Origin of the sequence: Streptomyces sp. NPDC005863 (assembly GCF_042871345.1) — a bacterium.
Taxonomy (GTDB): domain Bacteria; phylum Actinomycetota; class Actinomycetes; order Streptomycetales; family Streptomycetaceae; genus Streptomyces.
The window spans coordinates 112859-169846 of record NZ_JBIAII010000015.1; the positions used below are offsets into that span (position 1 = coordinate 112859).

At 72.6% G+C, this 56988-nt stretch carries 47 protein-coding genes and 2 pseudogenes (2 of these 49 only partly in view); 12 read left to right on the plus strand and 37 right to left on the minus strand.

Annotated elements, in window-relative coordinates:
- The 9 genes from adhE to ACFYO9_RS35470 all read right to left on the minus strand — a co-directional run.
- Positions 1–1843, minus strand: the 5' portion of a protein-coding gene (gene adhE / locus ACFYO9_RS35430) for a bifunctional acetaldehyde-CoA/alcohol dehydrogenase (protein ID WP_358777985.1). 758 nt of this gene lie to the left of the window's left edge; 1843 of the gene's 2601 nt are visible here — the first part of the coding sequence; its start codon is at positions 1841–1843; the stop codon falls past the left edge of the window.
- A gap of 259 nt (positions 1844–2102) precedes the next feature.
- A complete protein-coding gene (locus ACFYO9_RS35435; protein WP_355810000.1) occupies positions 2103–3182 on the minus strand; it encodes a S1 family peptidase in 1080 nt (359 codons plus the stop codon).
- A gap of 276 nt (positions 3183–3458) precedes the next feature.
- Positions 3459–4307 carry a slipin family protein gene (locus tag ACFYO9_RS35440; RefSeq protein WP_388667044.1) on the minus strand — a complete coding sequence of 283 codons (849 nt, stop codon included), beginning with the start codon at positions 4305–4307 and terminating at the stop codon, positions 3459–3461.
- A gap of 156 nt (positions 4308–4463) precedes the next feature.
- Positions 4464–5369, minus strand: a complete 906-nt coding sequence (locus tag ACFYO9_RS35445; RefSeq protein ID WP_355809995.1) for a S1 family peptidase — start codon at positions 5367–5369, stop codon at positions 4464–4466.
- Positions 5370–5634: 265 nt separating this feature from the next.
- Positions 5635–6423 carry a DUF1684 domain-containing protein gene (locus ACFYO9_RS35450; RefSeq protein WP_358713548.1) on the minus strand — a complete coding sequence of 263 codons (789 nt, stop codon included), beginning with the start codon at positions 6421–6423 and terminating at the stop codon, positions 5635–5637.
- 5 nt (positions 6424–6428) lie between these two features.
- Complete coding sequence (locus ACFYO9_RS35455; protein WP_358779366.1) at positions 6429–7748, minus strand: NtaA/DmoA family FMN-dependent monooxygenase; 1320 nt, start codon at positions 7746–7748, stop codon at positions 6429–6431.
- Entirely contained in the window at positions 7745–8827 is a 1083-nt protein-coding gene (locus ACFYO9_RS35460) for an LLM class flavin-dependent oxidoreductase (RefSeq protein ID WP_358779367.1), read from the minus strand. Before ACFYO9_RS35460 ends, ACFYO9_RS35455 begins: the two co-directional genes overlap by 4 nt.
- Before the next feature lie 91 nt (positions 8828–8918).
- On the minus strand, positions 8919–10724 hold the full coding sequence (locus tag ACFYO9_RS35465; RefSeq protein WP_358779368.1) for an FAD/NAD(P)-binding protein: 1806 nt from the start codon (positions 10722–10724) through the stop codon (positions 8919–8921).
- Between the two features lie 520 nt (positions 10725–11244).
- Positions 11245–12648, minus strand: a complete 1404-nt coding sequence (locus tag ACFYO9_RS35470) for a DUF5685 family protein (protein ID WP_358779369.1) — start codon at positions 12646–12648, stop codon at positions 11245–11247.
- 291 nt (positions 12649–12939) lie between these two features.
- On the opposite strand from ACFYO9_RS35470, the gene ACFYO9_RS35475 reads away from it, so the two are divergent.
- The gene (locus ACFYO9_RS35475; RefSeq protein WP_355809982.1) at positions 12940–13389 is read left to right on the plus strand and encodes a cell division protein SepF; all 450 of its coding nucleotides are present in this window, start codon (positions 12940–12942) and stop codon (positions 13387–13389) included.
- Positions 13390–13401: 12 nt separating this feature from the next.
- Here ACFYO9_RS35475 and ACFYO9_RS35480 read toward each other — a convergent pair whose 3' ends face one another.
- Together ACFYO9_RS35480 and ACFYO9_RS35485 are read right to left on the minus strand one after the other, a co-directional pair.
- Entirely contained in the window at positions 13402–14598 is a 1197-nt protein-coding gene (locus tag ACFYO9_RS35480) for an acyl-CoA dehydrogenase family protein (RefSeq protein ID WP_358779370.1), read from the minus strand.
- 168 nt (positions 14599–14766) lie between these two features.
- Positions 14767–16395, minus strand: coding sequence for an MFS transporter (locus ACFYO9_RS35485; protein ID WP_355809977.1), 1629 nt, complete (start codon positions 16393–16395; stop codon positions 14767–14769).
- Positions 16396–16922: 527 nt separating this feature from the next.
- Here ACFYO9_RS35485 and ACFYO9_RS35490 point away from each other — a divergent pair.
- Positions 16923–17954, plus strand: a complete 1032-nt coding sequence (locus tag ACFYO9_RS35490) for a phosphatase PAP2 family protein (protein ID WP_358779371.1) — start codon at positions 16923–16925, stop codon at positions 17952–17954.
- A gap of 115 nt (positions 17955–18069) precedes the next feature.
- On the opposite strand, the gene ACFYO9_RS35495 is transcribed toward ACFYO9_RS35490, so the two are convergent.
- Complete coding sequence (locus ACFYO9_RS35495; protein ID WP_355809973.1) at positions 18070–18285, minus strand: I78 family peptidase inhibitor; 216 nt, start codon at positions 18283–18285, stop codon at positions 18070–18072.
- A 453-nt stretch (positions 18286–18738) separates the two neighbouring features.
- Here ACFYO9_RS35495 and ACFYO9_RS35500 point away from each other — a divergent pair.
- Positions 18739–20265, plus strand: a pseudogene (locus ACFYO9_RS35500) (cbb3-type cytochrome c oxidase subunit I); the annotation flags it as partial.
- Between the two features lie 46 nt (positions 20266–20311).
- Here ACFYO9_RS35500 and ACFYO9_RS35505 read toward each other — a convergent pair.
- The 5 genes from ACFYO9_RS35505 to ACFYO9_RS35525 all read right to left on the minus strand — a co-directional run bounded on the left by ACFYO9_RS35505 (position 20312) and on the right by ACFYO9_RS35525 (position 25593).
- Complete coding sequence (locus ACFYO9_RS35505; RefSeq protein WP_358779040.1) at positions 20312–21388, minus strand: YafY family protein; 1077 nt, start codon at positions 21386–21388, stop codon at positions 20312–20314.
- A 73-nt stretch (positions 21389–21461) separates the two neighbouring features.
- Positions 21462–22343: a hypothetical protein gene (locus tag ACFYO9_RS35510; protein ID WP_358779041.1), complete on the minus strand. Its 882-nt coding sequence runs from the start codon at positions 22341–22343 to the stop codon at positions 21462–21464.
- The gene (locus ACFYO9_RS35515) at positions 22340–23602 is read right to left on the minus strand and encodes a glycosyltransferase family 4 protein (RefSeq protein ID WP_358713566.1); all 1263 of its coding nucleotides are present in this window, start codon (positions 23600–23602) and stop codon (positions 22340–22342) included. The genes ACFYO9_RS35510 and ACFYO9_RS35515 overlap by 4 nt, the downstream gene beginning before the upstream one ends.
- Before the next feature lie 163 nt (positions 23603–23765).
- The gene (locus ACFYO9_RS35520) at positions 23766–25052 is read right to left on the minus strand and encodes an ABC transporter substrate-binding protein (protein ID WP_358779042.1); all 1287 of its coding nucleotides are present in this window, start codon (positions 25050–25052) and stop codon (positions 23766–23768) included.
- On the minus strand, positions 25027–25593 hold the full coding sequence (locus ACFYO9_RS35525; protein ID WP_358779043.1) for a hypothetical protein: 567 nt from the start codon (positions 25591–25593) through the stop codon (positions 25027–25029). Before ACFYO9_RS35525 ends, ACFYO9_RS35520 begins: the two co-directional genes overlap by 26 nt.
- Before the next feature lie 171 nt (positions 25594–25764).
- On the opposite strand from ACFYO9_RS35525, the gene ACFYO9_RS35530 reads away from it, so the two are divergent.
- From ACFYO9_RS35530 to ACFYO9_RS35540, 3 genes are read left to right on the plus strand one after another with little or no spacing between them, the layout of a single operon-like run.
- Positions 25765–26310, plus strand: a complete 546-nt coding sequence (locus ACFYO9_RS35530) for a hypothetical protein (protein ID WP_358779044.1) — start codon at positions 25765–25767, stop codon at positions 26308–26310.
- A 4-nt stretch (positions 26311–26314) separates the two neighbouring features.
- On the plus strand, positions 26315–28960 hold the full coding sequence (locus tag ACFYO9_RS35535) for an ATP-binding cassette domain-containing protein (protein WP_358779045.1): 2646 nt from the start codon (positions 26315–26317) through the stop codon (positions 28958–28960).
- Between the two features lies 1 nt (position 28961).
- Positions 28962–29642, plus strand: coding sequence for an ATP-binding cassette domain-containing protein (locus ACFYO9_RS35540; RefSeq protein WP_358713575.1), 681 nt, complete (start codon positions 28962–28964; stop codon positions 29640–29642).
- Here the strand turns inward: ACFYO9_RS35540 and ACFYO9_RS35545 are convergent.
- Positions 29608–30192: a transglycosylase family protein gene (locus tag ACFYO9_RS35545; protein ID WP_358779046.1), complete on the minus strand. Its 585-nt coding sequence runs from the start codon at positions 30190–30192 to the stop codon at positions 29608–29610. The genes ACFYO9_RS35540 and ACFYO9_RS35545 overlap by 35 nt on opposite strands.
- A gap of 266 nt (positions 30193–30458) precedes the next feature.
- Between ACFYO9_RS35545 and ACFYO9_RS35550 the strand changes: the two genes are divergently transcribed.
- Positions 30459–31241: a hypothetical protein gene (locus ACFYO9_RS35550; protein ID WP_355809947.1), complete on the plus strand. Its 783-nt coding sequence runs from the start codon at positions 30459–30461 to the stop codon at positions 31239–31241.
- Between the two features lie 173 nt (positions 31242–31414).
- A complete protein-coding gene (locus ACFYO9_RS35555) occupies positions 31415–31714 on the plus strand; it encodes a hypothetical protein (RefSeq protein ID WP_355809944.1) in 300 nt (99 codons plus the stop codon).
- A 74-nt stretch (positions 31715–31788) separates the two neighbouring features.
- Here ACFYO9_RS35555 and der read toward each other — a convergent pair whose 3' ends face one another.
- From der to ACFYO9_RS35580, 5 genes and pseudogenes are all read right to left on the minus strand, one after another.
- Positions 31789–33267 carry a ribosome biogenesis GTPase Der gene (gene der, locus ACFYO9_RS35560; protein ID WP_358713577.1) on the minus strand — a complete coding sequence of 493 codons (1479 nt, stop codon included), beginning with the start codon at positions 33265–33267 and terminating at the stop codon, positions 31789–31791.
- Between the two features lie 82 nt (positions 33268–33349).
- Entirely contained in the window at positions 33350–33937 is a 588-nt protein-coding gene (locus ACFYO9_RS35565) for a lysophospholipid acyltransferase family protein (RefSeq protein ID WP_355810594.1), read from the minus strand.
- Between the two features lie 44 nt (positions 33938–33981).
- Positions 33982–34677: a (d)CMP kinase gene (gene cmk, locus ACFYO9_RS35570; protein WP_355809939.1), complete on the minus strand. Its 696-nt coding sequence runs from the start codon at positions 34675–34677 to the stop codon at positions 33982–33984.
- 135 nt (positions 34678–34812) lie between these two features.
- Complete coding sequence (locus ACFYO9_RS35575; protein WP_355809936.1) at positions 34813–35898, minus strand: prephenate dehydrogenase; 1086 nt, start codon at positions 35896–35898, stop codon at positions 34813–34815.
- Positions 35895–35984: pseudogene (locus tag ACFYO9_RS35580) on the minus strand (chorismate mutase); the annotation flags it as partial. The gene ACFYO9_RS35575 and the pseudogene ACFYO9_RS35580, both read right to left, overlap by 4 nt.
- A 135-nt stretch (positions 35985–36119) precedes the next feature.
- Here ACFYO9_RS35580 and ACFYO9_RS35585 point away from each other — a divergent pair.
- On the plus strand, positions 36120–36878 hold the full coding sequence (locus ACFYO9_RS35585) for a DNA polymerase beta superfamily protein (protein ID WP_358779047.1): 759 nt from the start codon (positions 36120–36122) through the stop codon (positions 36876–36878).
- Here the strand turns inward: ACFYO9_RS35585 and ACFYO9_RS35590 are convergent.
- The 12 genes from ACFYO9_RS35590 to ACFYO9_RS35645 all read right to left on the minus strand — a co-directional run bounded on the left by ACFYO9_RS35590 (position 36795) and on the right by ACFYO9_RS35645 (position 50114).
- The gene (locus tag ACFYO9_RS35590) at positions 36795–37568 is read right to left on the minus strand and encodes a DNA polymerase beta superfamily protein (RefSeq protein ID WP_388667047.1); all 774 of its coding nucleotides are present in this window, start codon (positions 37566–37568) and stop codon (positions 36795–36797) included. The two genes, ACFYO9_RS35585 and ACFYO9_RS35590, sit on opposite strands and share 84 nt — an antisense overlap.
- A gap of 3 nt (positions 37569–37571) precedes the next feature.
- Complete coding sequence (locus ACFYO9_RS35595; protein ID WP_358779048.1) at positions 37572–38573, minus strand: ADP-ribosylglycohydrolase family protein; 1002 nt, start codon at positions 38571–38573, stop codon at positions 37572–37574.
- 8 nt (positions 38574–38581) lie between these two features.
- A complete protein-coding gene (locus tag ACFYO9_RS35600) occupies positions 38582–39307 on the minus strand; it encodes an NUDIX domain-containing protein (protein ID WP_358779049.1) in 726 nt (241 codons plus the stop codon).
- Positions 39308–39383: 76 nt separating this feature from the next.
- Positions 39384–40508, minus strand: a complete 1125-nt coding sequence (locus ACFYO9_RS35605; RefSeq protein WP_355809927.1) for a pseudouridine synthase — start codon at positions 40506–40508, stop codon at positions 39384–39386.
- A gap of 12 nt (positions 40509–40520) precedes the next feature.
- Positions 40521–41186: an SMC-Scp complex subunit ScpB gene (scpB, locus tag ACFYO9_RS35610; protein WP_358779050.1), complete on the minus strand. Its 666-nt coding sequence runs from the start codon at positions 41184–41186 to the stop codon at positions 40521–40523.
- Complete coding sequence (locus ACFYO9_RS35615; RefSeq protein WP_358779051.1) at positions 41183–42091, minus strand: segregation/condensation protein A; 909 nt, start codon at positions 42089–42091, stop codon at positions 41183–41185. The genes scpB and ACFYO9_RS35615 overlap by 4 nt, the downstream gene beginning before the upstream one ends.
- A 19-nt stretch (positions 42092–42110) precedes the next feature.
- The gene (locus tag ACFYO9_RS35620) at positions 42111–42707 is read right to left on the minus strand and encodes a hypothetical protein (RefSeq protein WP_358779052.1); all 597 of its coding nucleotides are present in this window, start codon (positions 42705–42707) and stop codon (positions 42111–42113) included.
- On the minus strand, positions 42692–43864 hold the full coding sequence (locus ACFYO9_RS35625) for a ParA family protein (protein WP_384546000.1): 1173 nt from the start codon (positions 43862–43864) through the stop codon (positions 42692–42694). Before ACFYO9_RS35625 ends, ACFYO9_RS35620 begins: the two co-directional genes overlap by 16 nt.
- Positions 43865–44212: 348 nt before the next feature.
- Positions 44213–45328, minus strand: coding sequence for an alanine dehydrogenase (gene ald / locus ACFYO9_RS35630; RefSeq protein ID WP_358779053.1), 1116 nt, complete (start codon positions 45326–45328; stop codon positions 44213–44215).
- A 145-nt stretch (positions 45329–45473) separates the two neighbouring features.
- Positions 45474–47567 carry a tetratricopeptide repeat protein gene (locus tag ACFYO9_RS35635; protein ID WP_388667050.1) on the minus strand — a complete coding sequence of 698 codons (2094 nt, stop codon included), beginning with the start codon at positions 47565–47567 and terminating at the stop codon, positions 45474–45476.
- A gap of 159 nt (positions 47568–47726) precedes the next feature.
- Positions 47727–48353, minus strand: coding sequence for an NUDIX hydrolase (locus tag ACFYO9_RS35640; protein WP_355809911.1), 627 nt, complete (start codon positions 48351–48353; stop codon positions 47727–47729).
- Positions 48354–48437: 84 nt separating this feature from the next.
- Positions 48438–50114, minus strand: a complete 1677-nt coding sequence (locus tag ACFYO9_RS35645) for a CTP synthase (protein ID WP_358713584.1) — start codon at positions 50112–50114, stop codon at positions 48438–48440.
- 453 nt (positions 50115–50567) lie between these two features.
- Between ACFYO9_RS35645 and ACFYO9_RS35650 the strand changes: the two genes are divergently transcribed.
- The gene (locus ACFYO9_RS35650; protein ID WP_355809907.1) at positions 50568–52397 is read left to right on the plus strand and encodes a glycoside hydrolase family 15 protein; all 1830 of its coding nucleotides are present in this window, start codon (positions 50568–50570) and stop codon (positions 52395–52397) included.
- A gap of 77 nt (positions 52398–52474) precedes the next feature.
- Here ACFYO9_RS35650 and ACFYO9_RS35655 read toward each other — a convergent pair whose 3' ends face one another.
- Positions 52475–53332, minus strand: a complete 858-nt coding sequence (locus ACFYO9_RS35655) for an alpha/beta fold hydrolase (RefSeq protein WP_358779054.1) — start codon at positions 53330–53332, stop codon at positions 52475–52477.
- Positions 53333–53407: 75 nt separating this feature from the next.
- Between ACFYO9_RS35655 and ACFYO9_RS35660 the strand changes: the two genes are divergently transcribed.
- Together ACFYO9_RS35660 and ACFYO9_RS35665 are read left to right on the plus strand one after the other, a co-directional pair.
- Positions 53408–54271 (plus strand): helix-turn-helix domain-containing protein, encoded by an 864-nt coding sequence (locus ACFYO9_RS35660; RefSeq protein WP_358779055.1) that lies wholly within the window; start codon positions 53408–53410, stop codon positions 54269–54271.
- Between the two features lie 135 nt (positions 54272–54406).
- Positions 54407–56050 carry a PucR family transcriptional regulator gene (locus ACFYO9_RS35665; RefSeq protein ID WP_358779056.1) on the plus strand — a complete coding sequence of 548 codons (1644 nt, stop codon included), beginning with the start codon at positions 54407–54409 and terminating at the stop codon, positions 56048–56050.
- Positions 56051–56067: 17 nt separating this feature from the next.
- Here the strand turns inward: ACFYO9_RS35665 and ACFYO9_RS35670 are convergent, their stop codons facing one another.
- Positions 56068–56988, minus strand: the 3' portion of a protein-coding gene (locus ACFYO9_RS35670) for a glycosyltransferase family 4 protein (protein WP_358779057.1). Its footprint extends 216 nt past the window's final position; only the last 921 of its 1137 coding nucleotides appear in the window; its start codon lies beyond the right edge, outside the window — the gene reads right to left on this strand; its stop codon occupies positions 56068–56070.

Sequence of the window (56988 nt, forward strand, 5' to 3'; positions counted from 1 at the left end):
CGGAGATGACGGCGAAGGGGGTGACCTCGCTGCCCGTGCCCGAGGTGGTCGGGACGGCCACAAGACGCGCCTTGTCGCCGAGGCCGGGGAAGGTGAAGGCCCGCTTGCGGATGTCGAAGAACTTCTCCTTGGTGTCCGCGAACTCGACCTCCGGGTGCTCGTACATCAGCCACATGATCTTGGCCGCGTCCATCGGCGAGCCGCCGCCGAGCGCGATGATCGTGTCCGGTCCGAAGTCCCGCATCCGCGCGGCGCCGGCCCGCACGGTCGCGAGCTCCGGGTTGGGCTCGACGTCGTCGATGACCTGGACGGTGACCGGTTCGGGGCGGGCCGCGAGGATGTCCGTCACGCGCCGCACGAAGCCGAGCGTCGACATGGTCCTGTCGGTGACGAGCGAGACGCGCCGGATGCCGTCCATCTCGCCGAGGTGACGCAGCGCGTTGCGCTCGAAGTAGATCTTCGGCGGGACCTTGAACCACTGCATGTTGTTGTTGCGCCGTCCGATCCGCTTGACGTTGATCAGGTTGACCGCGGAGACGTTGTTCGACACCGAGTTGTGCCCGTACGAGCCGCAGCCGAGGGTGAGTGAGGGCAGGAAGGCGTTGTAGACGTCGCCGATGCCGCCGAAGGTGGAGGGCGCGTTGACGATGACGCGGACCGCCCTGACCCGTCGGCCGAACTCCTCGGCGAGCTCCTCGTCCTCGGTGTGGACGGCGGCGCTGTGCCCGAGTCCGTCGAACTCGACCATCCGGGCCGCCAGTTCGAGGCCGTGCTCGGTGGTGTCGGCCTTCAGGACGGCGAGGACCGGGGAGAGCTTCTCGCGGGTGAGCGGCTCGCCCTCGCCGACCTCCGCGCACTCGGCGAGCAGGACCGAGGTGCCCTCGGGCACGGTGAACCCGGCCTGTTCGGCGATCCACCGCGCGGACCTGCCGACCACCGCCGCGTTCAGCTCGGCGCCCGCGCAGTTGTTGGCGAAGGCGGTGGTGCCGAAGACGAACTCCTCCAGCTTGGTCTTCTCGGCCGCCGTGACGACGTACGCGCCGAGCCGTTCGAACTCCGCGAGCCCCGCGTCGTAGATCTCCGCGTCGAGGACGACCGCCTGTTCGGAGGCGCAGATCATGCCGTGGTCGAAGGCCTTGGAGAGCACGATGTCGTGAACGGCCCTGCGCAGCTTGCCGGTTCGGGTGACGTAGGCGGGTACGTTCCCCGCGCCGACGCCGAGCGCGGGCTTGCCGCACGAGTAGGCGGCCCGGACCATCGCGTTGCCGCCGGTGGCGAGGATCGTGGAGACGCCCTCGTGGTGCATGAGCAGGCCGGTGGCCTCCATCGAGGGCTCCTCGATCCACTGCACGCAGTCCTCGGGGGCGCCCGCCTCGACCGCGGCGTCGCGCACGACGCGGGCCGCCTCCGCGGAGCAGCGCTGGGCGCTCGGGTGGAAGGCGAAGACGATCGGGTTGCGGGTCTTCAGGGCGATGAGCGCCTTGAAGACCGTGGTCGAGGTCGGGTTGGTGACCGGGGTCATCGCGCAGACGACGCCGACGGGTTCGGCGATCTCGGTGACGCCGTTCAGCTCGTCGCGGGCGATCACGCCCGCGGTCCGCAGGCCGCGCATCGAGTTGACGACGTGCTCGCAGGCGAAGAGGTTCTTGACCGCCTTGTCCTCGAAGAGACCGCGGCCGGTCTCCTCGACCGCCTGCCGGGCGAGCTCCCCGTGCCGGCCGAGCGCGGCGAGGGAGGCCTTCTTGACGATGTGGTCGACCTGCTCCTGGTCGTACGACTCGAACCGGCCGAGCGCGGTGAGCGCCCTCTCGACCAGTCCGTCCACCATCTCGTTGGCCTGCATGGCGGCACTCCTTCGTCGGGACTTTTCCGCTACACCTCGATTCCACACCCGTACGCCTCACGCGAGATGCCGAAAAGGACCCCGAACGCAGGGCAGAAGGTCCTTCAGGAGAAACACAAACATCTCGGAAACCGCCTCTGAGCTGCCCATATCTCAGAGGACTTTGGACCCGTGCGCACTTGTGAAAACTTTCACAAGAAATACGGAAAAAGCCCCGCCCCCACTTTCACGGGGGCGGGGCGTCCGGCGTTCCGCGAGGTCAGCCGATTTCCGCTCCGTAGGCCGAAAGCGCCTCCGGGACCGGCTGGAAGAACGTCTCGCCGCCCGAGGAGCAGTCGCCGCTGCCGCCCGAGGTGAGACCCAGCGCGGTGTCGCCGGCGAAGAGCGCGCCGCCGCTGTCACCGGGCTCGGCGCACACGGTGGTCTGGATCAGACCGTCGACCTGGCCCTCCTGGTAGTTCACCGTCGCGTTGAGCGCGGTGACCTCGCCGTCGTGGACCTGGGTGGTGCTGCCGCTGCGCGTCACCTTCTGGCCGACGGTGGCGTCCCCGGCCTTGCTGATCGCCTGGGTGCCGCCGTAGAGGTTCACCTCGCTCGGGTGCGGGGTGTCGGCCGTGTACTTCACCAGGGCGTAGTCGTTGCCCGGGAAGCTCGACTCCTCCGTGGCGGCGATCTCCGAGCCGCCCTGCGAGTCGGACCAGCTCTTGACCGCGTTGCCGCAGTGGCCCGCCGTCAGGAAGTAGGGCTGCCCGCCCTTGACGACGTTGAAGCCGAGCGAGCAGCGCGAGCCGCTCCCCCAGATCGCGTCGCCGCCGGCGATGAGGGCCTTGTACTCGCCCTTGCTCCGCTTGAGCTCCGCCTTGCCGCCGAGGCTCTTCACGATCGAGCCGACCTTGTCGAGCTTCGCGCCCTTGACCGTGCGGTCCGCGGTGACGACGACCTTGTTCGTGGCCGGGTCCATCGCCCACGAGGTGCCGGGCACGGCGGCCTTGGCGTCGAGCGTCGCACGGGCGCCCTTCAGCTCGGCCAGGGAGTTCTCGACGATTCTCGCCTTGCCGCCCGCCGATTCGACGGCCTGCGCCGCGCTCTTGTCCAGCACGTTGACGACCAGGGCCTTGGCCTTGGCGTCGTAGTACGTTCCCGCGGCGTCCCCGCCGAGGTCCTTGGCCAGGGACGAGGCGAGCTTTCCGGCCTTCGCCACCGAGAGGGTGTCCGGCGTGGGGGCCGGGTCGTTCTCGCTCGCGTTCGCACTCTGGAAGGTGACTCCCGCGGCGACCAGCGCGGCGATGCCCGCGCCCGCCACGGCCACACGCCGCTTGGGTATGCGTCGGTGCTTCAAGACTCACGACCTCCTGTGGGGGGAACGACCCGGCGGGCGTGGGGGCCTGACGGGCCGGAAGGCTTGCGTGACAAGGATTCGCCCGAGCGGAAGCGGCGCGTCCATGCCAATTGCCTCGCTTACTATCCCGACGCCGTCAGGTGGCACACAAGGGCTGCTTCAGGACGCGCGTACGAAAGGCCCATGCGCCCCAGGTACGCCGGCCGGGCCGGGTCCCACCACGTCAGTTCCCGCTGCAAACACCCCGCGCGAGGAGCGATCGTCAGCCTGTGAGGACTAGTCCTGTCCGGTTTTCGCCCCTGCGGCGGGGCCAGACTTTCCCCTGTCCGCGGGCCCGGCTCCGGATCCCGGTTGCTGGGGCAGGGCCTGCTGGGCCCGCTCCAGGAAGCGGAGGAGCTCGACGGGGAAGGGCAGGACGAGGGTGGAGTTCTTCTCGGCGGCGACGGCCACCACGGTCTGCAGGAGCCTCAGTTGGAGCGCGGCCGGTTCCTCGGCCATTTCGTGGGCGGCCTCGGCGAGTTTCTTGGAGGCCTGGAGTTCGGCGTCGGCGTTGATGACGCGGGCGCGGCGCTCGCGGTCGGCCTCGGCCTGGCGGGCCATGGAGCGCTTCATCGTCTCGGGCAGCGAGACGTCCTTGATCTCGACGCGGTCGATCTGCACGCCCCAGCCGATGGCCGGCGAGTCGATCATCAACTCCAGGCCCTGGTTGAGCTTTTCGCGGTTGGAGAGCAGGTCGTCCAGGTCGCTCTTGCCGATGATGGAGCGCAGCGAGGTCTGCGCCATCTGCGAGACCGCGAACCGGTAGTCCTCCACCTGCACCACCGCCTCGGCCGCGTCGACCACCTTGAAGTAGATGACGGCGTCCACCCGGACCGTGACGTTGTCGCGCGTGATGCCGTCCTGCGCCGGCACCGGCATCGTCACGATCTGCATGTTCACCTTGCGCAGCCGGTCGACGAACGGCACGACCAGGGTCAAACCGGGCCCCCGTACGGCGTGTTGGAGCTTTCCGAGCCGCAGCACCACGCCCCGTTCGTACTGTTTGACGACGCGCGCCGCCGCCATCACGTACACCGCTCCGACGGCCCCGAGGGCCGCTCCCGCCGCCACCAGCTCCTCGACCATGCCGGCCCCCAGGGTCCGAATTGGGCGTGTCGGGTGTTCCCTTCGAAGGTAGCCCCGCCACGGACACAAGGGGAGGGCGCCGCAGGACAAGGGTGAGCCCCCGTCCGCTGCTCGGACGGGGGCTCCGGGGCCGTTCGGGAAACCGGTGGCGGCCGCTCAGAAGACGCTGACGTTGTACGCGCGCAGCGCCTCGGTGACCGGCTGGAAGAACGTCGTGCCGCCCGACGAGCAGTTGCCGCTGCCGCCGGAGGTCAGGCCCAGTGCGGTGGAGCCCGCGTACAGGGGGCCGCCGCTGTCGCCCGGTTCGGCGCAGACCGTGGTCTTGATCAGGCCGTAGACGACGTCGCCGCCGCCGTAGTTGACGGTCTGGTTCAGCGCGGTGACCCGGCCGCTGTGGATGCCGGTCGTGGAGCCGCGCCGGGTGACCGTCTGGCCGACGGTGGGGTCGGCGGCCCGGGTGATGTCCTGGCTGCCCACGGTGCCGGACTTGGTGACCGAGTTGTTGGTGTAGCGCACGATGCCGTAGTCGTTGGTCGGGAAGCTGGAGCCCGACGTGGTGCCGAGGACCGTGGTCTTCGAGGAGTTGGACCACCAAGTGCCCGCGCCGTCGGTGCAGTGACCTGCGGTCAGGAAGTAGTAGGCGCCCGCGCTGTTGCGCACGTTGAAGCCGAGCGAACAGCGCCAGCTGTCCGCGTAGATGGCGTCGCCGCCGGATATGTACTTCTGGAACTTTCCGGGGGTGCGCTGGATCTTCAGGGCGTCGGCGTTGGCGCCGGCCGCGGCCTTGATCTCGGCTATCTCGGACGCGGAGACCGTGCTGTCGGCGGTGACGACGACCTGCTTCGTGCGGGCGTCGACGCCCCAGGCGGTGCCCGCGACATCCGCGCCGAGCACGGCGTCACTGGCCTGTTCCAGCTGCGCCGCGCTGAACGTCGTCGCGGTGTCCTGCGCGCTGGCCGAGGGGACGGCGAGCGCTCCCGCGGCGACGAGTCCGGTGGCCACGGCGAGCAGACCGGCAGATCTTGCCGTACGGCTGTGGGGGATGGTGCGCTTGATCCTCACGTTTGTTCCTCCCGAGGGAAGTCAGTGGGTCTTTGTGGGTTGAAGACCCGTGAGGCGCAGCCAAAGAGCAAGCCCGGATTCCGGATAGCCGTGCTCCTGACAAGCGCTGCTCGGGAGTATTGGGGGCGGGCACCGGCCGCACAAGGGCGCCTTTCGGCCGCCGACCGATACATGTCGGCCGACCCCGGTGGTCTCGTACCCGTGGTACGCCACCGGGGTTCCGGCCGTGTCGATGCGCTCCCGCGCGCCCGGCCACTGGGACGCCTCAGTGGTCGCGAAGGTTCCGCTCCCCCGCCGCGATCTCGGTGACCAGGGTGTTCCCGGGCGGCGGGAAGGGACAGATGAAGTGGTCGGCGAAGGCGCACGGCGGCAGCAGCGCGCGGTTGAAGTCGACCGTGGTGAGGCCGTCGGCGTCCGGAGCGGCGGGCCGCAGGAACCGGAAGCGGTAGCTGGACGTGCCGCTGGTGGCGTCCGCGAAGACGGCCCACAGCGAGCCGTCGCCCTCCACGCTCACCTGAAGGGTGTGCTCGACTCCCCCGAGCCGGAAGGAGAGTTCGCCGTCGAGGCCGAGGCCGCGCTCCTTGCCGTCCGCGTTGCCGACCAGGACGGTGCGGTCCTCGCCGTACGGGGTGAAGCGTCCGGGCACCGCCCAGCGGGCGTCGTACGCGGTGGCCTCGATGCCCCGGAAGACGCGCCGCGCGGTGGCGTCCGGGTCGAAGTCGCGGACCGCCCACAGTCCCTCGCGGCGCAGCACGACGAGGCGGCGGCCGCCGTGCCCGACGCGGGCGTCGGGGATCGGCGCGGTGTCGGCGGCCAGCCGGACCTCGCCGCTGAAAGGGCGCCCGTCGAGGGTCAGTTCGTCCTCGGGGGCCGCCGCGAGGACGACCGCGTCACTCTGCTCGGCCCAGTGCCCGGGGATCCCCGGAAGATGTCCGTCCGCATGGTCGGCGAGCCAGTGCGTGCCGGTGAGGGAGAGCGGCCCGTAGGGGGCCGACACCGTCTCCGTGCGCTGCTCGTGCCAGTGCTTCCACATCTCTTCGTTCTCGGTGCTCATGGTGATCAACCCTTCCACACCGGCTCCCGCAGTCCGAGGTGCGAGCGGAGCGTCGCGCCCCGGTATTGCGTGCGATACGCGCCGCGTTCCTGGAGCAGCGGCACCACCCGGTCGACGAAGTCGTCGAGCCCGCCGGGGGTGAGGTGCGGCACGAGGATGAAGCCGTCGGCGGCGTCGGTGCGCACGAACTCCGTCAGCTCGGCCGCGACCGCGTCCGGGGTGCCGACGAACGACTGACGGGCCGTGGTCTCGATGACGGTCTGCCGGATGGAGAGCCCCTTGGCCTCGGCGAGGGCGCGCCACCGCGCGGCGACGGCGAGCCGGTCGGCGACCGGCACCCGCCCCTGGGCCAGTTCGGAGGCGGGGTCCGGGTCGATGTCGGGGAGCGGCCCGTCCGGGTCGTACGCGGAGAGGTCCACGCCCCACACCTGCTCCAGGGCGAGCAGGGCGTTCTGCGGGGTGACCTGGCTGCGCCGGATCTCGGCGGCCTTCTCCTGCGCCTCGGCGGCGGTGTCCCCCAGGACGTAGCTGACCCCGGGCATGATCTTCAGGTCGTCGGCGGAGCGCCCGTACCCGGCGAGCCGGCCCTTGACGTCGGCGTAGAAGGCGCGGCCCGCCTCCAGGGTGCCGTGCCGCGTGAAGACCACGTCGGCGGCCGACGCGGCGAACTCCCGGCCCTCGGGCGAGTCCCCCGCCTGGATCACGACGGGGTGCCCCTGCGGGGAGCGCGGCACGGGGAACTCGCCCTCGATCGTGAAGTGCCGCCCCCGGTGCGTGAGGGGGCGGGGGCGGCCCTCCGGCGTCCAGGAGTCCCAGAGTTCGCGCGCGGTCGCCAGGAACTCGGCGGCGCGGGTGTACCGGTCGGCCCGGTCGAGGTAGCCGCCGCGGCGGAAGTTCTCGCCGGTGAAGGCGTCCGACGTGGTGACCACGTTCCAGGCGGCGCGGCCTGCGCTCAAGTGGTCCAGGGAGGCGAACCTGCGGGCCAGTTCGAAGGGTTCGTTGAAGGTGGCGTTGACGGTGCCGGCCAGGCCGAGCCGTTCGGTGACGGCGGCGAGCGCGGTCAGGACGGTCAGCGACTCGGGCCGCCCGACCACGTCCAGGTCGTGGATGCGCCCCTTGTGCTCGCGCAGCCGCAGCCCCTCGGCGAGGAAGAAGAAGTCGAAGAGGCCCCGTTCCGCGGTGCGGGCGAGCGTCTCGAAGGACGAGAAGTCGATGTGCGAGCCGGAGGCGGGGTCGGTCCAGACGGTGGTGCTGTTGACGCCGGGGAAGTGGGCGGCCAGGTGGATCTGTCTGGGCTGTCGGGGCTGTCGGGGCTGTCGGGTCATGAGGGCTCCCCCGCGAGGACGGCGTAGCGGTTGGCGGGCCGGGCGAGGCCGAGGTGTTCGCGGAGCGTGCTGCCCGGATAGAAGGTGCGGAACAGGCCGCGGTGCTGGAGCAGCGCGACGGTGCCGTTGACGAGCCGCTCCAGGTCACGGCGGGGTTCGACGGGGGTGAGGTGGAAGCCGTCGACAGCGCCCGCGCGGTGCCAGTCGGCGATCAGGTCGGCGAGGTCCACGGGCCCGCCCCGGTAGACGGATCCGGCGGCGGTGGGCAGCGGTCCCCCGCCGTGCCCCGGTTCGGCGGCGTGTTCGCCGCCGCCGAGGTCGACGTCGAGGGCCGCGAACACCCGCAGGGTCCGCGGATCGCGCCCGAACCGCGCCGCCAGCTCGCGGAGTTCGGCCCGTGCGACCTCGGCCCGCGCGGCGGACGAGGCGCGCACCAGGGCGACGTCCGCATGCCGGGCGGCGGTCTCACGGGCCGGTGGCGCGGTGGCGTCGACGACCCGCACCGGGTGGCCCTGGGGTGGCCGCGGCACGATGGACGGGCCCCGCACGGAGAAGGCGCGCCCCTCGAAGTCGACGTGGTGGACCTTGCCCCGGTCGATGAAGCGACCGGTCGCCACGGACCGTATCTCCGCGTCGTCCTCCCAGCTGTCCCACAGCCGGGCGGCGACGTCGGCGACCTCCCCCGCCTCCCGCCACAGCTCCTCGCGGGGCGCGGCGGTCCTGCGCCCGAAGAGCCGGGCCTCGGCCTCGGTCGTCGACACGTCGATGTTCCAGCCGGCCCGCCCGTGGCTGACCCAGTCGAGGGTCGCGACGGCGGCCTGCACGTGGAACGGCTCGGTGTGGGTGGTCGTGACGGTCGGCACGAGCCCGACGCGTCCGGTGCGGGGCGCGATCCGGGCGGCGACGGCGAGGGCGTCGAGGCCGGGCCCCGCGAAGGAGTCCCCGAGCGTCACGAAGTCCAGCGCCCCGCCCTCGGCGAGCAGCGCGAGGTCGGTGTAGGGGCCGGCTTCGTGGGCGCCGGGGAGGTCGATGGCCGCGGCGAGATGGAGGGGGCAACTGCCGGTTCCTCGATGGGACATCGGCTGGACCTTTCTGTACGCGGGTCTGTGTACGGGGGCTGTGTACGGGTCTGTGTGCGGGGCCGTACGCGGGTGGCTCAGGAGGGCTGGCTCAGGCGGTGCGCAGGAAGCGCAGTACGGCGCGTGCGGTGGCGTCGTTCTGCCGGAACGTGGGGCTGTTGGTCCGCGGCCGGGTGAACGCTCCGGCGCCGCGCGCGTCGGTGTGCGGGCCGAGCGCGAAGCGGCGCGGGTGCGGCACGCCCGCCCGGTCGAGTACGCGCCCGTCGGCCGGGTCGACGGCGAGGAGCCCCGCGGCGGTCGACGCGGCCCCCTCGGCGTACAGGGCGCGCAGGAGCGGGTCGCGGGTGCGGGCGAGGCTGGGCTGCGGCAGCCGTGCCTCGACGAGAGCGCGGGCCTCGGTGATGTGGCCGGGCAGCGTGGGACTCGCGGCGCGGAACACCCCGTCCGCCGCGGTCACCCGGACGTCCGCGCCGAGGAAGCGCACGACGCCGGCCCGGGAGAGGGCGAGGAGCTGCCGCAGCCGGGGGCCCGGCGGCCCGGACGCGAGGTGGCTGAAGAAGCCGTGCCACCACGGCCCCACGTCGCCGAGCCGCACCACCTGCCCGTACACCGAGAGCAGTCCGAGGAAGACGGCGAGGTCGGGGCTGTGTCCGGGGTCGTGGCGGCGGGCGAGGTCGGCGGCGATGTGGTCGCGCAGCCCGTCCTGCAGCGCGGCGTACGAGGTGTGGCGCACCCCGGCCAGCGGGTGGTCGAGCGCGGTGAGGTCGAGCCGGTCGGCGGGGTCGGGCACGGCGGAGGCGACGAGGGCGTCCAGTGCGGGGCTGCCGGGGTCGCAGGCCGCGTACTTCTCGTCGAAGTCCGTCCAGGCGGTGCGGGTGCGGTCGGGGTGTGCGGCGAAGAGGCGGTGGTAGTGGGCGAAGCCGAGCTCCTTCTCGACGAGCGGCCACACGTCTCGCTCGAAGTCGAACCCGCCGGGTCTGGCGAGGAGTTCGTCGATCTGCGCCGGACCCAGGAAACGCGGGAGCGGCGGCCGCCCGCCCGTCCAGTCGTAGCCGATCTTCGCGCGGTAGGGCACGCCGCGCCGCGAGCCGACATGGAGGACCGGTTCCCGGCCCGAGGGGTGGTACGTGTCCCCCGCGAACCGTCCGCCGCGCCCCTCGGTGAGCAGCACCATCAGGTCGACGAAGGCGAGACCGAAGCCGCGCACGAGGACGGGTGCGCCGGGCGCGAGCCGGGACAGGTCGCTGTCGGCGGTGAAGTCGGGCGGCAGGTACACGAGCCCGTTGCGGCGGGCGTGGTCGGCCAACTCGGCCTGTTCGGCGTCGGGTTCGGCGTCCAGGTGGCCCTGGGTGAGGATGACGAGGTCGGCGACGAGCGGGGCGGCACCTTCGAGGGTGACCTCTTGGCGGGCGTCGCGGGCGCCGGTGACGCGCAGGGCCCGGCAGGGGTGGTGGTGGACGGTGACGCCCGCGGGCAGCGCGGCCACCGCCCGCTCGTACACCCAGCGCAGATAGGCGCCCTGTTCACGACGGTCCAGGAAGTCCCGCCCGGCGCGCCCCGACCATTCGTGCAGGGCGGGTCCCGGCAGCACCGGCCCGGCGATCTCCACGGTGTCGTCGGTGAACAGCGTGACGTCCTGGGCCTGCGAGTTCATCCAGAGCAGCGGCGACTGGTCGTGCCGCCAGATCCGCCCGGCGCCGGGCGGGTACGGGTCGACGAGATGGATGTCGAGGCCCGAACCCCCGTACAGCTCAGCCGCGTTGGCGGCGATGCGCTCCAGGATTCCGGTGCCGCGCGGCCCGGCGCCCACGAGGACGAGCGAGCCGGACGGTACGGCAGGGGTCTCGGACGACGTGCCAGGGGTGGCGGAGGACCTGCCAGGGGTGGCGGAAGGCATGCGGAAGGCTCCGTGGATACCGAAGATCGAACACGGGTGACGCCTTCACGCGTTCACGCGGACCGAGCCCCTCAGCACGATCCGTTTCCGAGATTACGGGGCCGCTCACGTGCGCTGTCAAGGCTGTCCAGGATATGAGCCCTACGTCTCACGGCAGTTGACGCGAAAACGGATGCCTGTTCCACTTGGCCCATGCAACCGCAGCAGTGGCTGGTCACGCGCTCCCACATCGACTTCGGTCGAGTGTGGTCGGCATCTTGTTGATGCCCTCCTGAGCCGACCGAGCCGACGCCCGGGCGTTCCGTACGTACCGCGCCCGTCGCGTTCCTTGCGTACTGCGTCCGACACGTTCCATACGTTCCCGGACGCCCGGGCCCGCTCCGGTCTGCTGTCCCACGCTCTCCCGTCGACGGCCGTGCACCCGCGCGCCGTCGTTCCTGCCTTCACACGCGCACTCCGTCACCCCGTCCGCCGCGGCTGACGCCCCTCCCCTCGCACGTCCACCCCGCCCCGCGGGCCGCTACAGCCCGCAGTCACAGCACTCGCAACACTCACAGCAGTCACAGCAGTCACAGCAGCCGTCGCATCCACTGCAGTCACAGTCGCCGCAGTCGTTGCAGCAGCCCTCGCGCTTCTTGCCCGACCAGGGGCCCTCGTAGTGATCGGCGCAGCACACCTTGCAGGTGCAGCAGAGACCGATGGCGACGGCACACCCCGCCAAGAAGCCACGCTTGCCGGGCTTCGGCGGCTGCGGATCGAAGGAGGGCCCGTCACCGAACCACCCCGGACCACCGGGCCCACCCGGACCACCCTGGCCGCCCTGCCCGGGACCACCGGGGCTGCCTGGCGCGCCGCCATACGGGTTGCCGCCCCCGTACGGGTTCTGCCCGCCGTACGGCCCTCCGGAGGGGTAGCCGGTCGGCCCGCCCTGCTGCGGAGCCCCGTACGCACCGCCCTGCTGCGGAGCCCCGTACGCACCGCCCTGCTGCGGCGGACCGAAGGCGCCGGAGCCGCCCTGATGCGCCGTCACCTGGCCCGGCTGCCCGTGGGCGTGGGCGTGGCCGCAGCCGTCGGTCCCGAAGGCCCGGTCGACGGACCTGGTCAGCTCGTGCGCGAGAAGCACGTGCGCCAGCTTGCCGTCGGTGAACTCGACCTCGCGCAGTGCGAGCCGGATGCCGTGCAGCGCGTCGTCGGCCAGGCGGCGCGCCTCGGCCGGGGAGGTGCCGGTCGCGGTGAGCGGGTTCCAGGCGCCCGACGCGGCGTCAGCTTCCTTGTCCTCCACGGCGTCGAGCAGATGGGCGAGCCTGCCGAAGAGCCGGCCCGCCTCGGCGAGCGGCTCCGCATTGCCGGGCCGCCCGGCGAGCACGGCGGTGTGCGCGAAGGCCGCGGCGGTCGCGGTCTCGGTCGGTTCGGTGACCGTGAGCAGCGAGGTGCCGGGCCCCGTCAAAGCCTCGATCCCGGCCTGCCGTTCGACGGCGTCGACCAGGACCGCCGTGTCGAACCCCACATCGGCGCCGGTCCGCGCGCCCGCCCGGTCCCAGCCCCTGGCCACCCGGCGGGCGGCGGCCGCCACCGGCCTGCGCGCCAGCAGCCCGTCACCGTCGACGACGTGGTCGCGGACCTTCGCCGACGCGAGCACCAGCGAGACGGCGGCGGCGAGCCGCGCGCCCTCCCCGCGGGCCACCGATGCGGTCCGCATGCCCCGCAGGGGGCAGGGTCCCGCGGTGCGCCGCCACCCGGTGGCGCGCTCGGCCTGAGCCTCCGTCAGAACCGAGATGATCAGGCCGTCGTAGTTGGTGACGACGCGGGCGAACTGCCCGTGGTCGCCGCGCAGTGCGAGGCAGAGCCCGCACAGGTGCGCCATCCACTGGGTCTTGAGCCCTTCGCCGAGGCGATGGCTGCAAGGCCTGACGATTCCGAACAAGACGACTCCCCCGAGCGGCCCGAAGCGATCAACAACGCGCATCGTAACGAGCGCCTCGTTCACCCGTACGCACCGGCCGTCACCCATACGCCCTGAAGAATCATATTTCACTCACAGTCAGCAGCCGTACACAGTACGACCCTTGAAGCGCACCGCACACCGGCGTGTTGACTCTGCACCAGTACCGTCACGAAAACCCCGCGCGGCGACTATCCACTTGGCGCATCATCCGCATCATGGACGACGATAGGGATGCGGAATCCAGGGAAACCGCTGTGAGAGGAGGCGTCCATGGGATCGGTGCGCAAGGCGAGTGCTTGGCTTGGCCTCGTCGACGACGACCACAACGAGCGTTACTACGACGACGGCTACGAAGACGACCGGGACGAGGGGCCCGAACAGCCGGAGGCCTGGGTCACCGACCCGCGGGTGCGGGTGGCGGCCGAGAAGGCTCAGGGCGACGAGCGCCGGATCGGGACCGTGACCCCGGACAGCTTCCGGGACGCCCGCGCCATCGGTGAGCTCTTCCGGGACGGTGTCCCGGTCATCATGAATCTCACGTCCATGGAGCCCACCGACGCCAAGCGCGTGGTCGACTTCGCGGCCGGCCTCACCTTCGGCCTGCGCGGATCGATCGAGCGGGTGGCGACGCGGGTCTTCCTGCTCACCCCCGCCGACACGCAGATCGTGAACGGTGAGGCCACCAGCCGTCCGTCGGACGGCTTCTTCAACCAGAGCTAGGGGCAGGGCCGCTCACCGGAAGGCGTCGAGACCGGTGAGCGCCTTGCCCAGAACCAGCTGGTGCATCTCGACGGTGCCCTCATAGGTGAGCACCGATTCGAGGTTCGTCGCGTGCCGCATGACGGGGTACTCCAGGGAGATCCCGTTGGCGCCCAGGATCGTCCTGGCCGTGCGGCAGATCTCGATCGCCTCGCGCGTGTTGTTGAGCTTGCCGAAGCTGATCTGTTCGGGACGGAGCCTGCCCGCGTCCATGCGCCGCCCCAGGTGGTGGGCGAGCAGGATGCCCTTGTGCAGTTCGAGGGCCATGTCGGCGAGCTTGGCCTGGGTGAGCTGGAAGCCGCCGATGGGCCGGCCGAACTGCTCACGCGTCTTCGCGTACTGCACGGCCGCCTCGAAGGAGGAGCGGGCCGCGCCCATGGCTCCCCAGACGATGCCGTAGCGCGCGTGCGAGAGACAGCTGAGCGGCCCCTTCAGGCCGACGACCTCGGGCAGCACGGCGTCCGCGGGCAGCCGCACCTCGTCGAGGACCAGCTCACTGGTGACGCTGGCGCGCAGCGACCACTTGTGCCGGATCTCGGGCGCCGAGAAGCCCGGCGCGTCGGTGGGTACGACGAATCCCCTGACGCCCTCGTCGGTCTGGGCCCAGACGACGGCGACGCCCGCCACGGATCCGTTGGTGATCCACATCTTGCGCCCGGTGAGGATCCAGTCCGTGCCGTCCTTCTTGGCGTGCGTGCGCATGGACGCCGGGTCGGAGCCGTGGTCCGGTTCGGTCAGCCCGAAGCAGCCGATGATCTCGCCGGCGGCCATCCCCGGCAGCCAGCGCTGCTTCTGCTCCTCGGATCCGAAGCGGTGGATGGCGTACATGGCGAGGGAGCCCTGCACGGAGACGAGGGAGCGGATCCCGGAGTCGGCCGCCTCCAGCTCCAGACAGGCGAGCCCGTACTGCACGGCGCCGGCGCCCGCACACCCGTACCCCTCCAGGGACATGCCGAGCGCACCGATGCCCCCGAGCTCCCGGGCCAGCCCGCGGACGTCGGGCAGCTCGCCCTTCTCGTACCAGTCGGCGATGTGCGGCAGGACCCGGTCGGCCGCCCAGGTCCGGACGGTGTCACGGATGGCGAGGTCCTCGGGGTCGAGGAGGTCGTCGATGCCGAGCGGATCGGCGGGGTCGAAGGGCGGCAGCGGGCTGCGGGCACTTGCGGACATGCGGGCCTCCGGCGACACAAAACTAGCGGTGGTAGTCAGGTACGGCTCGCGCTGACGTTACGCAGGCAGTGTGCCGCGCGTCCAGAGTCCCTGGGCGTACGGGCGACGGCGCCCCAGTCAGGGGCGCGGGGAACTGCGCGACCAGCCACGAACAACCCGCACCGAAAGTCAGACGTCCACCGAAGCCCCGGCCCCGACCCGCCCCGCTTCCCGGGGCCCGGGAACCTGCTCGAGCCGCGCCGCAGGCGCCCCGCACTCCATCCCCCGCGGCAGCCGCAGCGCGGCCACCGCCCCCAGCAGCAACAGCCCGGCGCTGACCAGCAAGGTCACATGCAGCCCGTGCACGAAGGAGTCCCGTGCCGCGGCCCGCAGAGCCGCACCCGACCCCCCGCCCAGCCGCGCGGCGACCTCGTACGCCTCGCCCAGCGAGTGACTCGCCGCCGCACTGTCCGCCGCCGGAACCCCCCGTACCGAGGAGAGCCCCGGCGCGTACGCCGCGTTCATGACGCTGCCGAGCAGCGCGATGCCGATGCCCGCGCCGAGCTGGTAGGACGTCTCGCCGATCGCCGCGGCGCCACCTGCCTGGGCCGGCGGCGCCTCGCTGAGCATCGACTCGTACGCGCCGAAGAGCGTGGTCTCCAGGCCGAAGCCGAGCAGGACGAAGCCGACGAGCAGCAGCCCGTCGTTGGCGTGGCCGCCCATGCCGGTGAGGACGAGCACGGCGAGCGCGGTGAGGCAGAAGCCGGAGCAGACCATCGTGCGCGGCCCGAGGCCACCGAGCAGCTTCGATCCGGCGAGGCCCGCGGCCATCGCGGCGATGGTGAGGGGCAGAAGCCGCAGCCCGGTCTCCAGCGGGGAGAGGCCGAGGACCAGCTGGAGGTACTGCGCGGCGATCAGCTCCAGGCCCACGAGGGCGAGCATGGCGAGGACGATGCAGCCGACCGACGTACTGAACGCGGGCCGCGTGAACATCGACAAATCGACCAGCGGATACCTGCGCCGTCGCTGGCGGCGCACGAAGCCGACGAGCAGCGCGGCGCCCACGGCCAGCGCGGTCAGGGTCGTCGGGCCGAGCGGCGACTCCCCGCCACCGAGCCGCTTCACGCCGAGGACGACGCCGAACAGTCCGGCCGCCGCCATCAGCGCGCCGACGACGTCCCACGGTCCGTTCCGCGCGCCGGTCGACTCGGGCAGCAGCAAGCGCCCGATGGGCAGGCTGACCAGCATCAGCGGGATGTTGATGAGGAAGACCGAGCCCCACCAGAAGTGTTCGAGGAGGAACCCGCCGAGCAGCGGGCCGACGGCGGCGCCCACCGCGGCGACCGCGCTCCAGATGCCGATGGCGAGGGCGCGCTCGCGCCGGTCGGGGAAGACCTGGCGCAGGATCGACAGGGTGGCGGGCATGATCATCGCGCCGCCGACGCCGAGCAGGGCCCGGGCGCCGATGAGGATCTGCGCGTTGTCGGCGAGGGCCGCGACGGCCGAGGCGACGCCGAAGAGGGCGTAGCCGAGGAGGAGGACGCGTCTGCGGCCGACGCGGTCGCCGAGCGTGCCGAAGAGGATGAGGAGCGCGGCGCAGACCAGCGGGTAGATGTCGACGATCCACAGCAGTTCTATCGCGCCGGGCTTCAGGTCCTCGGTGACCGCGGGCACCGCGACGTGCAGCACGGTGGCGTCGACGGCGACGAGCAGCAGGCTGACGCAGAGGACGACCAGCACCACCCAGCGGTTGGTCCCGGCACCGGCCCCGGATCCCCGACGGCTCTGCGGTGCTGCGGCCGTGGTCGTCCCGGACATGTGCGTACCTCCCAGTGGTCCCTCGCGTCGGCGGCGGGCGGGATGCGAACTCCCTGCTCCGGGCGGCGCAGACTAGGGCGAGTGAGCCGTCAGCGTACGCGAGTCCTCGCCGGGGGCGCGTGGTGGACCTCTCACGGTTGCACGGATGTGGTGTGGCATGCGCCACTTCCCGGCCCCTCGACCGCGCCCCGTGGAGGCGTGCGGACCAGCCCCGTGGAGGCGCGCGCCCGGCACGGGTCCGGGACGCGTTCCGGCCGAATGGCTCGGGCCCGCCCCGATCACGTCATGATCATTTCCGTGGGCTCCCGATGATCGAACGGGAAATTCCACCCGAGGTCCCGGTGAACGAATTCATAAGGCCCATATAACCGCTCCGGAAACGATCAACGAATTGCGTAAGGGCGACTGTTCGGATTCGGGAATCCCCGGGAATAAACCCCATCCTGAGATCAATCCCACATCACATCGTCATCACAAAGCCACTGATTCGGCCTAGTGCCAGACTCACTCGCTGTAACGTCGATTGAGTGCGTACCGAACGAAACCTCACCCGTCTGGATCGGGTCTTCGCCCGGCTGGACCGTGAGCCGGAACGACCGACCCACCTCGATGTGCCGAGGATGAGCCGGCACAGGGTCGTGCTCTTCAGCGCGACCCTGGCCTTCTACCTGGCCATCGTCGTCGCCGTGCTCGCCACCTCGTGGCTGGTCCGGTTCGACTGGCAGGTCATGTTCTTCCGGCCCTACCAGCAGTGGCCGGAGATCCACGCCTTCCTCGACTACTGGGTCGTCCTCGGCCAGCGCGGCCCGACGGCCGTCATGGTCGCGGCCTGGCTCGGCTGGCGCTCCTGGCGGCAGCACTCGCTGCGCCCGCTCCTGATGTTCGGTGCCGCACTGCTCCTGCTCAACGTCACGGTGGGCGCCGCCAAGCTCGGCATGGGCCGCCTCGGCCCGCACTACGCCACCGTGATCGGCTCGAACGAGATGTGGCTCGGCGGCGATATATTCCCCTCGGGTCACACCGCCAACGCCGTCGTGACCTGGGGAATCCTGGCCTACCTCGCCTCCACCCCGCGCACCCGCCGCTATCTGTCGGCCCTCTCCGCGGTGGTCTCCCTGAGCGTAGGACTCACCACCGTCTACCTCGGTACGCACTGGCTGAGCGACGTCCTCCTCGGCTGGGCCGCGGGACTGCTCATCCTGCTCGCGCTGCCCTGGTGCGAGCCCCTGATCGCCGGTGTCGAAGCCGCCATCTTCCGTGTCCGCGAGGCCTGGCGCGCCCGCCGCACCGGCATCGTCACCGTGCCCGGCCCCGAGCCCACCCCGGTCGGCGCCCCCGCGATGGTCCCGCAGCGCCCCGCGGTCGACGACACGGCGGCGCCCGCGCGCGAGCCGGTCGGCGCCGCCCGCGCCGCACGCCCCGCGGCCTACCTCGCGCCCGGCCCGCACACCGCCCGCTCCGAGCGGACCCCGGTCACCCCCGCGGGCAGCCGCCGTCCGCCGCACTCCGACCGCACCTCACGCGGCACCACGTCGCCGCGCCCGGTGGCGGGCGGCTGACCCCGAGACGCGGGGGCCGGTACGCCCCCCCCCGCACCGCGAAGGCCCCGGCTCCGTTCAGGAACCGGGGCCTTCGCGATACCGGGCCTTCGCGATACGGGGCAGGAGGCGGCGCTCAGCCCTTCCAGCAGCGCGTCACGACGCCTTCCTTCACCTCGAAGTTGAGCCGCCCCGCGAGGTACTCCATGGTGATGACCGTGCCCGGCGGCAGCGACCTGACGGTGGACCAGCCGCGCTCGCGCGCCTGACGCTCGGCGCCGTCGGCCGGCAGACCGACATAGCCGTCCGGGCTGTCCTGGGGCTCTGTGGGAGGGGTCGGAATAGGTGCCATGGCCGCCACCGTAGGCGGCGCCGCCCGGCCGTGGAAGCCCGGGGCCGGACACCATGGGTCACCGGTACCTCTCCGGTCACGCTTCTGTCACAGGATCACGACGCACGTTTTGGTCGAACTCCGTCACACGTATGGGCGGTTCCGTGCCCGTAACGGCTTAATTGGCGGAAACTTTCGGCCGACCCGTAACCGGCCCGCGACAACCGCGGAGAATATGGCGCGGAATAACGACACGACACCTTTACGGGCCCTCCGCAATTCCGAATCCCGGCCCTCGCGCGGGAGGTGACGGGGCATGGGGGAATTCCCCATTCCGGCCTGCCGTCGCCGTGGCCGCGACGCCCGGGAACGACGCATACGCCCCCTGTCGGAGCCGGAGTGACGCGAGCATCATGGCGTGAGCTCGAATCAGGCTTCGGACAGGCCCGGTACGCGACGGCGAAGGGGCGGGCGATGGGGACCGAGACGGCGCGCACGAGCGAACCACCGGTGCGGGACCGGCGGCCCGGCCGGATCGTCGTGGACTGGCTGACCACCACGGACCACAAGAAGATCGGCCACCTCTACCTCATCACCTCGTTCGCCTTCTTCCTGCTCGCCGGCGTGCTGGCCCTGCTGATGCGGGCCGAACTGGCCCGGCCGGGGCTGCAGCTGATGACCAACGAGGAGTTCAACCAGGCCTTCACCATGCACGGCACGATCATGCTGCTGCTCTTCGCGACGCCCACGTTCGCGGGGTTCGCCAACGAGATCATGCCGCTGCAGATCGGCTCGCCCGACGTCGCCTTCCCGCGGCTCAACATGCTCTCGTACTGGCTGTTCCTCTTCGGCGGCCTGATGGTGATCGGCTCGCTCATGGTGCCGAGCGGGCCCGCGGGGTTCGGCTGGTTCGCGTACGCGCCGCTCAACAGCATGGAGCGCTCGCCCGGCATCGGCGCCGACCTGTGGATCATGGGGCTCGCGCTCTCCGGCTTCGGCACGATCCTCGGCTCGGTCAACTTCCTGACCACCATCATCGGGATGCGGGCGCCCGGCATGACGATGTTCCGCATGCCGGTCTTCACCTGGAACGTGCTCTTCACCTCGATCCTGGTGCTGATCGCGTTCCCGGTGCTCGCCGCCGCGCTGCTGGTCCTGGAGGCGGACCGGCGGCTGCACTCCCTCGTCTTCGCCCCGGAGAACGGCGGTGCGCTGCTGTGGCAGCACCTGTTCTGGTTCTTCGGGCATCCCGAGGTCTACATCATCGCGCTGCCGTTCTTCGGCATCATCACGGAGATCATCCCGGTCTTCAGCCGGAAGCCGATCTTCGGCTATCTGCCGCTGGTCGGCGCGACAATGGCCATCACCGGCCTCTCGGTGGTGGTGTGGGCGCACCACATGTTCGCCACCGGCGCCGTCCTGCTGCCCTTCTTCTCCTTCGTGTCCTTCCTCATCGCGGTCCCGACGGGCGTGAAGTTCTTCAACTGGACGGGCACGATGCTCAAGGGCTCACTGTCCTTCGAGACACCCATGCTCTGGGCGGTCGGCTTCCTGGTGAGCTTCCTCTTCGGCGGCCTGACCGGCGTCATCCTGGCCTCGCCGCCCCTCGACTTCCACGTCACCGACACCTACTTCGTCGTCGCCCACTTCCACTACGTGGTGTTCGGCACCGTCGTCTTCGCGACCTTCGGCGGCTTCTACTTCTGGTGGCCGAAGCTGACCGGCAAGATGCTCGACGAACGGCTCGGGAAGATCCACTTCTGGACGCTCTTCGTGGGCTTCCACACCACGTTCCTGGTCCAGCACTGGCTGGGCGCGGAGGGCATGCCGCGCCGCTACGCCGACTATCTGGCGGCGGACGGCTTCACGGTGCTCAACACCATCTCGTCCATCGGCGCGTTCCTCCTCGGCCTGTCCACCCTGCCGTTCCTGCACAACCTCTGGAAGACGGCCAAGTACGGCACGAAGGTAGAGGTCGACGACCCCTGGGGGTTCGGCCGCTCCCTGGAGTGGGCGACGTCCTGCCCGCCGCCGCGGCACAACTTCGTCACCCTGCCCCGGATTCGCTCGGAGTCCCCGGCGTTCGATCTGCACCACCCCGAGTACGCGGCGGCCGCGGCGCGGGACCTGGGTCAGCGCTCCGAGGACCCGCAGACGGAACACCCCGGTCCAGGGCCCGGCTCAGGAGGTCCCTCGACGACCTGATCCGGTCGGCGAGCTCCGCGGGCTCGACGACCTCGAACTCGATGCCCATGAACAGCACATGGAAGACCATCAGATCCAGGCTCGCCGCCCCGGTGCGCAGCAGGCAGGTCTTATCGGTCTCGGCCTCGAGGGTGCCGTCGGCCGGGCCGATCCGCTGGGCCGCCTCCACCAGCGGGACATGGAGGCGGACCACACCGTGCACGGCGTAGGCGCGGGTGGAGACGCCCCGCGAGACGTAGGCCGCGAGGTCCTCGGCCGGCGGGGTGCGGGGCGCGAACCGCGGGCCGTGTGGCGGGCGTGGTTCGATCCGGTCCGCGCGGAACGTGCGCCAGTCCTCGCGGTCGAGGTCCCAGGCCACCAGGTACCAACGCCGCTCGGTGCAGACAAGGCGGTGCGGTTCGACGGTCCTGCGGGTCGCGCTGCCGTCGTGGTCCCGGTAGGCGAAGCGCAGCCGCTCGCCGTCCCTGCACAGGTCGGCGAGTTCGGTGAGGACGGCCGGGTCGACGCCCTGCGGCAGCGGGGCGCGCAGCATCGGCACGGTGTACGCGGTCAGGGCGCCCACCCGGCGGCGCAGCCGGTTCGGCAGCACCTGTTCGAGCTTGGAGAGCGCGCGCACCGAGCTCTCCCCGATGCCCTCGACGCCCTGCCCCGCGGCGGTGCGCAGGCCGACGGCGACCGCGACCGCCTCGTCGTCGTCCAGGAGCAGCGGCGGCAGTTCGGCGCCCGCGCCGAGCCGGTAGCCGCCGCCGGTGCCCGGGCTGGCGTGGACGGGATAGCCGAGCTCCCGCAGCCGGTCCACGTCCCGCCGGACGGTGCGCGGGGTGACGCCGAGCCGCCCCGCGAGGTCGGCGCCGGACCAGTCCCGGTGGGCCTGCAGCAGGGAGAGCAGGCGGAGCAGTCGTGCCGAGGTCTCCAACATCTACGTAAGGGTGCCGGTGACCGAGGACAGCGGCGGTCCGCGATGTCCGCCCCCGCCCCGGTCTTCCGCGGTGTCAGCCGCCGGCCCCGGCCTCCTCCTCGCCGCGCACGCGCAGCGACAGGTCGTTGTCGACCGTGTAGTACGGGCCGACCTCGGCCTTGCCGCCCGCCTTCGGCTCCACGGCCGTCACCGGGTACGTGAAGATCGCCTTCTTGTCCGCGACGTCGTCCAGGAGCCGGGCCAGCCGCACCCGCGGGCCGCTCTCGCCGGCCGGGCGCAGCCACAGGTCCCAGGGTCCGGTGCCGCCCTCGACGAGCGGGCCGTACGCCAGGGTGACGGCGAACTCCGGGCCCTCGGCGGTGACGTCGGCGCGGTGGACGAGGCCGGGCTCGGCGCGCCGGACGGCCTCGACGTGCGCGGCGGCGGTGAGCTCGGTGCCGTACACCCGGCCGTGCACGGTCACGGCGGTCTCGGAGATCTCGACCTCGCCGGACTCGGCGTGCGGTGCGCGCAGCCAGCTGCGCACCGAGAGGTTGCCCTGCTTCGTCGCGTAGGGGATGCGCACGGCGACGTGGCCGCGGCTGCCGCTGGGGGCCCGGTCGACCAGCGAGCGCAGGTCGTTGACGCCCGGCATCAGGCGGCGCGGCTCGCCGCCGGGGACCTCGACGTAGGCGTTCCAGCGGCCCTCGGCCAGCTCGACGCTGCTGGGCAGCGCGGCCCGCAGCCTGCCGTCGGCCGACGGCGAGAGCGGCAGCCGCACGTAGTCCTCGGCGGACTCGGCGTCGCGCCGGCGGAGCAGCAGGTGCACCGCCTCCGCGTCGGGCTCGCCGGGGTCGGTGACGTCGAAGGTCAGTCCGCCGGCGGAGTCGGCGATGCAGTCGGCGCGCGGTGCCGTGGACGCGTCCTCCCCGTCTTCGGCGCGTGCTGCCGTCCGCGAGGTGGCCAAGGCCGTCATGCCGTCGATCCCTTCGTCTGTACCCGGCCGAGATCCCGCACCGCGTACGCGCCCCCGAGCAGCGCGCCGCGGGTGCGGTGCAGGGTGCCGCGGACGCGGCCCCCGAGCGAGCCCCCGCGGGCGAGCATCCCGGAGAACATCGCGTCGTAGCGCTCGGCGATGCGCTGCGGGTCGAAGCGCTCGGAGTCCTGGAGCGCCGCGCCCGCCATCCGCTGCCGCAGCGAGTCGTTGTTGATCAGTTCGAGCAGTCCGCCGGCGATGGCGTCGGCGTTGCCGGTCTCGACGAGCCGTCCGTCGACGCCGTTGTCGATGATCTCGCCCGGCCCGTGCGGACAGTCGGTGGCGACCACCGGGAGGCCGCAGCGCATCGCCTCGACGATGGTCATGCCGAACGACTCCAGGCTGGAGGTGACGGCGGCGATGGAGCCCTTGGCCCACTCGGGCTCTATGGGGTGGGCGGGGCCCATCAGGAAGACGTGGTTGTACAGGCCGAGTTCATCGATCAGGGCGCGCAGCTTCTCCTTCTGCTTGCCGCCGCCGTAGATCCGCAGCCGCCAGTCCGGGCGCTCGCGCCGCACCTTGTCGAAGGCCCTGATCAGCAGGTCGTAGCGTTTCACCGGGGCGAGGCGGCCGGCCGCGACGACCCACTTGTGGGAGCCGTCGGCGGGCTCGATGCCGGGGGCGGGCACCGGGTTCGGCACGGCCTGGACGTGTACGCCGGGCAGCCGCATCTTGCGGGTGTACGCGCGGGCGTCGGCCTCGGTCGTCGTGGTCAGGACGTCCAGGCGCGGGTACACGCTGCGCAGTTGGCGGCGGAGCTCCTTGGAGTGGCTGTCGAGCGTGAGGTGCTCCTGGCCCACCCGCAGCGGCCCGCGCGCGGTCTGCCGTGCGATGTGCACGTTGAGGCCGGGCCGGGTGCCGACGACGACGTCCGCGTCGAGGCGTGCGAGGTGGCCTGCGATGCGCCGGTCGGTCAGGGCGCTGTACTGGTCGTAACGGCCTTCGGCGGTGGGGAACGTCCGGGCAGGGGTCAGGTGCTCCGGGTCGTCGCCCTCATAGCCGGCGGTGTCCTTGCGCAGGTCGACGAGGTGGCTGAGCCGGACACGCGCATCCGGCTCGAAAACGGGTTCGTCCCGGTGCCGGAAGACGGAGACAACTTCCACGTCATGCTGTTGGGCCAGCGTGTTCGCCAAGTTGTACGTCGTCCGGATCGTCCCTCCGATTCCGTACGCGTTGTGAATCAGGAAAGAGATGTGCATGCGTCCCCGTATTCCGCGCTTCCATGCGGACAGTCCCCCTCGTCCGCCTACCGAAGGGTTAGACGGGGATTCCTGGCCAAAGGTTGGGTTTCCTCACCATCCTGTTCCCGAACAGATGCCTGATCGGTAGCCAGAGATGGGAACCTTTTAGCGAAACGACGCATCAAGGCTGGTAGGAGAGCTGGGGGACGTCAAAGCAGTTCGTGGTCATTTCGCCGCCTCGGGTGACCCAGCCGCGCCCATCTTGCCAGCGGGCCACCGACATGCACGTCCGACGCGACGTGGGTGGCTCCGAACGGTGCTCGAAGGTGACGGGTATGAGCAGCCCCCGCGCGGAGTACGGCTCGTCGCGCGCCATGTACCGGTCCACACACGCGCGGGTGATGTCGCCGCCCCGGCAGGACCGCGCCGCGTCATCGAACCACATGGCGGCCGCCCACCCCTCCAGTTGCCACTGGGAGAGCTCCTTGCCCTTCATCGCGGCGCGGAAGGCCCGCACCGCCGGATGCCCGGTGTCCGCGTAGTTGCGGCTCGAACCGGTGGCCCACAGGGCGTTGCGGCAGTGCGGCGCGTCCTTGTAGTCGTCGCCGACGGCCGAGGTCCAGTTCTGCACGTTGGTGACCTTGGCCATGACCTTCGCGCCGACGTCGTCCATCGCCGCGCAGAGCCGGGCGTTGCCGTGCGTGTCCATCGCGTCGAAGACGAGGTCGGCGCCCTGCTCCTTCAGGTCGGCCGCCGCGGCACGGAAGTTGGGCAGCGCGAAGTCGAGCTGTTCGGTGACGACCTCGTACCCCTCGGCCCGCAGGCCCCGGGTGACGAGCCGGGCGTACGCGGCGGAGGCGGCCTGGTTGTAGGAGACGACGGCGGCGGTCCGCGCGCCCTGCTTCCGCTTGAAGTAGCGGTAGACCTCGGTCCCGCCGTACAGCTTGCCGCCCCACCCCGGCTTCCCGTTCCGCGGGGCGAGGCTGCCGTAGATCCCGTACAGGTGGGGATACGTCTCGTACGCAGGTCCGATGGGCTGTCCCCCGATGTCGGGCACGCCCGCCCGGGAGACCCGCGCGGCGCCCGCGTAGTCCAGGGCGGAGGTGGCCACCAGCGCGACGACCTTCTCCTCCTCGACCAGTTTGTGCACGCAGTCGTTGTTGCCGACACCGCTGCCGCCGTCGTCGCAGGTGCGCACCTCGACCTCGCGTCCTGCGATGCCGCCGCGCGCGTTCAGCCGGTCGAAGTAGGCCCGGGCGCCGTCCCGCGGCCCGGTGAACGCGGAGCCGCCGACCGGGCTGGTCGCGCTGGTGATGATGCCGACCCGCACGGGCGCACCCCGCGCGGGGGCGGGCGCCGTGCCGCGCCCCTCGAAGTCGCTCTCGGGCAGCCTGCTCCCGCAGGCCGTGCCCACCACCAGCAGGACGACGGCCAGCAGCGCCTCAGCAGCCCGGCCCGGGCGACGCATTCCCGCTCAGCTTCACCAGGGCGCAGAGGGTCTTGACGGACACCTTCCAGGTGCCGTCGTCGTCGACGGCCGTCCCGGAGGCGTCGGGCAGCGCGGTGGCGCCCTTCAGCGTCAGCGCGTACGTCACCTCGGCCTCGTCGGCCGCAGCGAACGCGACCTTCCCGACCTTCGCCGCGACCTGCTCGCCCCGCTTGTCGCCGCTGAAGCCCTTCAGGACGGCGCGCATCTTCGGACCGTTCTCCAGGACGCTCTCCTTGTCCTTCAGGGACACCTCGGGGTCGAAGAACTTCTCCCAGTTGGCGCGGACCTCCTTTTCGGCGGCCGCCGCGTCGGCGGGCGCGGACGCGTCGTCCGTGCCCGGCTCTGACGACTTCTGCACGGAGGGCTCGGGGGGCTTGTCGCCGTCCCCGCCCCCGCTGTCGTCGCCGCAGGCCACGGCGGCCGGGACGATCAGCAGGACCGCGGCGGCCGCCAGCGCCGCGCTCCGCACCCTGCCCCGCCCGAGGTATGTCCCCTGCCTGGGGCTGCTCCCGAGAACCATCTGGCTCACCACCGGGTGTCGGTCCGGACCGTCAGGGCCCGGAGCTTTCAGCGTCGGCTTCCAGAGGGCATAGTGCAAGCCATCGGCTGACATGGACAGCCCATCGACATGACCGATGTGACAGTCCGTCGACGTGACCGGTGTGACCGACGACGTGTCCCAGGGGGCTCGATGCGGACGGTGCGGACAGCTCGGACGGACGGTGCGTCAAACCCGGCCCGCGCACGCGGCGCCGCTCCCCTGCTGTGGGCGGCGCTCGCGGCGCTGGCCGTCGGCGCGGTGCTCTGCGTGCTCGGCTGGTACGGCGTCTCCGGGGAGCGGTTCGCCGAGCGGCAGGTGCCCTACCTCGCCTCCTGCACCATCCCAGGCGCCGCACTGATCGTCGCGGGCGCGGTGCTGCTCACGCACGGCAGGAACACGCTGGCGGCCGCGCGCGTCGAGGAGTTGTACGGGCTCCTGGTGGCGACGGAGCCCGCGGCTTCTGGGGAGCGGCCCGCGCCGCCCGTGGCGTCCGGCGGCGCGCTCCTGACGGTGCCGGGCGGCACGCTCTGGCACCGCGCGGACTGCCCCCTGGTCGCGGGCAAACCGGCGGCGGCCCCCGCGGACGCCACGGTCCTCGCGGCCGGGGCCCTGGCCCCCTGCCCGATCTGCGAACCCCCGCGCCCGCCGGATCCCGGCGCCCCGCCGGGCACCCCCGTACCGGCCCCGGAGCACTGACCCGGTGGCGTCCCTGAGCTACGACCTCACGCTGGCCGGGCTCTCGGTCGGCGGCGCCGCCGCCCTCACCGGCATCGGACTGATCGTCACCTACCGCGCGACCGGCGTCCTCAACTTCGCGCACGGGGCGATCGCGATGCTCTGCGCCTACGTGCTGCGCCAGTTGACGGCCGAGTGGCACTGGCCGCTCCCGGTGGCCGCCGCGGTGACGCTGCTCCTGGTCGCCCCCGGCCTCGGCCTCCTCCTGGACCGCGCGGTCTTCCGCCCGCTCGCGGTGCTCGGCGGCGATCCCGCGCAGACCCTGGTCGCCTCGATCGGCGTCTTCGTCCTGCTGGTCGGCGGTGCGGCCCTCGTCTGGGGGCCGGGCGCGCGCGACGACGCGCCCACCCTCGTCCCCGCCGACCCGTGGACCCAGCTCGGCGCCGCCGTCGCCCTCGCCGCGGCGGTCGGGGCGACGACCCGCTGGACCCGGTTCGGCGGCCGGCTGCGCGCGGTCGTCGACAACCGCGAGCTCGCCGTGCTCTCGGGCATCGACGCGGACCGGGTGGCCGCCGCGGGCTGGGCGTTCGGCTCCTTCACGGCGGGCCTCACCGGTGTCCTGCTCGCCCCCTTGGTGCGCCTCGACCCGTACGGGATGCCCCTGCTGGTCATGGAGGTGGTGGCCGTCGCGGTGGCGGCCGGGATGCGCAGCCTGCCCGTCGCGGTGGGGGTGGCGCTCGTCCTCGGGGTGGCGCAGAGCCAGCTGACGCGACTGCACCCCGGAGGGCTGCCGGAACAGCTCCTGCAGACCGCGGGCGCGAACCTCTTCGTCCTCGCCCTGCTGGTCGCGGCGCTGATCCTGCCGGGGCTCGGCCCGAGGGACGCGCTCCCGCGCACCGCGAAGGACCAGGTTCCGACGCCGCCCGGCGCGTGGATCGTGGCGGCGGTGCTCTTCCTCATCCCGCTCGGCTTCGCGGGCACCGACCTGACGACGGCGGTCCAGGTCCCCGCGCTCGCGGTGATCCTGCTCTCGCTCGTCGTCGTCACCGGCCGCGGCGGCCAGATCTCCCTCGGGCAGGCGGCGTACGCGGGCCTCGGCGCCCTCTTCACGGCCCTCCTCGCGGCGGGCCGCTTCCCCGGCCTGCCCGAACTCCCGCATCTGCCGGCCCTGCTGGTCGCGGTCCTCCTGGTGGCACCGCTCGGCCTCCTGACCGGGTGGCCCGCCATCAGCCGGCACGGCCTGGCCCTCGCCCTGGCGACGTTCGCGGTCGGCCTGGGCGTCAGCCGCTTCGTCTTCACCCAGCCGTACGCGACGTCGGGCCTGACCGTCGGCCGCCCCGCGGGCTTCGCGGACGACCGGGCGTACTACCTGCTCGAACTCGCCCTCCTGGGCGGGGCGGTGCTCCTGGTCACCGCGTTGCGCCGGGGGCGTACGGGCCGTGCGCTCGCGGCGATGCGGGACCACGAGGCGGGGGCGGCGGCCGCGGGGGTGCCGGTGCCGGCCCTCAAACTCGCCGCGTTCGTCACCGGGGCGGCGCTCGCCGGGCTCGGCGGCGGGATGCTCGCGCTCGGCCAACGGGCCTTCGACGCCGGGGCGTACGACCCCGTGCGGGGCCTCCTCTGGTTCGCGGCCGTCGTGGTCCTCGGCTCGGACAGCGTGCTCGGGGCGCCGGCCGCGGCGGCCCTCCTCGTCGGCCTGGACGCGGGGACGCGCGGCGGGGTCGCGGCGGCCCTGATCGGCCTCCTGGCGGTCCTGATCGGCCGCTTCCCCGGCGGCCCGTACAAGGCGCTGCGCGCGGCGACCGACCGCTTCCGCCGCATCCCGCGCCTCACGCCCGCGGGCGAAGCGGCCCGCGCCCGCCTCACCGCCGCAGGCCTGCGGCCGAGCCGGCGCACCCCGCCCACCCGCACAGAAGCCGCCGCCGTACAGACCCCGCGCACACATGCGCAGGACTCGCGGTCCCCAGGCGCCCACCCCACCCGGCGCACCCCCGACCACACCCTGACCGCCCACCACCTCACCGTCGCCTACGACGGGTTCACCGCCCTCGACGGCGTCAGCCTCACCGTCCCGCCCGGCCGCGTCACCGCCGTCGTCGGCCCCAACGGGGCGGGCAAAAGCACCCTCTTCCACTGTCTGGCCGGCACCCTGCGCCCCGCGTCGGGCCGCATCACCCTCGGCCCCCGTGACATCACCGGCCTGCCCGCGCACGCCCGTACCCGCGCCGGCACCGCCCGTACCTTCCAGCGGTTGGCCGTCTTCCCCTCGCTCACCGTCGCCGAGAACGTCCAGGTGGGCGCGGACCGGGCGGCGCGCCCCACCCCCGGTGCGACCGGTCGGGCCCTGCGCCTCCTCGGCCTCACCGAGCTGCGGGACCGCCCCGCGGCCGGCCTCTCCGCCGGGGCCCTGCGCCGCACCGAGCTGGCCAGGGCCCTCGCGGGTGACCCGCACACCCTGCTCCTGGACGAGCCCGCGGCCGGTCTGGACGAGGCCGAAGTGCGGGAGCTGGCCGTGCTGTTACGGGCCCTCGCGGCGGACGGCACGGCCCTGCTGGTGGTCGAGCACGACCTCGGCCTCGTGGCGGGACTCGCCGACACCGTGCACGTGATGACGGCGGGCCGCATCGTCACCTCGGGCCCCGCCCACCAGGTCCTCCAGGAGCCCCGCTGACATGCGCGGCATCGAACTGCGCGACGCCCGCGTCCACTACGGACCGCTGGAGGCCCTGCACGGCCTCACCCTGGCCGCGCCCGCCGCCGCGCTCACCGTGCTCCTCGGCCGCAACGGCAGCGGCCGCACCACGACCCTGCGCGCGCTCGCGGGCACGGTCGCCCTGACCGCGGGCGCGGTCGTCCTGGACGGCCGGGACGTCACCCACCGCCCGGCCCACGCACGAGCCGCCGACGGCGTGTGCCTCGTACCGGACCGGCAGGCGGTGTTCGCCTCCCTCACCGTCGCGGAGAACCTCCAACTGCCCGGCGGCGCGGGCGGTCTCTCGCGGGCCCTGGACGCCTACCCCGAGCTGCGCCCGCTCCTCGCCCGCCGCGCGGGCACCCTCTCCGGCGGCGAACAGCGCATGCTCGCCCTGTCCCGGGCCCTGCTCCCGGACACCCGGGTGATCCTCGCCGACGAACCGACGCAGGGCATGGCGCCCTCCGTCGCGGCCCGCACATACGCGCTCCTCGCCGGTACGGGCGCCTGCGTGGTCCTCGCCGAACAGCGGCTGCCGTCCGCCCTGCGCGCGGGCGCGGGCCGGGCGGCGGTCGTGCACGAACTGCGCCGGGGCGCGGTGGTGTTCAGCGGGGAGCCGGGCGAGGTCAGTCCTGCCCGGCCGCGGGACGCCCCGGAATGACCAGGACCTCGCCCACCGAGATCCGGTCGGGCCGGCTCCCGACCACCGAGCGGTTGGCCTTGTACAGGGCCTGCCAGCCGCCCTGCACGTGGTACAGGCGGGCGATCGAGCTGAGCGTCTCCCCCGCCTTCACCCGGTGGACGCGGCCGTCGATCCGCTCGACCCGCACCTTCTTGGAGCAGGACGGCCAGGCACCCCAGCCCTGGGCCTGAAGCACCTTCTCCGCCACCTTGATCTGCTCCTTCTTGGTGGCGAGATCGGCGCGCGGCGCGTACTTGAGCCCGCCGTACTGCTCCCAGGTGGGCTGGTAGAACTGCAGCCCGCCGTAGAAGCCGTTGCCCGTGTTGGTGTCCCAGCGTCCGTTGCTCTCGCACTGGGCGAGGCAGTCCCACGGCCCCTTCTTCACGGAGCAGCCGTACGGCGTGGACGGGGCACCCGGCTTCGGCGGCGGGGCCGCGGACGCGGCGGCCGAGGGCAGCGCCGTCGCCGCCAGGATCGCGCCGACGACCAGGGACACGGACTGAACGCGCAGGGTCAGCTTCGGATGCATCGGGTCACGCTAGGCAGCTCCGCGACGGGCTTGAGGCGTGCCGCGCCGCCCCGGAGCCGACCCCACCCGGTCGGACTATCGGTAGGTCACACCAGAGCCGCCGCCCCGGAACGATCACGCCCCGGTCGCCGCCGATGGCTCGATTCCGTTCTCCTTCGCGCGTGACCTGCACCACTGATCCGCCGTTGTCTCCTTATGAGCCGGGCACGGCCCGGCTCGTCACACCCTCCCCATGCACCCCAGATGACGATCCCGAGGAGCCACCCGTGCCGCGCATGCTCGACGTCAGCGACGACGTTCGCGCCGAGATCGGCGACGAAGAAGCCGACCGGCTGCTCGCCGGAGAGAACACCCCGGGCAGCTACGACTGCACGTCGTGCCGCACCCCGGGCGACGCCGAACAGGAGCGCACCAGCACCGTCCTGTTCGTCGGCGACGAGACGGCCGTGCTCGCCTTCGCCCACGCCACCTGCCTGCCCTCCCAGATCGTCACGGTCTCCGAGGAGCAGCTGCAGGGCGCCGTACGGTCGATCACCGGCGACGACGGCGAGGCGCCCGCCGACGCCGCGCCCAACCAGGCCGTGCTCGGCGTCACCAGCGGCCTCGTCCTCATCGAGGGCGAGCTGCGCCCGGCCCTCGTCGTCGAGCCCACCGGCGCCATCGCCCGCCCCGGCGCCGCACCCGGCGGCGGCGACGACTTCCTGCCGCTCCTGATCGAGCAGGGCTTCCTGCCGGCCGCCTCACTCGACTCCGTGCCGCCCCCGCTGCCCGGCTGGTCGGTGCTGCTCGCCATGGGCCAGCTGCACGCCGTCCTGCAGCCCGGCACCGGCGGTGGCTCCCCCGTCGCCTGGTGGCAGGCGCACCACCCGCTGCAGGTCACCGAGGACTGGCGCACGGCGGCCAACAAGACGCAGACCGTGCTGCTCTTCGCCGCCCCCGCGGGCTCCATCGGCCGCCAGCCGCGCGAGGACATGCTGCGGGACGCGCTGGACAGGGCCGCCACGCACGGGCGTCTCGTCGCGGCCTCCATGCCGCTCGCCGGCACCTGAGCCCGCGGCGGCCGAGGGCCGCGCCGCACACCCGAACGCGCCGGTCACACCGGTGCCGGACCGGGAAAGCGGCGCGGCCCCCGCATCCGCACGGCGACGGTGTCGTTGGCACAGACGTGCACACATACGACCCCTCCCGCCCCCGGCCGGCGTACCAGAGCCCCATCCCTTCCATGCGTACGGCGCAGGAGCCGACGGGCAGCCACTCGGCCACACCCATCTACGACACGCTGTACTCGGAGTACCTCAGGGCGTTCAGGGCCCTGCCGGGCGACCGGACGGGCGAGGAGGACCTGGGGTTCGTCGGCTTCGGGACGGGGCCGTACGGCTACCAGCACCGTTTCGACGGACGGCACGACCAGCGCAGCGCGTACGGCCAGTTCCACGTGGCCCGCTACGGCCAGCACGACCACCACACGGGCCACCACCAGTTCCCCGCGGCCCTGCCGCCGGGCCCGCGCCGCGAGCACTGAGCCCGCACCCGGACAGCCGAATGCCCGGCCTCCCCGAGAGGGGGGCCGGGCATTCGCGCGGGGGCCTGCCCGCTTTACTTCTTGCGGCCGCGCTTCTCGCGCACCCGCACCGAGACGTGGATCGGCGTGCCCTCGAAGCCGAACTCCTCGCGCAGGCGGCGCTCCAGGAAGCGGCGGTAGCCCGCCTCGATGAAGCCCGAGGCGAAGAAGACGAACCGCGGCGGCTTGGTGCCCGCCTGGGTGCCGAAGAGGATGCGGGGCTGCTTGCCGCCGCGCACGGGGTGCGGGTGCGAGGCGACGATCTCGCCGAGGAACGCGTTCAGACGGCCGGTCGGCACGCGCGTCTCCCAGCCCTCCAGGGCCGTCTCGATCGCCGGGACGAGCTTCTCCATGTGACGCCCGGTGGCCGCCGAGACGTTCACCCGCGGCGCCCAGGCGACCTGGGCGAGCTCGGTCTCGATCTCCCGCTCCAGGTAGTAGCGGCGCTCCTCGTCGAGGGTGTCCCACTTGTTGTACGCGACGACGATGGCGCGGCCCGCCTCGACGGCCATCGTCACGATGCGCTGGTCCTGGACCGAGATGGACTCGGAGGCGTCGATGAGGATCACCGCGACCTCGGCCTTCTCGACGGCGGCGGCCGTGCGCAGCGAGGCGTAGTAGTCGGCGCCCTGCTGGAGGTGGACGCGCTTGCGGATGCCCGCCGTGTCGACGAACTTCCAGGTCACGCCGCCGAGCTCGATGAGCTCGTCGACGGGGTCGCGGGTGGTGCCCGCCAGTTCGTTGACGACCACGCGGTCCTCGTTCGCCACCTTGTTGAGCAGCGAGGACTTGCCCACGTTCGGGCGGCCGATGAGCGCGATGCGGCGCGGTCCGCCGATGGCCGCGCCGAAGGTCTGCGCGGGCGCGTCGGGCAGCGCCTCCAGGACGGCGTCCAGCATGTCGCCGGTGCCGCGGCCGTGCAGCGCGGAGATCGGGTGCGGCTCGCCGAGGCCCAGGGACCACAGGGCGGTGGCGTCGGCCTCGCCGGAGGGACCGTCGACCTTGTTGGCGCAGAGCACGACGGGCTTGCCGGCCTTGCGGAGCAGCCGCACGACCGCCTCGTCGGTGTCGGTGGCGCCGACCGTGGCGTCGACGACGAAGACCACGGCGTCGGCGGCCTCGATGGCGTACTCCGCCTGGGCGGCGACGGAGGCGTCGATGCCGAGGACGTCCTGCTCCCAGCCGCCGGTGTCGACGAGCTTGAAGCGGCGGCCCGACCACTCGGCCTCGTAGGTGACGCGGTCGCGGGTCACGCCCGGGCGGTCCTCCACGACGGCCTCGCGGCGGCCGATGATGCGGTTCACCAGGGTCGACTTGCCGACATTGGGGCGGCCGATGACGGCGAGGACGGGCAGCGGGCCGTGGCCCGCCTCCTCGATGGCGCCCTCGACGTCCTCGACGTCGAAGCCCTCCTCGGCGGCGAGCTCCATGAACTGTGCGTACTCGGCGTCGCCGAGCGCCCCGTGGTCGTGGTCGGCAAAGCCGTCGCCCTCGGGCTGGATCTGGTCGTTCATGAAGTCCGTACCTCGTCGTTCATCGTGGTGATCGGTGCAGCGGCCCGTGCGTCGGACCGGGGCACTACTGGATAAGTCTCGCTCAGCGCCCGGTCAGGCGCCTGGCGTTTTCCAGGTGGGCGGCGAGCCGCCCCTGGATGCGCACGGTCGCCTCGTCGAGCGCCTTGCGCGTACGCCGCCCGCTGCCGTCGCCCGCGTCGAAGGGGTCTCCGAAGACCACGTCGACCCGGCTGCGCAGCGGGGGCAGCTGCTTTATCAGCCGTCCGCGCCGGTCGGTGCTTCCCAGCACCGCCACCGGGACGATCGGGGCGCCCGAGCGCACCGCGAAGTAGGCGAGCCCGGCGCGCAGCGACGCGAAGTCGCCCTCGCCCCGGGTGCCCTCGGGGAAGATCCCGAGGACGCCGCCCTGGTCCAGGACGCCGAGCGCCCGGGTGATGGCCGTGCGGTCGGCGCCGGAGCGGTCGACCTTCACCTGGCCGATGCCGTCCAGGAAGGGGCCGAGCGGCCCGACGAACGCTTCCTTCTTGATCAGGAAGTGTGTGGGCCGGGGCGCGACGCCCATGACCATCGGGCCGTCGACGTTGTGCGAGTGGTTGACGGCCAGGATCACGGGACCCGTGGCGGGCACCCGCCAGGAGCCGAGCACCCGCGGCTTGAACAGGCCGTACATGAGGCCGACGCCGATGCGGCGGCCGACCTCGGCACCCCGCTCGCTCACTTCGCGGCCCGCTTCTCCTCGACGAGGGTGACGACGCACTCGATGACCTGCTGGAGCGTGAGCTCGGTGGTGTCGACCTCGACGGCGTCGCCGGCCTTGGCGAGCGGCGACGTCTTGCGGCTGGAGTCGGCCGCGTCCCGCTTGATCAGGGCCTCCTGCGTCGCCTTGACGTCGGCGCCCTTGAGCTCGCCGGAGCGGCGGGCGGCACGGGCCTCGGGCGAGGCGGTGAGGAAGATCTTCAGGTCGGCGTCGGGCAGCACGGTGGTGCCGATGTCGCGGCCCTCGACGACCATGCCCTTCTCGGCCGAGGCGGCGATGGAGCGCTGCAGCTCGGTGATGCGGGTGCGCACCTCGGGGACGGCGCTGACGGCGCTGACCTTGGAGGTGACCTCGGTGGTGCGGATCGGGCCCGCGACGTCCGTGCCGTCGACCGTGATGGCCGGGGCGAGCGGGTCGGTGCCGGAGACGATCTCGGGCTTGCCCGCGACGGCGGCGATCGCCGTGGGGTCGGTGAGGTCGATGCCGTTGTGCACCATCCACCAGGTGATCGCCCGGTACTGGGCGCCGGTGTCCAGGTAGCTGAGTCCGAGCTGGGCGGCGACGGCCTTCGAGGTGCTCGACTTGCCCGTGCCGGAGGGACCGTCGATGGCGACGATCACGGCTGCCGGGGAGGCGGTTGCTGCGGTTTCCACGGGAGGCGGGCACCTTTCGCAGTACTCGGGGTGGGGAGGCGGGGCGCGAAGACGCCCCGCACAAGGTTACTGGCTCGCACACCCTGCCCCGACAGCCCCTGCCCGGGCCGTCCCGGGGCGCCCCGGCGCGGACCGCTACTGCCGGATCGACCAGCCCCGCTCGCGCAGCGCCGCGCTCAGCACCGGCGCCGCGCTCGGCTCGACCATGAGCTGGACCAGACCCGCCTGCTGCCCGGTCGCGTGCTCGATGCGCACGTCCTCGATGTTGACGCCCGCCTGGTCCGCGTCGGCGAAGATCCGGGCCAGCTGGCCCGCCCTGTCGTCGATGAGCACCGCGACGATCTCGTACGCCGCCGGGGCCGCCCCGTGCTTGCCGGGCACCCGGGTCCGGCCCGCGTTGCCGCGCCGCAGCACGTTCTCCACCCCGGCCGCGCCCTCGGAGCGCTTGGAGGCGTCGGCGGACTGCAGCGAGCGCAGCGCCGTCACCGTCTCGTCGAGGTCGGCGGCGACCGAGGCGAGCAGGTCGGCGACGGGCCCGGGGTTGGCGGCGAGGATGTCGATCCACATCCGCGGGTCGGACGCCGCGATCCGCGTGACGTCGCGGATGCCCTGGCCGCAGAGCCGTACGGCGCTCTCCTCGGCGTGCTCCAGGCGGGCCGCGACCATGCTGGAGACCAGGTGCGGCATGTGCGAGACGAGGGCGACCGCGCGGTCGTGGGCGTCGGCCTCCATGACGACGGGCACCGCGCGGCAGAGCGCCACCAGCTCCAGGGCGAGGTTGAGCACCTCGGTGTGGGTGTCCCGGGTCGGGGTCAGCACCCAGGGCCGGCCCTCGAAGAGGTCGGCGGTGGCGGCCAGCGGGCCGCTGCGCTCGCGCCCGGACATGGGGTGCGTGCCGATGTACGCGGTCAGGTCGAGGCCGAGCTCCTCCAGCTCGCGGCGCGGCCCGCCCTTGACGCTCGCCACGTCGAGGTAGCCGCGCGCGGCCCCGCGCCGCATGACGTCGGCCAGGGTGGCGGCGACGTACGAGGGCGGCACGGCGACGACGCAGAGGTCGACGGGCCCCGCGGGCTCCTCGTCGGTGCCGGCGCCGAGCGCCGCGGCGGTGCGGGCCTGCGCCGGGTCGTGGTCGGCGAGGTGCACGGCGACGCCGCGGGAGGCGAGGGCCAGGGCTGCCGAGGTGCCGATCAGACCGGTGCCGATGACGAGGGCGGTTCTCACTGGGCGGTGTCCTTGCGGAGTGCGGCCGCGGCGCCGAGGTGCACGGGTGCGGTCTCGGAGCGTGGCCGGTCGGGTTCGACGGTGGCGTACGCCATGGCTGTGGCCCACGGCCGGGGTCCCCAGCCTATCCAGCGTCCCGTGGGGCGGCGCGGGCCGCCCGGCTGCCGAGACGGACGGGGCCGCCCGGACACCGGTGCGCCGCGGGCCCGTACCCTCACCCCATGCTCCCCGGGAACCTCGCCCTCGTGCGCGACCACACGGTGTACTCCTGCGTGATGGGCTCGCGCGCGTTCGGCCTGGCCACCGAGGAGAGCGACACCGACCGCAGAGGGGTCTTCCTGGCCCCCACCCCGCTGTTCTGGCGGTTCGAGAAGCCTCCGACGCATCTGGACGGGCCGGCCGAGGAACAGTTCAGCTGGGAGCTGGAGCGCTTCTGCGAGCTCTCCCTGCGCGCCAACCCGAACGTCCTGGAGTGCCTGCACTCCCCGCTAGTGGAGCACGTCACGGACACCGGCCGCGAGCTGCTGGCCCTGCGCGGCGCGTTCCTCTCCCGGCAGGCCCACGAGACGTTCGCCCGCTACGCGCTGGGCCAGCGCAAGAAGCTGGAGGCGGACGTCCGCACCCACGGCGCCCCGCGCTGGAAGCACGCCATGCACCTGCTGCGGCTCCTGGCCTCCTGCCGCGACCTGCTGCGCACCGGCGAGCTGACGCTCGACGTCGGCGAGGACCGCGAGCGGCTGCTCGCGGTCAAACGCGGGGAGCGCTCCTGGCCGGAGGTCGAGACCTGGATGAACCGGCTGGCGGCCGAGGCCGAGGAGGAGGCGCCGCACAGCCCGCTCCCGGCCGGGCCCGACCGGGAACGGATCGAGGACTTCCTGGTCCGCACCCGCCGGACGTCAGCCCTGCGCTCCCTGGAGCCGCACCCGGACGACGAAGTCGTGCAGGACGTCGTGGGCGGAGTGGACGCCGGGCAGCACTGAGCCCGCCTGCGCCACGTCGAGGATCGCGTGCAGCCGCTGCACGTCGTCCGCCACGCGCGCGTGGTCCACATCCGCGCCGCCGTGCTCGGCCGCGTGCTTGGCCGCGATGAGTTCCGGCAGGTGGGCGGGGGCCTCGGCCACCTCGCCCAGGAGCGTGGGGAGATCGGCGACGAGCTGCCCGCTGCGCATCAGGTGGATGCCGGTGAGCAGTACGCGGAAGGTGTAGAGCAGTGGCTTGAGCCCGCCGTTCTTCTCGAAGAGCCGCCACTGGGTGCCGGCGAACCCGCGGTAGTGGTGGGCGTGGTTGCTGGTGAGCACAGCCGGGGCGAGCGCGACAAGCTCGGCGTGGGCGTCGGTGGTGTGCACGACCAGCGGGGAGAGCAGCTGCTCCAGGACGTAGCCGTTGTTGCGCAGCATCAGGCGGACGAACTTGCGCAGGTCGTGCGTGACGAGATCCATCTCGACGCCGTCGCGCTCCCACATCTTCGTGCGGGTCTCGTCGGGTCCCCTGAGCCCCACCAGGTCGGCCACCGGCAGCAGGTGCACCCCGCGCAGGTCGACGTCCGAGTCGCGGGACGGGAAGCCGTACAGGTGCGCGCCGGAGACGGTCGCGAAGAGCAGCGGGTCGCTCTGCTCGGCGACGACGGAGGCGAGGTCGATGTCCAGGTCGGGGCCCAGGTCCACGGTCATCCCTCAAGCGTCCCAGAGCGCCCCGAAGGCGAGGAGTTCGGCCCGGTACTCGATCCGTGCGGTCCATTCGGCGGGCCAGGCGCCCGTGCCGAGGTGGGCGCCCGCGAAGGCGCCCGCGAGGCAGGCGATCGAGTCGGAGTCGCCGGACGTGCAGGCGGCCCGGCGCAGCGCGGTGACCGGCTCGTCGACGCACTGCAGGAAGCAGGACAGGGCGGTGGCGAGGGCCTCTTCGGCGATCCACCCGGCGCCGGTGGCCAGGCACGGGTCGGTCTCGGGGTTGGCGTGCTTCAGCGCGGCCTCCAGGCGTTCGAGCACGGCGAGGCACTCGTCCCAGCCGGACGTGATGAAGGCGCGCGGCGTGGGCGCCCCGCTCCGCGTCCACAGCTCGCCGAGCCAGCGCTCGTGGTAGGTCTCGCGGTTGTCGTACGCGTAGGAGCGGAGCAGTCCGACGAGTCCGGTCGGCTCGGCGCCCTCGGCGAGCAGCCGGACGGCGTGGGCGGTGAGGTCACTGGCGGCGAGCGCGGTCGGGTGGCCGTGGGTGAGCGCGGACTGCAACTGGGCGGCGCCCGCCCGCTGTTCGTCGCTCAGGCCGGGCACGAGCCCGAGGGGGGCGACGCGCATGTTGGCGCCGCAGCCCTTGGAGTGCGGCTGGCTGGCCTCCTGCCAGGGCTTGCCGCTCTTGAGGAGGTAGCAGGCCTGCAGGCAGGTGTTGCCGGGCGCGCGGTTGTTCTCCGGCGACTGGTACCAGTCCACGAACTCCTCGCGCAGCGGCCGCTCCAGCCGCTTCGGGCCGAGGCTCCCCCGCTCCATGGCGGTGCGCAGGCCGCGGGCGAGCGCGAGCGTCATCTGGGTGTCGTCGGTGACGATCGCGGGCCGCGGCAGCTCCATCTCCCGCCAGGGGCCGCACTTGGCGAGGATCGAGGGAACGTCGTTGAACTCGGTCGGAAAGCCGAGGGCGTCACCGAGGGCGAGGCCCAGGAGGGCTCCGGTGGCGGCTCGTTTCATGGGGGCTCTCACGAGGGCTGTCCTTCCGGGGCGGGGCGGAGCAGGGGCGGGTGCAGGGCGGTGGCGGTTCCGGCCCGGAAGAGCGCGGCGGGCTTGCCCCTCCCACCGGTCAGCCGGGCTCCGCCGGGAACGGCTTCGACGAGGCCCGCCGTGCCGACCACCTTGCGGCGGAAGTTGGCCGGGTCGAGCTCGGCGCCCCACACGGCCTCGTAGACCTGGCGCAGCTCGCCGAGGGTGAACTCGGGCGGGCAGAAGGCGGTGGCGAGGCCGGTGTACTCCAGCTTGGCGCCGACCCGGTCGTGCGCGTCGGCGAGGATCCGGTCGTGGTCGAAGGCGAGCGGCCGGTACGTCGCCGGGGTGTACGGCAGCCAGGCCGCGCGGGCCGCGTCGCCTCCCCCGCTCACCTGCGGCGGGTCGGGGACGAGTGCCGCGAAGGCGACGGAGACGACCCGCATGCGCGGGTCGCGGTCCGGGGCGCTGTAGGTGCGCACCTGCTCCAGGTGCAGCCGTGCGACGTCCGCGATGCCGGTCTCCTCGGCGAGCTCACGGCCCGCGGCCTCCTCGGCCGACTCGTCGGGCAGCACGAAGCCGCCGGGCAGCGCCCAGCGCCCCGCGTACGGCTCCTGGCCGCGCTCGACGAGCAGCACGTGCAGCGCGCCGTCCCGAACGGTGAACACCGCGAGGTCCACGGTGACGGCGAACGGCTCGAAGGCGTGCTTGTCGTAGCCCTGCATGCACGACCACCCCCTCTCTTTATAGTCACCAGGACTATAAAGAGAGGGGGTGGTTCGGGCAAGGGTCTCTGCCGACCTACAGGTCGACCTCCTGCATCAACATCCCGACCTCGGTGTTCGACAGGCGCCGCAGCCAGCCGGACTTCTGGTCGCCGAGCGTGATCGGCCCGAAGGCGACCCGCACCAGCTTGTCGACCGGGAACCCGGCCTCGGCGAGCATGCGCCGCACGATGTGCTTGCGCCCCTCGTGGAGGGTCACCTCGACCAGGTAGTTCTTGCCGGTCTGCTCGACGACGCGGAAGTGGTCCGCGCGGGCGTACCCGTCCTCCAGCTGGATGCCGTCCTTGAGCTGCTTGCCCAGGTCACGCGGGATCGGGCCCACGATGTGCGCGAGGTAGACCTTCTTCACGCCGTACTTGGGGTGGGTCAGCCGGTGCGCCAGCTCGCCGTGGTTGGTGAGCAGGATGACGCCCTCGGTCTCGGTGTCGAGCCGCCCCACGTGGAACAGCCGCGTCTCGCGGTTGGTCACGTAGTCGCCGAGGCACTGCCGGCCCTCGTTGTCCTCCATGGTGGAGACGACGCCGGCGGGCTTGTTCAGCGCGAAGAACTGGTACGACTGGGTGGCCACGGTCAGGCCGTCGACCTTGATCTCGTCCTTCTCGGGGTCGACGCGCAGACCCTGCTCCAGGACGATCTCGCCGTTCACCTCGACGCGGGCCTCGTCGACCAGCTCCTCACAGGCGCGGCGCGAGCCGTAGCCCGCGCGGGCGAGGATCTTCTGCAGCCGCTCGCCCTCCTGCTCGGCGCCCGGGAAGGTCTTGGGCGGGCTCACCTTCGGCTTGTCCGCGTACCGCTCGCGGTTGCGCTCCTCGGCCCGCGTCTCGAACTCACGCGAACGCGAGGGGGCCGTCCGGCTGCGGGAGGGCTGCCCGCGCTTGGGGCCGCCCTTGGCACCGCCGCGCGCCGAGGCGCCGCGGCCCGACTTCGGGCCGTCCGGGGTGCCGCCGGGGCCCACGTCGTAGCGCCGCTCCTCCGGACGCGGCTTCTTCGGGCGGCCGCTGCCGCCCTGCTTGTCATCGCGGTTGTCGCCGGCTCCGCGGAAACCACCGCGGCCGCCGCCGTTCCCGCCGCGGCCGCCGCTGTTGCCACCACGGCTCCCGCCGTTGTTTCCGCTGCTGTTCCTGCCGCTGCTGCTTCGCATCAAAAGTTCCGTCTAATCGGCTGTGTCCTGGGTGTACCCGTACCCCGGCGCATCGGGTGCGTCCGGGTCGAACGACGGAACCCCTTCCAGCGTCTCGCCCTCGATCGCGTCCGCCTCGGGGAGGAAGGGCGCGAGCTCGGGGAGCTCGTCCAGGCCGCGCAGGCCCATCCGCTCCAGAAAGTAGTTCGTCGTCCTGTACAGGATCGCACCTGTTTCGGGTTCCGCGCCCGCCTCCTCCACCAGACCCCGCTGGAGGAGGGTGCGCATCACGCCGTCGCAGTTCACCCCGCGCACCGCGGAGACCCGCGAGCGGCTGACCGGCTGGCGGTACGCGACGACCGCGAGGGTCTCCAGAGCCGCCTGGGTGAGCCGGGCCTGCTGCCCGTCCAGGACGAAGCCCTCCACGGCGGCGGCGTACTCGGGCCGGGTGTAGAACCGCCAGCCGCCCGCGACGAGCCGCAGCTCGAAGCCGCGCCGCTGCACGGTGTACTCGTCGGCCAGCTCGCGCAGCGCGTCGGCGACCTCGCGCCGGGTCCGCCGCAGGATCTTCGCCAGGTGGTCCTCGGTGGCCGGCTCGTCGACGATCATGAGGACGGCCTCCAGGGCGGGCCGCAGCTCCAGGTCTGCGACCGTGTCCGCGCCCGCCGGGTACTCGCTCACGCCTGGGTGCTCGCTCACGCCTTCTCCTCCATCGGCTCGGGGGCCCGGTCGAACTCGTCGGTCACGGTCGGCTCCCCGGTGCCGTCACCGCCCGTCCAGCGGACCATCAGCTCCCCCAGGGGGTCCTCCTGGTCCAGGGCGACGGCCTTCTCGCGGTAGAGCTCGAGGAGGGCCAGGAAGCGCGCGACGACCGTGAGGGTGTCCCCCGCGTCCTCCACGAGGACCCGGAAACTGGTCTCGCCGTGCTCCCGCAGCCGGGCCACGACCAGGCCGGCCTGTTCCCGCACGGAGACCAGCGGGGCGTGGATGTGCTCCACGTACACCTGCGGCTTCGCGCGCGGCTGCATGGCCATCACGGCAAGCTTGGCGAACCCTTCCGCGCCGATGCTGATGACGACTTCCGGCAGCAGCTCGGCGTGGTGCGGCTCAAGGCCCACGGTCCGCGGATAGCGCCGCGCCTCCGCTTCGAGCCGCCCGCTGAAGATGTCCGCGATCTCTTTGTACGCGCGGTACTGCAGCAGCCGCGCGAAGAGCAGGTCCCGCGCCTCAAGGAGCGCGAGGTCGGCCTCGTCCTCCACCTCGGCGGCGGGCAGCAGCCGAGCCGCCTTGAGGTCGAGCAGGGTGGCGGCGACGACCAGGAACTCCGTCGTCTGGTCCAGGTCCCAGTCGGTGCCCATGGCCCGGATGTGCGCCATGAACTCGTCGGTCACCTTGGACAGGGCGACCTCGGTGACGTCCAGCTTGTGCTTGGAGATCAGCTGGAGCAGCAGGTCGAAGGGGCCCTCGAAGTTGGCGAGCCGGACCTTGAAGCGCCCGTCGTCGGGCTCTTGGGGAGGTTCCGGCTCAGCGGAAGACGCCCCTGGACCGCGCCCCAGGGCGCGGCGCCGAGCGGCGGACGGTACGGGTTCACTGTTCGAGGCCATGAGGCCGGAAACGCTACCCCTACCGCCCGCGAAGCCGTCGTACGAGGATGCTCGCGTCCCCGCGCGACTCCAGGTCGGCGAGGACGACGGCGACCGCCTCGCGCACGATGCGCCCGCGGTCGACCGCGAGGCCGTGCTCACCGCGCAGCACCAGGCGCGCGTGTTCGAGGTCCATCAGCTCCTCGGCGGAGACGTACACGGTGATCTTCTCGTCGTGCCGCTCACGCCCGCTGGGCCGCCGGTTGGCCGCCCGGGCGCGGCGCCGCGCCTGCGCGGTCGAGGCGCCCGCGGACTTGCCGCCGCCCTGGGCGGCCGAACCTTCCTGCGCCGACTCGGCGGAGCGGCGTCCCGCGTTCTTCTCGCCCTCGGCGGCGGCCGCCCTGCTGCGCGACTCGGCCCCGGACTCCGCGTCCGCGGCCGCGTGTTCGGCGGGTTCACCGCCGTCGCCCTGCGCGGTCTCCTCGGCCGATGCCGCCGTCTCGTCGCTCTCGCCCGCCGGAGCGGGCACCCTCGCCTCGCCGTTGGTGCCGCGCCGCGGCGAGGACGACTGCAGCGCCATCCCCCCGGTCGTGCGGAACAGTTCGTCGGCCCCCGGCAGACTCACTCGGCGTGACACCGGGCGAGCACCTCCCTGGCGAGCTGGCGATAGGCGGCCGCGCCGACCGAGTTCGAGGCGTACGTCGTGATCGGCTCACCGGCGACCGTGGTCTCCGGGAAGCGGACCGTGCGCCCGATGACCGTGTGGTAGACGTGGTCGTCGAAGGCCTCGACCACGCGCGCGAGCACCTCACGGCTGTGCACCGTGCGGGAGTCGTACATGGTCGCGAGGATGCCGTCGAGCTCCAGGTCGGGGTTGAGCCGCTCCTGGACCTTCTCGATCGTCTCGGTCAGCAGGGCCACGCCGCGCAGCGCGAAGAACTCGCACTCGAGCGGCACGATCACCTTGTGAGCCGCCGTCAGGGCGTTCACGGTGAGCAGGCCGAGCGAGGGCTGACAGTCGATCACGATGTAGTCGTAGTCCTGCATGAGCGGCTTCAGGGCGCGCTGCAGCGTCGACTCGCGCGCGACCTCGCTCACCAGCTGGACCTCGGCCGCGGACAGGTCGATGTTGCTGGGCAGCAGGTCCATGTTGGGGACCGCCGTCTTCAGGAGCACCTCGTCCGCGGACATGCCGCGCTCCATGAGGAGGTTGTAGACCGTCAGGTCCAGCTCCATCGGGTTCACCCCGAGGCCCACCGAGAGGGCGCCCTGCGGGTCGAAGTCGACGAGCAGGACCCGGCGTCCGTACTCCGCGAGGGCCGCGCCCAGGTTGATGGTCGACGTCGTCTTGCCGACGCCGCCCTTCTGGTTGCACATCGCGATGATCTTGGCCGGACCGTGGTCGGTCAGCGGGCCCGGGATCGGGAAGTACGGCAGCGGGCGTCCCGTGGGGCCGATGCGTTCACGGCGCTGGCGGGCCGCGTCCGGCGCGAGCGTGGCCGCGTACTCCGGATCGGGCTCGTACTCGGCGTCGGGGTCGTAGAAGTGCCCCTGGGGCAGTTCCTCGTAGTCGGCGAGGTGGGTGTGGGTGTTATCGCCACTCCGGTCGCCGGCCATGGCGTTCACGTGATGGCCATCCATGCTCTGGGGTGCTGACTGTGTCGGCTGGGGGCTCTGCCGGGCTTCGAAGGTGCGGACAGCGACCGAGCCGACGGCCTCGAGCCCCACGGGACCCTGGTCCCGCACAGACGTTCCTGGTTGACCACCCCCGGGAGCAAATGTCGACTCATTCACAAGTCGTCTTACCTCCTTGGTGACCAGGAAATTTCTCGATAGGTCAGCGTGGCACCATGCCGACGGTTGGCGACTCTATGGCGTGTCACCGCTCCACAGCAACACAATCCACCGGACCCGGCCCGATGTGTCGGCAACGGAACACCCTTGTGTCAAGGGCGTACGGCTCGTCATCGCCGCGTTTCGAGGGTGGGCGAAACGGTTAAAGGGTTACGTTCAAGGCCAGTTGACCGTGTCGACACGGATACGCATACGGCCGGACCCCTCTCAAGGTCCGGCCGCTGGCGTGAGATTGACGACTTTCGTTGACGAAAGTGTCGTAAGACCGACCGGAGTCGGTCATCCGGTTCAGCCGAGGAGCGTCTCCAGCTCGACGTGCTCCAGGCCGTGGGACTCCGCGACCTCCTTGTAAACCACCTTGCCGTCATGGGTGTTGAGGCCCAGGGCGAGCGCCGGGTCGCGGCGCAGGGCCTCGACCCAGCCGCGGTTCGCCAGCTCGACGATGTACGGCATGGTCGCGTTGGTCAGCGCGTACGTGGAGGTGTTCGGCACCGCGCCCGGCATGTTGGCGACGCAGTAGAAGACCGAGTTGTGGACCGGGAAGGTCGGCTCGGCGTGCGTGGTCGGGTGCGAGTCCTCGAAGCAGCCGCCCTGGTCAATCGCGATGTCGACAAGGACACTTCCCGGCTTCATCCGGGAGACGAGCTCGTTGGTGACCAGCTTCGGGGCCTTGGCGCCGGGGATGAGGACGGCACCGATGACGAGGTCGGCCTCCAGGCAGGCCTTCTCCAGCTCGAAGGCGTTGGAGACGACGGTCTGGATCTTCGTGCCGAAGATCTTGTCGGCTTCCTTGAGCTTGTTGATGTCCTTGTCGAGCAGGGTCACGTGGAAGCCCATGCCGATGGCGATCTGCGCGGCGTTCCAGCCGGAGACGCCGCCGCCGATGACGACGGCCTTGCCGGCGGCGACGCCCGGGACACCGCCCGGCAGCACGCCGCGGCCGCCGTTGGCGGCCATCAGGTGGTAGGCGCCGACCTGCGGGGCGAGACGGCCCGCGACCTCGGACATCGGGGCGAGCAGCGGCAGCGCGCGGCCGGCGGTCTCCACCGTCTCGTACGCGATGGCGGTCGTGCCCGACTCCAGGAGCGCGTCCGTGCACTCCCTGGACGCGGCCAGGTGCAGGTAGGTGAAGAGCGTCTGGTCCTTGCGGAGGCGGTGGTACTCCTCCGCGATGGGCTCCTTGACCTTCAGGAGCAGGTCGGCGGTGGCCCAGACCTCGTCGGCGGTGTCCAGGATCTTCGCGCCCGCCGAGACGTACTCGGCGTCCGTGATCGAGGAGCCGACGCCGGCGTTCCGCTCGATGACGACCTGGTGGCCGTGGCGCACCAGCTCGTGCACACCGGCGGGGGTGATGGCCACCCGGAACTCGTTGTTCTTGACCTCGCGGGGGATGCCGACCTTCATCGTCGATCACGGTCCTTGGCTCAGGGGATTTCTCGGGCAATGCAACGCATACCGGTGCACGTGGGGGCGCAGCGGGAGACACCGCAGAGGTATGCGGCGGAGCCAGTCTAATGAAGGATTTCTCGCTGTCTAGCCTTCCAATGCTTCAATCTTCTGCGGATGCACTACGGATTTCGTAGGCGGAAGGCTCCGCTCCACCATTCCTTTCCAGCCTGGCGACCTGCGGAAGCTCCTCTCCCAGCATGCGCTCGGCGGCGCTCCGGTGCAGCCGGGCCGCGGCCGGGTCGCCGAGCCGCTCCAGGGTGTCCGCGAGCCGCAGCTGCAGCGCCGCCTGCAGCCGGACGTCCTCGGCCTGGCGCGCCCACTCGACCGCCTCCTGGCAGGTGCGCAACGACTCCTCGGGCCGGCCCGCGTACTCCTGCACCCGGGCCATCTCGCTCAACGCCCGCGCCTGGGCGGTGACATCGCCGTTCCTGCGGTGCCCGGTCACCGCCGAACTCCAGTTCCGCAGCGCCTCGCCGTACCGTCCCGCGTACGTGTGCACCGTGCCGATCCGTCCGTAGAGGCGGGCCGCGTCCACGCGCTCGTCGCGGGCGAGCCGGTGGGCCAGCGCGCGGCCGAACCAGTCGGAGGCCCGCGACCAGTCCCCCAGCTCCTGATAGGCGCCGCCTACGGATTCCATCGCGCGGCCGGTGGCATACGGATCGTTCGCGGCCCGGCCCGCGTCGAGCGCCGCGCGGTAGCGGGCCAGCGCGTCGCGGGTGCGGCCCGTCTGCGCGTCCAGGTCCGCGAGGTTCAGCAGCGCCGCGGCCTGCTCGCGCGGCAGGTTCCGCCGCTCGGCGACGCCCAGGACCAGCTGGTGGATGCCGTACAGCTCGGGGGCTGCGGCCTCGGTGCCGCGGTGCGCGACGAGCGCCCGGGTCAGGGCCGCCATCAGCCTGCGCGCCAGCGTGTCCAGCTCGCCGTCGGCGACCGCGAGCCGGGCGGCGGCGAGCAGCGCGGGCTGCCGCACCGACAGCCACTCGGCGGCGGCCTGCCGGCTGGGGAAGCGCAGGGCGGGCGGCAGTCCCGCGATCTTCCCGCGGGCGGTGGCGTCCTCGGGCTCGGTGACGGCGCGGCAGGACTGCAGGAGCCGCACGGTCCGCTCCAGCATCCGGGCCCTGGCCAGCTGGATCTCGCCCGGCTTGTCCTGGCTCTCGGTACGGGCCCGCAGCAGCGGCACCAGGCAGCCGGGCACCTCGTACTGCGGAAGCGAGGACGGTACGGCCCGGACGAGCCCGAGCTCGACGAAGTCGTCCAGCGTGGTCTTGGCCCCGGAGACCGAGCAGCCCGCGAGCGCGGAGGCGGTGTGCGGGTCGATGTGGCCGGCCGGGGCGAGGCAGAGCAGTCGCAGTATCCGCGCGGCGGGCGAGGGGAGCGAGGCGTAGGTGTGGCCGAAGACACGCGCGAGGGCCGAGCCCTCCTCGGGCAGCGCGCGCACCCGTTTGGCGAGGTCGGCGACGGCGGCCTTGGGCCGCACCGCGAGCCAGCCGCCGGCCAGCACGAGCGTCGCGGGGTGGGCCGCGCACACCTCGACCAGGGACTCCGCCGAGCCCGGGTCGACGGTGATGCGGACGGGGCCCGCGGCGCGCGCGAGGAGTTCGACGGCGGCCTCCTTGTCCAGGCCGCCGAGGGTGCAGGGCCGGACGTCGGGGATGCCGGTGAGCGGGCCCTCGGCGACCGCGACGACCAGGCAGTCGGGGGTGTCCGGGAGGAGCGCGTCGACCTGTCCGGCGTCGGCCGCGTCGTCGAGGAGCAGCAGCGCCCTGCGGTCGGCGAGGGCCGCGCGGAGCGTCTCGGCGAGGTCGTCCTCCGCGGCTCCGGGCGGGGCGGGCACGGCCAGCGCGTCCAGCAGGCCGCGGGCGGTGCGCTCGGTGGGGACCGGGGTGCCGTCGGGGTCGGTGAGGTGGGCGCGCAGCACCCCGTCGGGGTAGTCGTCGGCGAGCTGCCGGACGAGTTCCTCGGCGAGTGCGGTGCGGCCCGAGCCGGGGCGGCCCGCGACGAGCAGGACGCGCGCGCGGGGTGCCTTGCGGCCGGAGAGGGTGTCGAGGCCCGCGCGGTCGACGTCGGCGCGGAGCTCTTTCAACTCCCGGCGTCTGCCGACGAACTGAGCCCGTGTCGACTCCAGCGAGGCGCGCGCGGGTGAGGGCACCGCGCCACCCGCCGTCGCACCGTCCGTGTCGACTGCCTGATCCGTCACGGGCCACGCTCCCGTCCGCCTGCGCACGAGCCCGCCGGGGCTCCGGGCGGGACGCTTTCAGAGCCTAGTTCAGGCCCTGCGCCCCTCCCGGGCGCGCAGCACGCACAAGTCGCCCGATCGGATCAGTAGATCGTCACACCGGACGGTTCTGAGGGGTCCTCAGGCCTCGAAGGGGCGGGCGGGCCAGGGAGCCTCGGCGGGGCGCAGCGCGTCCACGCCGTCGCCGTTCAGGACGGCCTGCAGCGAGAGGGCGCCGACGACGAGGCAGTTGTTGTGCAGCTCGCCGGCGAGCACGCCGCGCACGAGGTCGTCGAGGGGCACCCGGGCGAGCTCCATGTCGGACTCCTCCTCCTCGACCTCGAACCGCTCGCCCTCGGCCTCCGAGAGGTCACGGGCGAGGAAGACGCGCACGGCCTCGTCGCAGCCGCCGGGGGTGGTGTAGACGTCGGTGAGGACCCGCCAGTCCTCGGCCTTGACGTGCGCCTCCTCGTACAGCTCGCGCTGGGCGGCGTGCAGGGGGTTCTCGCCGGGGACGTCGAGGAGTCCTGCGGGGATCTCCCAGAGCTTGTGGCGTACGGGGTGGCGGTACTGACGGATGACCAGGACGCGGCCCTCGTCGTCGAGCGCGAGGACGGCGACCGAGCCCGGGTGGACCTGGTAGTCGCGGTGGACGACGGATCCGTCGGGCATGACCACGTCGTCGGTGCGGACGGAGGTCTTGTTGCCGACGAAGGGGGTCTTCGTCGCCGTGACCTGCCACTCCTCGGCGGTGTCCTTGATCGTCATGCCCTGTCCTCCCACACGTGCAAACGACAAACCGGGGTGCGCGTCCCGTGGGACGCCCACCCCGGCAACCGTATCGCTCCGGTGTTACTTTCCGGACTTGCCGCCCTGCTTGGCCCCGGCCTGCTGACGCTCGACGGCCGCCTTCACGAGACCGGCGAAGAGCGGGTGCGGGCGAGTCGGACGGGAGCGCAGCTCCGGGTGGGCCTGGGTGGCGACCAGGTAGGGGTGCACCTCGCGCGGGTACTCGACGTACTCCACGAGCTTGCCGTCCGGGGAGAGGCCGGAGAACTGGATGCCGGCCTTCTTCTCCAGGTCCGCGCGGTAGGCGTTGTTCACCTCGTAGCGGTGGCGGTGGCGCTCCTCCACGTACTCCTTGCCGTCGTACACCTCGCGCGCGATGGAGCCCTCGGCGAGCTTGGCGGGGTACATGCCCAGGCGCATCGTGCCGCCCATGTCGCCCTCGCCGGCGACGATGTCGAGCTGCTCGGCCATGGTGGAGATCACCGGGTGGCCGGTGGCCGCGTCGAACTCGGTGGAGTTGGCGTCGGGGATGTCCGCGAGGTTGCGGGCCGCCTCGATGACGATGCACTGCAGGCCCAGGCAGATGCCGAGCAGCGGCACCTTGTTCTCGCGGGCGTACTGGATGGCGCCGACCTTGCCGTCGACGCCGCGCTCGCCGAAGCCGCCGGGGATCAGGATCGCGTCGCAGTCGCCGAGCTGCTTCTGGGCGCCCGCCTGCGTCTTGCAGTCGTCGGAGGTGACCCACTTGACCTTGACGCGGGCCTTGTTGGCGAAGCCGCCGGCGCGCATCGCCTCGGTGATCGAGAGGTAGGCGTCGGGCAGGTCGATGTACTTGCCGACCAGGGCGACGGTGACCTCGTGCTTCGGGTTGTGCACCCGGTCCAGGAGGTCGTCCCACTGGGTCCAGTCGACGTCGCGGAACGGCAGGTCGAGCTTGCGCACGACGTAGGCGTCCAGGCCCTCGGTGTGCAGCACCTTCGGGATGTCGTAGATCGACTTGGCGTCGATGGCGGCGACCACGGCGGCCTCGTCGACGTCGCACATCAGCGAGATCTTGCGCTTGATGGCGGTCGGCACCTCGCGGTCGGCGCGCAGCACGATGGCGTCCGGCTGGATGCCGATGTTGCGGAGCGCGGCCACCGAGTGCTGGGTCGGCTTGGTCTTCAGCTCGCCGGAGGGGCCGATGTAGGGCAGCAGCGAGATGTGCACGACGAAGACGTTGTCGCGGCCGACCTCGTGGCGGACCTGGCGGACGGTCTCCAGGAACGGCAGCGACTCGATGTCGCCGACCGTGCCGCCGACCTCGGTGATGACGACGTCGACGTCGTCCGTCGCCATGCGGCGGATGCGGTGCTTGATCTCGTTGGTGATGTGCGGGATGACCTGGACGGTGTCGCCGAGGTACTCGCCGCGCCGCTCCTTGGCGATCACCTGCGAGTAGACCTGGCCGGTGGTCACGTTCGCCGAACCGTCGAGGTCGACGTCGAGGAAGCGCTCGTAGTGGCCGATGTCCAGGTCGGTCTCGGCGCCGTCGTTGGTGACGAACACCTCACCGTGCTGGAAGGGGTTCATCGTGCCCGGGTCGACGTTCAGGTACGGGTCGAGCTTCTGCATCGTGACGCGCAGGCCACGCGCCTTGAGGAGCGCACCCAGGCTGGAGGCAGTCAGACCCTTGCCGAGGGAAGAGGCGACACCCCCGGTGACGAAGATGTGCTTGGTCGTCTTGGATTTGGGCTGCATGGCCAAGAGGGGGCTCCCGTGGTCGCGGTCTGGAGGTGCGTACCGGCCTCCTCACCAGGGATTCGGGGAGGCGCCGTCGCTGCGGTTCGGGGGTTCTATGACCACCGGCTCACGGGCTACCAGGGTATCAGCGCCGGACCGGGACCGCTTCCGGCCACGCTCCGCCACCGGACACACACAAACCGGTCACGGGACACGCACGCCGCGGAGCGGGGCACCAGCCGCGCACGCTGCTACTTTTCCCCCGCGCACCGCCTCTCACCTGCCGCTCACCCGTTCGGCGGAGGCTCGTTGCCGGGAGGGGCGCGCAGATCACCGGGGTGCGTCGTATCCTGCTCGGACACTCGCTGCCGAGCCCCCTCCGGCACACGGCACCATCCCGCCTTGCACCCGGAACAAGCGCTCGTCAACGATCACTTGACCGCTGACCTGTAAGCGCCCCGCGGGGCGAACGTGGCCGTTCGACTGGAGATAGACGTGGCCGGGCGCATCGAGGACTACGCACTCATCGGAGACATGCAGACCGCCGCCCTGGTCTGCCGGGACGGCACAGTCGACTGGCTGTGCCTGCCCCGCTTCGACTCCCACGCCGTATTCGCCGGCCTTCTGGGCACCGAGGAGCACGGCTTCTGGCGTCTTGGACCGGCCCACAACCCGGACGCGCAGCCACCCGCTGCCACGCGCCGCTCGTACCGCGGCGACTCCCTGGTGCTCGAATCCGAGTGGGACACGGCGCGCGGCACCGTCCGCGTGATCGATTTCATGCCGCCGCGCGACACCGACGCGCCGCAGCTCATCCGCATCGTCGAGGGCGTCAGCGGACGGGTGCCGATGCGTTCGGCGCTGCGCATGCGGTTCAGCTACGGCCGGGTGGTGCCGTGGGTCCACAAGGTCGACGGGCGCACCGTGGCCGTCGCGGGCCCCGACTCGGTGTGGCACGACACGACCGCCGAGACCTACGGCAAGGACCTGACCACCTACTCGGACTTCACGGTCGCGCCGGGCGAGCGGATCGCGTTCACGATCTCGTGGCAGCCCTCGCACAAGGACCAGCCCGCGCTGCCCGAGCCGGAGGCGGCGCTCACCGCCACCGAGACGTTCTGGCGGGAGTGGGTGGAGCACTGTACGTACCACGGCCCCTACCGGGAGGCCGTGATCCGCTCGCTGATCACCCTGAAGGCGCTGACGTACGCGCCGACCGGCGGGATCGTCGCCGCGCCCACCACGTCGCTGCCCGAGGACATCGGGGGCTCGCGCAACTGGGACTACCGCTTCACCTGGCTGCGCGACGCCGCGATCACGCTCTCCTCGCTGCTGCGCACCGGCTACCGCGAGGAGGCCCGTGCCTGGCGCGAGTGGCTGCTCCGCTCGGTGGCGGGCGACCCGGAGAACCTGCAGATCATGTACGGCATCGCGGGCGAGCGCGAGCTCGGCGAGACCGAACTGGACTGGCTGCCGGGGTACGAGGGCTCCACGCCGGTCCGGGCGGGCAACGGCGCCGCGGGCCAGCTGCAGCTCGACGTGTACGGCGAGGTCACCGAGGCCCTGCACCTGGCGCACATGACGGGCCTGGCCCGCAACGACTACGCCGCCCTCCTCCAGCTCAAGCTGATCCGGTATCTGGAGGACCACTGGGACGAGCCGGACGAGGGCATCTGGGAGGTGCGCGGCCCGCGCCGGCACTTCGTGCACTCCAAGGTGATGGCCTGGGTCGCCGTGGACCGCACCATCAAGCTCATCGAGTCCGGCGACGCGGACGGCCCGCTGGACAAGTGGCGCGACCTGCGCGACGACATCCACCGGGACGTGTGCGAGCGGGGCTACGACCCGGAGCGGAACACCTTCACGCAGTCGTACGGCTCCAAGGAGCTGGACGCCTCGCTGCTGCTAATTCCGCAGATGGGCTTCCTGCCGCCGGACGACAAGCGCGTGATCGGCACCATCGAGGCGATCCAGCGGGAGCTGTCCACCCCGGACGGGTTCATCCTGCGCTACCCGACGTCCGGTGACGACGAGGGCGTGGACGGCCTGGAGGGCGACGAGGGCGCGTTCCTCGCCTGCTCGTTCTGGATGGCCGACGACCTGGCGATGATCGGCCGGGTGGACGAGGCGCGCAAGCTCTTCGAGAAGCTGCTCGCGCTCCGCAACGACCTGGGTCTGCTCGCCGAGGAGTGGGACTCCGCGGCGCAGCGTCAGGTCGGCAACTTCCCGCAGGCGTTCAGCCACGTGCCGCTGATCGACACGGCGCTGCGGCTGACGGCTTCGGGGGCGTACGGCGGATAGCGGCCGCTGGCTGACGCCACGTCACGTGCGCCCCCGTCGGATGCCGGCGGGGGCGCCGTGTTTCTCCGCCCGACGCCTTACGTGGCGTCGGCTGCTCGCTGCGGGTGGCTCCGGGTGAAGGCCAGGATCAGTGCGGCGGTACGGGACGGCTCCTCCAGGATGGGGGTGTGTCCGGCGCCGGGCAGCATCGTGACGACGGCGCCGGGGACGGCGCGGTAGTCGGCCGCGGACGTGGGGCGCCAGCGGCGGTCCCGGTCGCCGAAGATCACCTGCAGCGGTTTGCCGAGGGCGGCGAGCCGTTCGGGGAGCGGCCGTTCACCCAGGTACGCCAGGGACGCCCGCATGGCGGCGGTGACCGCCTGGATCCGGCTCTCCCGCAGTTCGTCGACGAGGTCCTGGGGCACCTCGAACCCGGCGCGGAAGCCGCTGTTCGCGAAGTGCCGGATCTGCTCGTCGCCCGGCGGCCACCGGGCGGGGTCGAAGGCGGCCGTCTCCGGCGCGATGTAGGCGTGCGGGCCGGGTCCGGTGTTGATGAGGACGAGGGCACTCACGAGGTCGGGCCGCCGCTCGGCCAGCGCGGTGGCGGCGTAGCCCCCGCTGGAGTGGCCGACGACGGTGGCGCGCCCGATGCCGAGCCGGTCGAGGGCCGCGCCGAGCGTCTGCCCGAGGCCGGAGGTGTCGTAGCCGCGGACGGGTTCGGCCGAGCGGCCGTGGCCCGGCAGGTCGACCCGGACGACGCGATGGGCGTCGGCCAGCAGCGGGACCAGAGCGTTCCACGAGGTGCTGGTGGTCGCGGAGCCGTGCAGGAGCAGCAGGACGGGGGCGCCGCGCGGGCCGTCCTGACGAACGTGGAGGTCACCGTGTTCGAGGGGCCGGAGGATCTCCTGGTGGACGGCTTCGGCGCTGCTTCGGGGGTGGTTCTCGGAGGTGGTCATGGCGCGACTGTCTCCCCCGTGACCCGGCGCCGGATTGGACGAATGTTCCCCGCGCCGTCCGCGTAGCCTGAAGCGATGAGGCTCACCACGCAGAGGCGTGACGATCCCGCCGCGTGGGACGTCGCGCGCCCGCGGCGGCGTGACGGGGTGCCCGGCGTCGACGTGGCGGGGTTCCGGGTGTTCGGCCCGCTCGGCCCGCTCTCGGGGGGGCTGCGGATCGTGCCGCACCCGGCCGTGATGCTGGTCCTCGCGTTCGGTCCCGGCCGGCCCGCCGTGGACGACGGCGCCGGGCGGCGGCACCGGGGCAGCCTCGTCGCCGGGCCCGGTTTCGGTTCCGGCGGGGCCGTACGGGCGTGGGGCGAGGATGTCGCCTGCGTACAGGTGCGGCTCTCCCCGCCGGCCGCCGGCGCGATCCTCGGCGTCTGCCCGGCCGATCTCGACGGGGCCGTGGTCCGCCTCGACGACGTGTGGGGCCGCCGGGCGGCACAGGTGTGCGAGCGCCTCGCCGGCCTCGACACCTGGCAGGAGCGCTTCGCGTACACCGAGGCCGAGCTCGCCCGCCGGTGCGCGGGCCGGGCGCCGGTGGATCCCGCGGTGGCCTGGGCCTGGCGGCGCATCGTCGACAGCGGGAGTCTCGTACGGGTGGAGCGGCTGGCCGACGACCTCGGATGGAGCCGCAAGCGCCTGTGGTCCCGGTTCCGCGACCACCTCGGCATGCCGCCCAAGCAGGCCGCGAGGCTGGTCCGCTTCGACCACGCCGTCCACCGCCTGGTCGCCGGGGCGGGACCGGCCGGGGTCGCGGCGGACACCGGGTACTGCGACCAGTCGCATCTGCACCGGGACGTCGTGGCCTTCACCGGCGCCACCCCGGCCGCCGTGGCGGGCGAACCGTTCCTGACCGTGGACGACCGTGCGTGGCCTACCGCTCCGCGCGTGTGAGGTACGCCACAACTGACGGCGGGGCGGGCAAGTGCCGCGCCGAGGCGAAGAGTTACCGGGCGGTCGGGGATGTGGGGCGGTGCCGTGCCCCGGCCGGGATGTTGCCGTCCCGTGCGCCCCGGTAGCGTCCGCGCCATGGACAGTCAGGGCACTCAGGGCGGCATCACGGTCCAGCGCGCGCTGGAACTTCCGGGGCTGCGCGGCGGGCTCCCCGAGGTCGTCGCGGGCGCGGAGCGGCTGCAGCGGACGGTGCGGTGGGTGCACGCGGGCGAGGTGCCCAACATGGCCTCGCTGCTCAAGGGCGGCGAACTGCTGCTCACCACGGGGCTCGGGCTCGGCGCGCGCCCCGCCGAACAGCGCGCGTTCGTGCGCAGGCTCGCCGAGCGCGGCATCGCGGCGCTCGTCGTCGAGCTGGGCCCGCGCTTCACCCGGCTGCCCGCCGCGCTCGTGGAGACCGCGCGGGCCGCCGGTCTGCCGCTGGTCCAGCTGCACCGCGAGGTGCCGTTCGTGACGGTCACCGAAGAGGTGCACACCGAGATCGTCAACGGCCACTACGCGCTGCTGCAGCAGGCCGAGGAGGTGCACAGGCGCTGTACGGAGGCGCTGCTCGGCGGGGGCGGCATCCCGCAGGTCCTCGGCATCCTCGCGGAGTTCAGCGGCAACCCGGTGTTCCTGGAGACGGCGGACCGCCAGCTCCTGTACGCGGCCGGGGCGGGCACCGAGTGCGCGGATCCGCTCCAGGTGTGGGAGGGGCTGCGCGGGCGCCCCGTGGACCGGGAGGGGCCGCCCGCGAGCGCGGTCCTCGTCGACGTGCCGGGCGGCGGCCCCGGCGCGGGGTCCGTACGGGCCCGCCTGGTGCTGCTCGCCGTGGAGTCCGCGCCGCAGCCGGTGCACCGCATCGCGGCGGAGCGGGCGGCGGGCAGCCTGGCCGTCGTCCTGATGCAGGCCCGCCAGGAGGAGGAGCTCGCGGCGCGCGGCCGCGGCGACTTCCTGACCGACCTCGCCGAGGGCCGGATCACCGCCGACGACGCCCCCGCGCAGGCCCGCGTCCTCGGCTTCAAGCCGGCCCCGGCCGGCAGCCCGCTGCTTCCGGTGGTGATGCGGCTCGCGGACGGGCTGCCGACCGGCGGGGGCTGGGCGGTCCTTGCGCGGGCGGTCGCCGAGGAGCTGGCGTCGGTGGGAGTGCCCGCGCTGCTGGGCGTGCGTCCCGTCGAGGGCCGCGTACCGCTGCTGCTCGGCCTGCGCTCGGAGTCCGAGCGGACGGCGGTGGCCGACCGGGTCGCGACCGCGCTGCGGGCCGGCGTCGAACGGGCCGGGATGCGGCGGCCCGGCGCGCAGCCGCCGGTGGTGGTCGTCGGGGTCGCGGGCGGCTGGGCGGCGGCGTCGGCGGGCCTGCGGCACGCGGCGGAGACCGCGACGGCCGCGCAGGGGCTGCCCGACCGCCCCTGGTACGACGCGCGGCGCCTCGACATAGACCTCCTGCTGTGGCGGCTGCACCGCCATGACGAGGACGGCGTCCTCGCGGCGTTCGTGGACCGCGCGATCGGCCCGCTGCGCGCCCACGACGAGCGCTCGAAGCCGCCGCTGCTGCCCACGCTGCAGACCTATCTGGCGCACGCGGGCCGCAAGGCGGAGACGGCGCGCGAGCTGCACCTGAACCGGCAGACCCTGTACAACCGCCTCGCCCGGATCAGCGAGTTGCTGGGCACGGACCTGGACGACCCGCAGACGGTCCTGGCGCTCAGCCTGGCGCTGCGGGCGCGCAGACACGTCGCCTAGGGACGCGGCCAGGGAAGTCAGCCGTACGGCAGGGGCTGGGTCAACTCGTCGTAGACGCTGAGGACTTGGGTGACCGTCTCGTCCTCGGTCGGCCAAGTGGCGGCCTGGGCCGCGCCCCTGTCCGCGAGTTCGGCCTGTCGGACAGGGTTCGCGAGCAGACGTACGACGGCACTGGAGAGGGCGTCCACGTCGCCGTAGGGGACGAGTTCCGCGGCGTCGCCGACGAGTTCGGGGATGCCGCCGACCGCGGTCGCGACGAGCGGCACGCGCGCGTGCAGCGCCTCTTGGGCGAGCACCGAGCGGGACTCCCAACTGCTGGGCAGGACGGCGACGTCGGCGGCGGCGAGGAGTTCGGGGACGTCGTCGCGGCGCCCGATGAGCCGGGCGGGGAGCCGTTCGTCCTCGATGCGACGCTGCAGGACGGCGCGTTCGGGGCCCTCCCCCGCCACCAGCAGGAGGGGCATCGGGTCGAGGTGGCGCCAGGCGCGGGTGGCGTCGAGCAGGACGTCGTAGCCGCGGCTGCGCTCCAGCGCGCCGACGGCGAGGATCAACGGGCGCTCCACGGCGCCGAGTTCGGCGCGGGCCTTGTGCGGGATGCTGTCGGCCTCCTCCGCGGTCTCCGGGCGGCGCGGCGCGGGCAGCGCGACGGCGGCGAGGCGGGCGTCGCGCGCGCCTCTGCTGCGGGCCCGGTCGACGAGGTCGGACGAGGCGCCGAGGACGACGGCGGCGGCCCGGGCGACCCGCCGCTCCAACAGGCGCAGGACACCGGCCCGGGCGCCCTGCGCGTGCGCGCGGGTGTGCCAGGTGACGACGAGCGGGGTGTGGCGCCCGGTCAGGGCGACGGCGGCGCGGAGGGCGGCGTGCAGTCCGTGCGCGTGGACGAGGTCGGCGTCGGCGCAGGCGGTGCGCAGGGCGGCCACGGCGGCGGGGTCGGCGCT

Excerpts from the sequence above, each read along its gene's own strand:
- ACFYO9_RS35440 (WP_388667044.1), bottom strand. The coding sequence starts at position 4,307 with ATGGTCGAGGAGCTGGTGGCGGCGGGAGCGGCCCTCGGGGCCGTCGGA.
- ACFYO9_RS35450 (WP_358713548.1), bottom strand. The coding sequence starts at position 6,423 with ATGAGCACCGAGAACGAAGAGATGTGGAAGCACTGGCACGAGCAGCGC.
- ACFYO9_RS35455 (WP_358779366.1), bottom strand. The coding sequence starts at position 7,748 with ATGACCCGACAGCCCCGACAGCCCCGACAGCCCAGACAGATCCACCTG.
- ACFYO9_RS35460 (WP_358779367.1), bottom strand. The coding sequence starts at position 8,827 with ATGTCCCATCGAGGAACCGGCAGTTGCCCCCTCCATCTCGCCGCGGCC.
- ACFYO9_RS35465 (WP_358779368.1), bottom strand. The coding sequence starts at position 10,724 with ATGCCTTCCGCCACCCCTGGCAGGTCCTCCGCCACCCCTGGCACGTCG.
- ACFYO9_RS35475 (WP_355809982.1), top strand. The coding sequence starts at position 12,940 with ATGGGATCGGTGCGCAAGGCGAGTGCTTGGCTTGGCCTCGTCGACGAC.
- ACFYO9_RS35480 (WP_358779370.1), bottom strand. The coding sequence starts at position 14,598 with ATGTCCGCAAGTGCCCGCAGCCCGCTGCCGCCCTTCGACCCCGCCGAT.
- ACFYO9_RS35485 (WP_355809977.1), bottom strand. The coding sequence starts at position 16,395 with ATGTCCGGGACGACCACGGCCGCAGCACCGCAGAGCCGTCGGGGATCC.
- ACFYO9_RS35495 (WP_355809973.1), bottom strand. The coding sequence starts at position 18,285 with ATGGCACCTATTCCGACCCCTCCCACAGAGCCCCAGGACAGCCCGGAC.
- ACFYO9_RS35505 (WP_358779040.1), bottom strand. The coding sequence starts at position 21,388 with ATGTTGGAGACCTCGGCACGACTGCTCCGCCTGCTCTCCCTGCTGCAG.
- ACFYO9_RS35510 (WP_358779041.1), bottom strand. The coding sequence starts at position 22,343 with ATGACGGCCTTGGCCACCTCGCGGACGGCAGCACGCGCCGAAGACGGG.
- ACFYO9_RS35515 (WP_358713566.1), bottom strand. The coding sequence starts at position 23,602 with ATGCACATCTCTTTCCTGATTCACAACGCGTACGGAATCGGAGGGACG.
- ACFYO9_RS35520 (WP_358779042.1), bottom strand. The coding sequence starts at position 25,052 with ATGCGTCGCCCGGGCCGGGCTGCTGAGGCGCTGCTGGCCGTCGTCCTG.
- ACFYO9_RS35525 (WP_358779043.1), bottom strand. The coding sequence starts at position 25,593 with ATGGTTCTCGGGAGCAGCCCCAGGCAGGGGACATACCTCGGGCGGGGC.
- ACFYO9_RS35530 (WP_358779044.1), top strand. The coding sequence starts at position 25,765 with ATGCGGACGGTGCGGACAGCTCGGACGGACGGTGCGTCAAACCCGGCC.
- ACFYO9_RS35540 (WP_358713575.1), top strand. The coding sequence starts at position 28,962 with ATGCGCGGCATCGAACTGCGCGACGCCCGCGTCCACTACGGACCGCTG.
- ACFYO9_RS35545 (WP_358779046.1), bottom strand. The coding sequence starts at position 30,192 with ATGCATCCGAAGCTGACCCTGCGCGTTCAGTCCGTGTCCCTGGTCGTC.
- ACFYO9_RS35555 (WP_355809944.1), top strand. The coding sequence starts at position 31,415 with ATGCGTACGGCGCAGGAGCCGACGGGCAGCCACTCGGCCACACCCATC.
- der (WP_358713577.1), bottom strand. The coding sequence starts at position 33,267 with ATGAACGACCAGATCCAGCCCGAGGGCGACGGCTTTGCCGACCACGAC.
- ACFYO9_RS35565 (WP_355810594.1), bottom strand. The coding sequence starts at position 33,937 with ATGTACGGCCTGTTCAAGCCGCGGGTGCTCGGCTCCTGGCGGGTGCCC.
- ACFYO9_RS35585 (WP_358779047.1), top strand. The coding sequence starts at position 36,120 with ATGCTCCCCGGGAACCTCGCCCTCGTGCGCGACCACACGGTGTACTCC.
- ACFYO9_RS35590 (WP_388667047.1), bottom strand. The coding sequence starts at position 37,568 with ATGACCGTGGACCTGGGCCCCGACCTGGACATCGACCTCGCCTCCGTC.
- ACFYO9_RS35595 (WP_358779048.1), bottom strand. The coding sequence starts at position 38,573 with ATGAAACGAGCCGCCACCGGAGCCCTCCTGGGCCTCGCCCTCGGTGAC.
- ACFYO9_RS35600 (WP_358779049.1), bottom strand. The coding sequence starts at position 39,307 with ATGCAGGGCTACGACAAGCACGCCTTCGAGCCGTTCGCCGTCACCGTG.
- ACFYO9_RS35605 (WP_355809927.1), bottom strand. The coding sequence starts at position 40,508 with ATGCGAAGCAGCAGCGGCAGGAACAGCAGCGGAAACAACGGCGGGAGC.
- ACFYO9_RS35615 (WP_358779051.1), bottom strand. The coding sequence starts at position 42,091 with ATGGCCTCGAACAGTGAACCCGTACCGTCCGCCGCTCGGCGCCGCGCC.
- ald (WP_358779053.1), bottom strand. The coding sequence starts at position 45,328 with ATGAAGGTCGGCATCCCCCGCGAGGTCAAGAACAACGAGTTCCGGGTG.
- ACFYO9_RS35640 (WP_355809911.1), bottom strand. The coding sequence starts at position 48,353 with ATGACGATCAAGGACACCGCCGAGGAGTGGCAGGTCACGGCGACGAAG.
- ACFYO9_RS35645 (WP_358713584.1), bottom strand. The coding sequence starts at position 50,114 with ATGCAGCCCAAATCCAAGACGACCAAGCACATCTTCGTCACCGGGGGT.
- ACFYO9_RS35655 (WP_358779054.1), bottom strand. The coding sequence starts at position 53,332 with ATGACCACCTCCGAGAACCACCCCCGAAGCAGCGCCGAAGCCGTCCAC.
- ACFYO9_RS35660 (WP_358779055.1), top strand. The coding sequence starts at position 53,408 with ATGAGGCTCACCACGCAGAGGCGTGACGATCCCGCCGCGTGGGACGTC.
- ACFYO9_RS35665 (WP_358779056.1), top strand. The coding sequence starts at position 54,407 with ATGGACAGTCAGGGCACTCAGGGCGGCATCACGGTCCAGCGCGCGCTG.